The organism is Mesorhizobium mediterraneum (genome assembly GCF_002284565.1).
Taxonomy (GTDB): Bacteria; Pseudomonadota; Alphaproteobacteria; order Rhizobiales; family Rhizobiaceae; genus Mesorhizobium; species Mesorhizobium mediterraneum.
Genome location: NZ_NPKI01000041.1, coordinates 54,289 through 110,307 on the forward strand (window position 1 = coordinate 54,289; position 56,019 = coordinate 110,307).

Below are 56,019 nucleotides of genomic sequence, written 5' to 3' on the forward strand. Positions count from 1 at the left end.
CCGGCGGTACCGCCAGGCCGCAGGCAATCCTTCATCTTGCCGAAAAACACGGGCCAGTATTTTTCGCCGACCGCCTCGAACATCTCGATCGAGGCTATGCGGTCGTAGGATCCGGTTTCGTCGCGGTAGTCTTGCAGCTTGATATCGACCTTGTCGGCAAGTCCAGCTTTCTGGACGCGCGCTCTGGCGAAATCATGCTGCTCGCGGCTGATGGTCAGCCCGGTGATGCGGCAGCCGATCTCGCGCGCGGCGAATTCGGCAAAGCCACCCCAGCCGCAACCGATTTCCAGCACATGGTCTTTCGCGCCGATGCCCGTGTCCTTGGCCAGCGCGCGATACTTGGCGGCTTGCGCGCTTTCCAGATCGTTGGCGCCAGCCGCATAGAGCGCCGACGAATAGGTCATGCTCGGATCCAGCCATTCCTTGTAGAAGGCGTTGCCGAGATCGTAGTGCGCCGAAATGTTGCGCTTCGAGCCGGTGCGGGTGTTTTGATTGAACCAGTGGCGGACACGCTGGACGGCGTTGATGAGCCAGTTGGCGCCGCCGGCGATGCGCTCTCCGATTTCCGAATTGACCACGAACAGTTCCAGGAAACTGGTTACATCGGGACTGTCCCAATCGCCGTCGATGTAGGATTCGGCGATGCCGATGGTGCCACCGGTGAAGGCGCGGCCGGGCAAGCGCCAGTTTTTGAGCACTAGTTCGGCGTCCGGACCCGGCGCCTTGCCGCCGACGAGGACGGCGCGGCCGTCCGGCATCCTCACCTTGAGCGAGCCACGCGGCAGGTTCATCGCCGCCGACAATACCATGCGCGCCTTGGCCGGCAGGCCCTTGACGGTATCGGCGAAATTGAATTCGTCCAGCCTGACCGCGTCGCCCCACGCAACGTCGGTGTCTTCCTTGTGAGCCATATCACGCCCCCCGAACTTCTGCGGAGCCGGCGCAACAATGGCCAGTTTCCACACTCGCAGTTCATTCGCCAGGGCGCGAACGCCGCTTCCTGATGAATCCCCGCAGCAATCTTTCATCTCATCAAAGGGAACTTCAAGAGGCAAGGGGCAAGCGAACACGGATCAATGGACAGATTTTGGGGGAGGGCGCTGATCAACGCCGGAATCACTATGGTTGCAACCACCCAGATGCAGTAGTTGTAGCCATGCGTTACGTTATCGTCATCTGCTCCGCCACGTTCTTCCTGATCTGGGACGGAATCTACAATCAGGGCCGCTATCTCGACACCACGGTCAGGGAGATAACGCGCATCGTGCGCTACATCACCAGCCTGGTGTAGGTTTCTTTCCCGCTCAACGCGTTGTCGCCGCGACATCGTTGCCGGTTGACGCGACCGTTTTGCCCACACAAAACACGCTTGCACATCGATCGAGGAGGCTGGGTTGATCCGGCATATCGTTTTCTTCAGCGCGCGGCACAAAGAGGATGTCGAGGCCGTACGCACGGGCTTGCTGGCGCTGGGCAATATCCCACATTCCCGTCTTTTCGAGGTAACGCTCAACACCAAGGTCGACCCGCTTTCGGACGAGATCGACGTGGTCGTTTATGCTGAATTCGAGGATGAGGCCGCTCTGGCCGCCTACAAGGCGCATCCGCTCTATGGCGAGACGACCAGCCAGGTCAAACCGCTGCGTGAACTGCGATATTCGGCGGATGTTGTGGCGGCGTCCTGAAAAGAAATCGACCGAAGAGCAACGTGCTTCGCTTACTCCGTCTGAGCGGTCGGTTCGGTCAGATCTGCCCCAGGCTGCTTCGGCGCGCTCCAGACCAGTATGGCAATAACAGCCATCGCGACGACCGCTGCCGCTATGAACAGCATCTTTCTCATTTGGATCACGTAGGTTGATTTCCGGCAACGGCAAGTGTTCCGGAGGTTCGCGTATCGACGCCGCGAGATCGGCCACCTGGGTCCTTGCGGCGTCAGACGAGGCTCTTGAACCAACTTCCGGAATGATGCACACCGCGCCGGCATGACCGAAACGATGCCAGCAGGCCCTCATTCGCTCGACCATCTTGTGCTGCCGACCGCGAGCCTCGACGTAGCGCGGGCGCGGCTGGTTTCGCTTGGATTTGTCGTGGCGCCGACCGGCATCCATCCTTTCGGAACGGAAAACTGCTGCGTCTTCCTTGAAGACAGCACCTATCTCGAGCCGCTGGCGGTGGGGAACGCGCAAGCTGCGGCGAAAGCGATCGCGGACGGCAACGTCTTCGTCGCGCGCGATCGTGCCTATCGCGACGAGCGCGGCAATGAGGGATTTTCCGCCCTTGTCCTGGGCACCGAAAATGCGAACGCAGATCATATGCGCTATGTCGAAGCCGGCCTGTCGGCCGGAGACATGCTGAGCTTTTCGCGCGTCTTCGCTGACACAGCGGGAAAGAGCGACACGGCATCGTTCAAACTGGCCTTCGCCTCCGGTGCCGGGGCGAAGGACGCATTCCTGTTCGCCTGCGAGCGGATCAATGCGCCGAAAGTGGATCGCACCGCGTTGCAGATCCACCCCAATGGCGCAACCGGCATCATCGAAGTCGTGGCGGTCAGCGAGAAGCCATCCGAACAGCACCGATTGATCTCGATCGCGGCGCGCAGTCCCACGGCCGGGCAGGGGAGCACCGCGTTTGGCCTGCCGAACGCGACCTTGACCCTGCTTGACCCCGTCGCTTTCGAAGCGCGCTTCGGCATACCTGCCGGCGCGCCATCGGAACTCCGCTTCGCGGGGGTAGTCTTTTCAGTTCGCCACGCAGACACGGTCGCAAAGCTGCTTGCAGCCAGTTCCGTCGAACACGACATGCGCGGCAATGATATTGTCGTGCGGCCGGCACCCGGGCAGGGTGCGGCCTTCATCTTCCGGGAGATCGCATGAGCAAGCCCAATTCGTCCGTAACCGTCGGCAATGTCGTCTTCGGCAACACCGCGCCGCTGTCGCTGATTGCCGGCCCGTGCCAGCTTGAATCACGCCAGCACGCCTTCGACATGGCTGGCGCGCTGAAGGAACTGACTGAGAAGCTGGGGCTGGGTCTCGTCTACAAGACTAGCTATGACAAGGCCAACCGCACCTCGCTTGGCGGAACGCGCGGCGCCGGGCTCGATGCGGCGCTGCCGGTCTTCGACGATTTGCGCAAGGCGTTTTCGCTGCCGATCCTGACCGATATCCACACCGAGGAACAGTGCGCGGTCGTGGCGCCGCATGTCGACATCCTGCAGATTCCGGCTTTCCTCAGCCGCCAGACCGACCTGCTGATCGCGGCGGCAAGAACCGGCAAGGTCGTCAATGTGAAGAAGGGCCAGTTCCTCGCGCCGTGGGACATGAAGAACGTCGTCGCCAAGATCACCGGTTCCGGCAACGCCAACGTGCTGGTCACCGAGCGCGGCGCATCCTTCGGCTACAACACGCTGGTGTCCGATATGCGCGCCCTGCCGATCATGGCCGAGATCGGCGCGCCGGTGATTTTCGACGCCACGCATTCCGTGCAGCAGCCGGGCGGGCAGGGCGGCTCCACGGGCGGCGATCGGCGCTTCGTCGAGACGCTGGCGCGCGCTGCGGTTGCGGTCGGTGTCGCCGGCGTTTTCATCGAGACCCATCAGGATCCCGACAACGCACCCTCCGATGGCCCCAATATGGTGCCGCTGAAGGATCTTCGGGCGCTGCTTGAAAGACTGATGGCGTTTGACCGCGTCGCCAAGGGTTGAACCTGAGCTTGTGGGCGGCAAGCGCCGGTTGTACGTTCCACCGGCAACTAAGTACCTTGGAGGAGGAAGCCATGCCCGTCGCCCGTGTCACCGAAATCACGTCATCCTCGAAGAAGAGCTTTCAGGACGCTATCGAACTGGGAATTGCGCGCGCTGCAAAGACTTTGAAGAACGTCGAAGGCGCCTGGATCCAGGACCAGAAGGTCGTCGTCGAGGACGGTAAGATCTCCGCCTACCGCGTCAACATGAAGGTCACCTTCATCTTGGCTGAGTGACCGACTAGCGTCGAAAAGTCTGGAACCTTCATTCGCGCCCCTCATTGTCAAGCATAGCGTCAACGACAACGAGGAGTACACAATGACAACCCAGACAGGACACACAGAAGCCATCGCTGCCTCGCGGGTCATCGGCACATCAGTCTACAACACGGAAGGCACGCATATCGGAGACATCGAGGATGTCATGCTCGACAAGTTGTCGAATGGAATCATGTTTGCCGTGATCGGCTTTGGCGGATTTCTCGGCATCGGCGAGAAGTATCACGCCATTCCGTGGGCGACCCTCGACTATGACGAGAACAAGGGCGGCTACGTCGTGCCGTTCACCAAGGAGCAACTGAAGGCTGCTCCCGCCTATTCGATCAACGAACTGACGGGCGCCGACGGCGAGGCCGCGCGTGATGCTTCATACAGCTACTACAAGGTCGAGCCTTATTGGCACTGACCTTGATCTGCCGGAATCAAAAGGCCCTCGGTTGAACCGAGGGCCTCTTCTGCAGGATATCTACTCCGCCGCTTGAAGGGTCGACAACTCTACCGCGCCTTGTTGAGGCTGCTGAGTGTCACACGACGTCAGAAACGCCGCCGCGATCAGGAACAAACTCACAATGCCGCTCAACTGAGACATGGCGAAACTCCTCCTGTTTCGCCCCGCGCAAGTGCGAGCATAACCAGAAAGTCGCATGCCGCCAAGACTTATGATGACAGCAATTTTTGCTTCGTGAACCGGCATGGCGGAGGTGGCGGCAATATTTGCGGACACCCCGATTGCGTTTTGCAGCACTTTGGCTAAGACGTGCGCGACGCTTTGTCAGATCAAATCGGGGACATCGTATGACCGCCATCATCGACATTGTCGGGCGTGAAATCCTGGACAGCCGCGGAAACCCGACCGTCGAGGTCGACGTCGTGCTCGAAGACGGCTCGATGGGCCGCGCTGCGGTGCCCTCCGGCGCATCGACCGGCGCGCATGAGGCGGTCGAGCTGCGCGACGGCGGCGCCCGCTATCTCGGCAAGGGCGTCCTGCGGGCGGTAGAGGCCGTCAATGGCGAGCTGTTCGAGGCGATTGGCGGCATGGAAGCCGAGAACCAGATCCACATCGACCAGACCATGATCGAGCTCGACGGCACGCCCAACAAGAGCCGGCTCGGCGCCAACGCCATCCTCGGCGTGTCGCTGGCAGTGGCGAAGGCTGCGGCGGAAGCGGCTGGCCTGCCGCTCTACCGCTATGTCGGCGGCACCAAGGCGCATGTGCTTCCGGTGCCGATGATGAACATCATCAACGGCGGCGCCCACGCCGACAACCCGATCGACTTCCAGGAATTCATGATCCTGCCGATCGGTGCGCCGACACTGCGTGACGGCGTGCGCTGGGGCTCGGAAATCTTCCACACGTTGAGGAAGCGGCTGAAGGACGCCGGCCACAACACCAATGTCGGCGACGAGGGCGGCTTCGCTCCTAACCTGAAAAGCGCGCCCGCTGCGCTCGATTTCATCATGGAATCGATCGAGCAGGCTGGCTTCAAGCCGGGCGAAGAGGTTGCGCTCGGTCTCGATTGCGCCGCCACCGAATTCTTCAAGGACGGCAATTACGTCTATGAAGGCGAGAAGAAGACCCGCGATCCGAAGACCCAGGCCAAATATCTGGCCAAGCTCGCCGCCGACTATCCGATCATCACCATCGAGGACGGGCTGGCCGAGGACGACTGGGACGGCTGGAAAACGCTGACCGACCTCATCGGCAAGAAGACCCAGCTGGTCGGCGACGATCTGTTCGTCACCAACACGGCGCGGCTACGCGACGGCATCCGCATGGGCGTCGCCAATTCGATCCTGGTCAAGGTCAACCAGATCGGCTCACTGACCGAGACGCTCGACGCCGTCGAAACCGCGCACAAGGCCGGCTACACCGCAGTCATGTCGCATCGCTCGGGCGAAACTGAAGATTCGACCATCGCCGATCTCGCCGTTGCCACCAATTGCGGGCAGATCAAGACAGGTTCGCTGTCGCGCTCGGATCGCATGGCCAAGTACAACCAGCTGATCCGCATCGAGGAAGAACTCGGCAAGCAGGCGCTCTATGCCGGCAAGTCGATCGTCAAAGGCTGAGCCAGCCGAAAATATCCGGAATGAAAGGGCGGGGCATTCTCCGCCCTTTTTGCTTTACACCGCCAAATCCGGCCGTCCGTAACCGTCCATTAAGCACAATTGGGCGAGAAAGGAGGCTAGGTCGCAGAGTGTTAGAGCGTCCTTTGCTCGTCCAAGAGGACGCGCGGCGCTTTATGGGATTTGGATCATGTGGACACGTCAGCACAAGCAGAGAAATACCGGGCGGCTGATCATTCCCTCGCTCTGCGTGGTGTTCCTGGCCTATTTCGGATTCCACGCCTATCACGGCGAATTCGGCATCTATTCCAAATACCGGTTGGAGGCCGAAACCGTCGACCTGCAAGGTAAGCTCGATGCCGTCAAGGCGCGCCGGCTCGACCTGCAGCGGCGCGTTCAGCTCATGCATCAGGGCACGCTGGAGAAGGACATGCTTGACGAGCAGGCGCGCAAGGCGCTCAATATGTCCCACGCCGACGAAATCACCATCATGTTACCGGCTACGGCAAGATAACCATATTTCAGTTAATCGGCAATATTTTCAATGATTTTAATCGCTTAGACGCATGTCAGCCATGCATTTTCGGCATGGCGAAACGCCTTCTCGCGTGTTAGCCTCCCCAAAATCGGTGGGGAGAGCTGATCTCCCTCAGTGTCCGCAAGAGACGCCAACAGGGAGTGATGCATGGCCACCGCCGCCAGAAAAGCGCCTGCCAAATCCAAATCCAGATCCGACGGCAAATCGGCGGGGCTTTCAGCCCCCAAGCCTGTCGACTTCACCAAGCAAGAGGAGCTTGACGCCTACCGGCGCATGCTGCTTATCCGCCGCTTCGAGGAAAAGGCCGGCCAGCTCTACGGCATGGGTTTCATCGGCGGCTTCTGCCATCTCTATATCGGCCAGGAAGCAGTCGTTACCGGCATGAAGATGGCGCTGGTCGATGGCGACCAGATGATCACCGCCTACCGCGATCACGGCCACATGCTGGCGATGGAACTGTCGCCGCGCGGCGTCATGGCCGAATTGACCGGGCGCCGCGGCGGCTTGTCCCGGGGCAAGGGCGGCTCCATGCACATGTTCTCCAAGGAGAAGCATTTTTACGGCGGCCACGGCATTGTCGGCGCGCAGGTTTCGCTCGGCACCGGCCTCGCCTTCGCCAACCGCTATCGCGGCAACAACAATGTGACGCTGACCTATTTCGGCGACGGCGCCGCCAATCAGGGCCAGGTCTATGAAAGCTTCAACATGGCCTCGCTGTGGAAGCTGCCGGTGATCTACATCATCGAGAACAACCGCTACGCAATGGGCACTTCGGTATCGCGTTCATCGGCCGAGACGGATTTTTCGCACCGCGGCGCCTCCTTCAAGATCCCCGGCATCCAGGTCGATGGCATGGACGTCCGCGCGGTCAAGGCAGCCGGCGATCTCGCCACCGAATGGTGCCGCGCCGGCAAGGGGCCGCTGATCCTCGAAATGCAGACCTACCGCTACCGCGGTCACTCGATGTCCGATCCGGCAAAGTACCGCTCCAAGGAAGAAGTGCAGAAGATGCGCTCCGAGCGTGACCCGATCGAGCAGGTCAAGGCGCGCCTGATCGAAAAGAAGTGGGCCGATGAGGACGAGCTCAAGGCCGTCGACAAGGAGGTTCGCGATATCGTCGCCGACGCCGCTGAATTTGCCCAGAATGACGCAGAGCCGGATCCGTCCGAGCTCTGGACCGACATCGTACTGTAACGAGAGGGCAAGGACATGCCGATCGAAATTCTCATGCCCGCTCTCTCGCCGACCATGGAAGAGGGCAATGTTTCCAAATGGTTGAAGAACGAGGGCGACAAGGTCGTCGCCGGTGACGTCATCGCCGAGATCGAGACCGACAAGGCGACGATGGAAATCGAGGCCGTCGACGAAGGCACGCTTGCCAAGATCGTGGTTCCTGCCGGCACCGAAGGTGTCAAGGTCAACGCGCTGATCGCTGTGCTCGCCATTGATGGCGAAGACATCGACAAGGCCGGCGAAGGCGTCGGCGAAGAAGAACCTGCCAAGGCTGAAACAGCAGCGCCACCACCTGCTGCGGCCAAGAGCGAGGCGGCAGCACCTGTCGCCGCCGCGCCGAGAACCGAAATTGCCGCCGATCCGGACATCCCGGCCGGCACGGAAATGGTCTCGACCACTGTGCGCGAGGCGTTGCGTGACGCGATGGCCGAGGAGATGCGCCGCGATGGCGACGTCTTCGTCATGGGCGAGGAGGTCGCCGAGTACCAGGGCGCGTACAAGATCACGCAAGGGTTGCTGCAGGAATTCGGGCCGCGTCGCGTCGTCGACACGCCGATCACCGAGCATGGTTTCGCCGGCGTTGGCGTTGGGGCCGCGATGGCTGGCCTGAAACCGATCGTCGAGTTCATGACCTTCAACTTCGCCATGCAGGCGATCGACCAGATCATCAACTCCGCCGCCAAGACGCTCTATATGTCCGGCGGCCAGATGGGCGCGCCCATCGTCTTCCGCGGGCCGAACGGCGCGGCTGCCCGCGTCGCCGCCCAGCATTCGCAGTGCTATGCCGCCTGGTACAGCCACATTCCCGGTCTGAAGGTGGTGATGCCCTACACCGCCGCCGACGCCAAGGGGTTGCTGAAGGCCGCGATCCGCGACCCGAACCCGATCATCTTCCTCGAAAACGAAATCCTCTATGGCCACTCCTTCGACGTGCCGAAGATGGACGATTTCGTGTTGCCGATCGGCAAGGCGCGCATCCATAAATCAGGCAAGGACGTCACCATCGTCTCCTTCGGCATTGGCATGACCTATGCGATCAAGGCCGAGGCCGAATTGCGCGGCATGGGCATCGATGCCGAGATCATCGACCTCAGGACCATCCGTCCGCTAGATTTCGACACCATTATCGCTTCGGTCAAGAAGACCAACCGTCTGGTGGTGGTGGAGGAAGGATTTCCGCAGAACTCGGTCGGCGACCACATCGCCAACCAGGTGTCGCAGCGCGCCTTCGATTTCCTCGACGCGCCTGTCATCACCATTGCCGGCAAGGACGTGCCAATGCCTTATGCGGCCAACCTCGAAAAGCTGGCGCTGCCCAATGTCGGCGAGGTCGTCGAGGCGGTCAAAGCCGTCACATATCGCTGAGCAGGGCGGGAGGACAAAATGCCGATCAACATCACCATGCCGGCCCTCTCGCCCACGATGGAAGAGGGCAATCTGTCCAAATGGCTCGTCAAGGAGGGCGACAAGGTTTCGCCGGGCGACGTGATCGCCGAGATCGAGACCGACAAGGCGACGATGGAAGTCGAGGCCGTCGATGAAGGCACGGTCGCCAAGCTGGTCGTTCCGGCCGGCACCGAAGGCGTCAAGGTCAACGCGCTGATCGCCGTGCTCGCCGCCGAAGGCGAGGATGCGGCGGCCGCCGCGAAGAGCGGTGATGGCGCTGCGCCGACAAAGGCCGAGGCTCCGAAAGCGGATGCCCCTAAAGCTGAAACACCAAAGCCCGAAGCGCCGAAGCCGGAACCTGCCGCTGCACCTGCGCCCAAGGCGGAAGCGGCTCCGGTCGCCAATGGCCATGCAAGCGGTGAGCGCACCTTCGCCTCGCCACTGGCCCGTCGCATCGCCCGGGAAGCCGGCGTCGACGTCTCAGCGGTGACCGGTTCCGGCCCGCATGGCCGCGTGGTCAAGGCCGATGTCGATGCAGCTATTTCCAGCGGCAGCACCAAGGCGCCCGCTGCAAAAGCGGCGCCCACCGGCGCTCCGGCTCCAGTTGCCGCAGCCAAGCCAATGTCGGACGACCAGGTGCTGAAACTGTTCGCCGAAGGCTCTTACGAGCTTGTCCCGCACGACACCATGCGCAAGACCATCGCGCGCCGGCTGGTCGAGGCCACGACCACCATCCCGCATTTCTACCTGACGCTCGACTGCGAGCTTGACGCGCTTCTGGCGCTGCGCACGCAGATCAATGCGGCCGCCCCGGTGAGGAAGACCGACAAGGGGGAGGCGCCGGCCTACAAGCTGTCGGTCAACGACATGGTCATCAAAGCGATGGCGATGGCGCTGATGGCGGTGCCGGATGCCAATGCCTCATGGACCGAGAGCGCCATGGTCAAGCACAAGCATGCCGACGTCGGTGTCGCGGTCTCGATCCCCGGCGGCCTGATCACGCCGATCATCCGGCGTGCCGACGAAAAGACCCTGTCGGTCATTTCCAATGAGATGAAGGACCTTGCCAGCCGTGCCCGCAGCCGCAAGCTGAAGCCGGAAGAATATCAGGGCGGCACCACGGCAGTGTCTAATCTCGGCATGTTCGGCATCAAGGACTTTGCCGCTGTCATCAACCCGCCGCATGCGACGATCCTGGCGGTCGGCGCCGGCGAGGAGCGCGCGGTGGTCAGGAGCGGCGAGATCAAGATCGCCACCATCATGTCGGTGACGCTGTCGACAGATCACCGCGCCGTCGACGGTGCGCTCGGCGCCGAACTGCTCGTCGCCTTCAAGCGCATGATCGAAAACCCGATGGGCATGCTGGTCTAGAAAGGAAGAAGGCGGTGCGGAAATTCTTCACCAGCCTTTTTGCCTTCATCCTTTCCGGTTTGGCCGGCGGATTGGTGGCGCAGGGGCTCGCCGTCGCCACTGATGCCGACGTAGAGTACATCCTTGTGTTCATGATCTCGGCTCTCGTCACCATCCTCGTGACGGTCGCCCTCTTCATCGCGCAGTTTATGTCGAACCCGCAAAACGCGATAAACCTGACGTCGCTTATCGCGGTTGCGTTTTTTGTGCTCGTCGGGGTTGGCCTGATTACCTGGACTTTTTCCCAGCCACCCGGAAAGAGCCAGTGGTCGAGCGATCTTCCCATTGTCGCCGGCCTCGTCCTGCCGGGCCTCGCCACGGTGTTGGTCCAGTGGCTGTTCGTGGGCTGGCGGGTAAAGCGCGCACAAGCAGGATTTGGCAGGAGCGGGGCAAACGCATGAAAACAGTCCTTTGCTACGGCGACTCGCTGACCTGGGGCTATGATGCGGCAAGCCTGGATCGCCACCCGCTCGAGGACCGCTGGCCGAGCGTGCTGCAGGCGGCGTTGGGAGGCGGTATCGAAGTCATTGCCGAAGGCTTGAACGGCCGCACAACGGCCTTCGACGATCATCTGGCCGGCGCCGACCGTAACGGCGCTAGAGTGCTGCCGACGATCCTGATGACGCATGCGCCGATCGACCTGATCATCATCATGCTCGGCGCCAACGACATGAAGCCGTGGATCCACGGCAATCCGGTCGCCGCCAAGCAAGGCATCGAGCGCCTGATCGATATCGTGCGCGGGCACGACTACCCGTTCGACTGGCCGGCGCCGCAGATCCTGATCGTCGCGCCGCCCGCGGTCAGCCGTACGGAAAACGCCGAATTCAAGGAAATGTTCGCCGGCGGCGATGAAGCCTCGAAGCGGCTGGCACCACAATATTCCGCCCTTGCCGACGAGGCCGGCTGCGGCTTCTTCGATGCCGGAACGGTGGCGACGACTACGCCGCTCGACGGCGTGCATCTCGATGCCGAAAACACGCGAAACATCGGCAAGGCGCTGGCACCGCTGGTGCGCGTGATGTTAGCGACATGATAGTCAATGCATTTCTGATCATTGGCATTTGGTTGGCTGTGCATTGGCAGGGCCGCCGAAGTCGGCTTCTCGCAGGTTACGCATTTCTGGGGCTCTGGGTTTCCGACGCCCTTTTGATACTGATGCATGAGCCAGCTTTCGCGCCTTTAATACTGAGGTACGAGCCAATTTCGATACCGAAGCCTTCTTTCGGCGAAGCCTCGCTTCAATAAGGACCACAAAATGGCTGAGAATTACGACGTCATCATCATCGGCTCCGGCCCCGGCGGCTACGTCACGGCGGTGCGTTCCGCCCAGCTCGGCTTCAAGACGGCGATCGTCGAGCGCGAGCATCTCGGCGGCATCTGCCTCAACTGGGGCTGCATCCCGACCAAGGCGCTGCTGCGTTCGGCCGAGATCATGCACTATTCGGATCATCTGAAAGATTATGGGTTGAAGATCGACGGCAAGGTCAGCGTCGACACCGCTGCCGTCGTCGACCGCTCGCGGAAGGTCTCGCTGCGGCTGAACGGTGGCGTCGCCTTCCTGATGAAGAAGAACAAGATCGACGTCATCTGGGGCGAAGCCAAGCTCTCCAAGCCCGGTGAGGTTGTTGTTTCGAAATCCTCCAAGAAGCCGATGGAGCCGCAGCCGCCGGCGCCCAAGGGCGTCAAGGGCGAGGGCACCTACACCGCCAAGCACATCATCCTGGCCACCGGCGCCAGGCCGCGCGCGCTGCCCGGCATCGAGCCTGACGGCAAACTGATCTGGACCTATTTCGAGGCGATGGTGCCGAAAGAGATGCCGAAATCGCTGCTGGTGATGGGTTCGGGCGCCATCGGCATCGAGTTCGCCTCGTTCTACCGCACCATGGGAGCTGAGGTGACGGTGGTCGAGCTGTTGCCGGCGGTGATGCCGGTCGAGGACGCAGAGGTCTCGAAATTCGCGCAGAAGCAGTTCGAGAAGCAAGGCATGAAGATCATTCTCGAAGCCAAGGTGACCAAGGTCGAGAAGGGCGCGAACTCGGTTACCGCGCATGTCGAGATGAAGGACGGCAAGGTCGAGAAGATCACCGCGGATCGGATGATCTCGGCCGTCGGCGTGCAGGGCAACATCGAGAATCTCGGCCTCGAAGCGCTCGGTGTGAAGACCGACCGCGGCTGCGTTGTCGTCGACGGCTACGGCAACACCAATGTGTCCGGCATCTATGCGATCGGCGATGTCGCCGGCCCCCCGATGCTCGCCCACAAGGCCGAACATGAAGGCGTGGTCTGCGTGGAAAAGATCGCCAATTTTCCAGGCGTGCACGCCACTGACAAGCTGAAGATTCCGGGCTGCACCTATTGCAACCCGCAGGTTGCCTCGGTCGGGTTGACCGAAGCGAAAGCGAAGGCCGAGGGCAAGGATATCCGTGTCGGCCGCTTTCAGTTCGCCGCCAACGGCAAGGCCATTGCGCTCGGCGAGGATCAGGGCTTCGTCAAGACCATCTTCGACAAGAAGACCGGGCAGTTGCTCGGTGCGCATATGGTCGGCGCAGAAGTGACCGAGCTGATCCAGGGTTTTGTCGTGGCGATGAACCTGGAAACCACGGAGGAAGAACTGATGCACACGATCTTCCCGCATCCGACCCTGTCGGAGATGATGAAGGAAAGCGTCCTCGACGCCTATGGCCGTGCGCTGAACGCATGATAAATTGGCCGCTTGAGACTCAACACGCGAGAGCCAAGGAACTCGACGGCAAGGTAATTCGTTTCCGGATGCATTCATCACCAGAGGAGAGGGCATATGGACGTGAACGGCGTGGGCTGGGTAGCAGCCATCATCATCGGCGGTTTGGCAGGCTGGCTTGCCGAGATGTTCATGAAGAGCAACACCGGCATCTTGATGAACATCATTCTTGGAATCGTCGGCGCGATCGTGCTGAATGCCATCCTGCAGGCGCTCAACATCGGCGCCTTCGGCGCCGGCTGGATCGCCTATCTGATCACCGGTTTCATTGGCGCCTGCCTGCTGATCTGGGTAGGACGCATGGTGCGCCGTTAGTTGCTGAACTCTTGTCATGCGAAAACGGCTGTGGCGGCATGCGCCGCCGCGGCCTTTTTCTTTGCAGCGAAAAGTCCTAGATGACGTCTAGAAGCGAACGCCGGAAGGCGATCGCCAACGAACCGGATTTCAGATGGTCACCGTCCTCGACACGATCGCCAATGCGCCGCGCCTGCGGCATCCTGAAAAGGCGCACAAGCCCGACCAGGATGTGCTGCGCAAGCCCGACTGGATCCGCGTCAAGGCGCCGATGTCGAAAGGCTATGCCGAGACGCGCGAGATCGTGAAGTCGCACAAGCTGGTGACGGTGTGCGAGGAGGCCGGTTGCCCCAATATCGGCGAGTGCTGGGAAAAGAAGCACGCCACCTTCATGATCATGGGCGAGATCTGCACGCGCGCCTGCGCCTTCTGCAACGTGGCTACCGGTATACCGACCGCGCTCGATCCCGATGAGCCGGCCCGCGTCGCACACGCCGTCAAGCAAATGGGCCTGACCCATGTCGTCATCACCTCCGTCGACCGCGACGATCTCGCCGATGGCGGAGCTCAGCACTTTGCTGAGGTCATCCGCGCCATCAGGGCGGCAACGCCTCTGACGACGATCGAAATCCTGACGCCCGACTTCCTGCGCAAGGAAGGCGCGCTGGAGGTCGTGGTGGCGGCGAAGCCCGACGTTTTCAACCACAATCTGGAGACCGTGCCGTCGAACTATCTGACGGTCCGGCCGGGCGCCCGCTATTTCCATTCGATCAGGCTGTTGCAGCGGGTCAAGGAGCTCGATCCGTCGATCTTCACCAAATCCGGCATCATGGTTGGCCTTGGCGAGGAGCGGAACGAGATCCTGCAGCTGATGGACGATCTGCGTTCGGCCAATGTCGACTTCATGACCATCGGCCAGTACCTGCAGCCGTCGAAGAAGCACCATCCGGTTATCCGCTTCGTCACGCCGGAGGAATTCAAGTCCTTCGAGACCATCGGCAAGACCAAGGGCTTCCTGCTGGTGGCGTCGAGCCCGCTGACTCGCTCGTCGCATCATGCCGGCGACGATTTCGCTAGGCTGCGCGCGGCGCGCGAAGCGTTTCTCAGAAAGTCCGCCTAACACACTGGTTTCATGCCGCAATTCGAAGCCCATCGTCGCGTTTCCCATACGCCGGAGCAGATGTTTGCTCTGGTTGCCGATGTCGAATCCTATCCACAATTCCTGCCGCTTTGCGAGGCGCTGACGATTCGCTCGCGCAAGGAACGCAACGGACGCACACTGCTCATCGCCGACATGAGCATCGGCTACAAGGCGATCCGCGAGACTTTCACGACGCAGGTGCTGCTAAAGCCTGACGAGAACGCCATCGACGTCAAATACATCGACGGTCCATTCAAATATCTGAGCAATGTCTGGCGCTTCGAGCCGGCCGACGGCGGCTGCAACGTCTGCTTCTTCATCGACTACGAATTCAAGAGCCGTATTCTGGGTGCGGTAATGGGAGCGATGTTCGATCGCGCCTTCCGCATGTTCTCCGAGGCGTTCGAGAAGCGCGCCGACGTCATCTATGGGCCAGCGCCAGCAGCCTGATCCGCAGCGAGTGCGCGCAAGCCCAGCTCAAGCGCATGCCTGACCGTCTGTTGGCGGATGAAATTGCGGCCTTTGTCGGCGAACAACTGACATTCGCTGACGACCGGCCGGCCAGTCAAGGCGACACCGAACCAGACCAGGCCTACGGGCTTTTCCGTCGAACCGCCGCCTGGACCGGCAATGCCGGTGACGGCAAGGGTTAGCCCGGCGCGCGAACGGGTCAGGGCGCCCTGCGCCATCTCGATCGCCGTTTCCCGCGAGACCGCGCCGTGCGCCTCAAGCGTGGCGGCGGAAACGCCGAGCATCTCCGTCTTGGCCTCGTTGGAATAGGTGATGAAACCCCGGTCGACCACCGTGGAAGAGCCGGCGATGTCGGTCAGAGCGGCGATGATCATGCCGCCGGTGCAGCTCTCGGCCGTCGCCAGCATGATGTCGCGCTGCTGGCAGGCTTGAAGCAGGGCATCTGCGAGGTCGTTGTTGCTCATTCGGGGACATCCCCTGGAAACACGACACTGGCGGTCGCGATGGCGGCTATCCCTTCCTCGCGGCCGACAAAGCCGAGCTTTTCGTTGGTTGTCGCCTTGATCGAGACACGGTTCCGGGAAATTCCCAGCATTGCCGAAAGGGTTTCTGTCATTGCTTCGCGATGCGGGCCGACCCGTGGCGCCTCGCAGATCAGCGTTATGTCGGCATTGGCGATGCGCCCGCCGCGCGCGCGCACCAGTCTCGCCGCATGTTCGACGAAGATCCGCGAGGCAGCGCCTTTCCACTGCGGATCCGATGGTGGGAAATGCGTGCCGATGTCACCGGCGCCGCAGGTGGCGAGCAGCGCGTCGGTCAAGGCGTGCAGGCCGACGTCGGCGTCCGAATGGCCGGACAGTTTCTTGTCGTGCGGGATGGAGACGCCGCACAGGATGACATGGTCACCGGGCTCGAACGCATGAACGTCGTAGCCATTGCCGGTGCGGATGTCTGGAAAGCGCGGCCGTTCGCCGGAAAGCCGCTGATCCGCCATCGAAATATCTCTTGCCCAGGTGAGTTTGACATTATCCGGCGAGCCCGGAACGATTTTCACCGGAATATGTGCCCACTCGGCGATCGCGGCATCGTCGGTGAAGTCCGCCTTGCCGAGATGATGGGCCTTTTCGTGGGCGGCCAGGATTGGCCAGAACGGAAAGCCTTGCGGCGTCTGGGCTGCATGAAGCCCGTTCCTGGAAACCGTCTCGCCGATCATGCCGGCGGCCGATTCACGTTTCAGCGTGTCGGCGACTGGTAGGGCAGGCAGCGCTGCCTGGCGTTCGCCGATGGCGGCGATCGTACGGTCTATCAATTCCGCGTCGACGAACGGGCGAACGGCATCATGGACCAGAACCTGGCCCGGCGCATGGCCTCTCAGCGCAAGCAGCCCGAGCCGAACGGAGTCTTGTCTGGACGCGCCACCCGTTACCGTGACGACCCGATCGGCGTTGGCTCCGGCGGCGCTGCGAAAAAGCGCGCTGTCGTCGGCATGGATGGCGACGACGACGGGACCGATTCTCGGATGCGCCAAAAACACGTCCAGTGTGCGCGCGATGACGGCACGGCCACCGATCCTTTGGTATTGCTTTGGCCCGTCGGCCTGACCCGCGCGCGCGCCGCGGCCGGCAGCGACAATAACGACTGCAACTTTGTTGTCCGCCGCCGAGGCTTGCTTTTCGCTTGCATCTGTCATGCCGAGACGCTTAGCGCATGATCCCGAAAAGTGGAATCGCTTTTCGGAAGAGATCATGCGCAGATGCAAAGTGCCCAAGGCGTCCTTCCCAAAGAAGCACGGCGCTTTGGGCGCGGTAGGGGCTGAAGGCCGGCATTTTTCCTAAATGCGCCTTAATGCGACGTCATTGCGCGTTGCACTTCGCTATCATTCTGGCTAGAGAATGTGCAGCAATTAAAAATGCTTGGTTTTTGTGCATGCTTGACCTGACCAAATTGGCTTCGCCGCTGGACGTGGGAAGTGTGAGAATCCGCAATCGCGCCTTCCTCGCGCCCATGTCGGGTATATCAGATGAGCCGTTCCGGCAGCGTGCCTATGCGCACGGCGCCGGGTTGGTCGTGTCGGAGATGGTGGCGAGCGGCGAGCTTGCCAAAGGCAGGGCCGGTTGCGGCTTGCGCATCCGTCATTCCGGGCTGCCTGTGCACATGGTGCAGCTTGCCGGCCGTGAGGCGGCGCACATGGCCGAGGGCGCCCGTATAGCCGCGGGCGAGGGCGCCGACATCATCGACATCAACATGGGCTGCCCGGCCAAGAAGGTGACGGGCGGCTATGCCGGTTCGGCGCTGATGCGCGATCTCGATCACGCTTTGTCGCTGATCGAGGCGGTGGTCGGCGCGGTCGAGGTGCCGGTCACGGTCAAGATGCGGCTCGGCTGGGACGAAAGCGCGCTCAACGCGCCGATGCTGGCGCGCCGCGCTGAGCAGGCGGGCGTCAAGATGGTGACAGTGCATGGCCGCACGCGCTGCCAGTTCTACCAGGGCAAGGCCGACTGGCGCGCCATCGCACGCGTAAAGCAGGCTGTGTCGATACCGGTCGTTGCCAATGGCGATGTCGGCTCGCTGGCCGAGGCAGCAATGATCCTCGACCAGTCCGGCGCCGACGCGGTGATGATCGGCCGCGCGCATTATGGCGCGCCGTGGACGGCAGGCAGCATCGCGACAGCCGCGGCGAAGAAGGCAACGCCCGGCGTGCCTGAAAGCCCTGAAGTGTTGGCCGACTATGTCGTTGCCCACTACGAGGACATGCTGACGCTCTACGGCACCGAAAGCGGCGTGCGCCAGGCGCGCAAGCATCTTGGCTGGTATCTCGACCGCCACGCCGCTGGCGTCGCTGATGAGCAGCGAAAGGCCATCCTCACCTCCTTCGAGCCCGTCCGCGTCATTGCCGCGTTGCGCGAGGTGCTTTCACACGCTCCCGAGGCGATGAACCTGCGGGGCGCGGCATGAATGCCACCGTTACACAGAGCACGGATATGGCGGACGCCGCCCACATCGTGCTCAACACCATCCGCCGCCCGGTGATCATGGTCGATGCGGAAGGGTTCATCACCTTCGCCAATGCCGATGCCGAGGATTTCTTCCGTTCGAGCGCGACCATGCTCGCCCGTAACACACTACCCAAGCTCATTCCCTTCGGCAGTCCGCTGTTGACGCTTGTCGACCAAGTGCGCGAGCGCCGGGCGCCCGTCAACGAATATCGGGTCGATGTGTCGTCGCCGCGTCTTGGCATCGAGAAAGTCGTCGATCTCTACGTCGCGCCGGTGTCGGAATTTCCAGGCTCCGTCGTGGTGATGTTCCAGGAACGATCGATGGCCGACAAGATCGATCGGCAGATGACGCATCGCGGCGCGGCACGCTCGGTGACCGGCTTGGCCGCGATGCTTGCCCACGAGATCAAGAACCCGCTATCCGGCATCCGGGGTGCTGCCCAACTGCTCGAACTGTCTGCTTCCGATGAAGATCGCGCGCTGACCCGGCTGATCACCGACGAGACTGACCGAATAGTCTCGCTGGTCGATCGCATGGAGGTGTTTTCCGACGAGCGACCGATTGACCGCTATCCGGTCAATATTCATGTCGTTCTCGACCATGTGAAGGCGATCGCCAAGAACGGTTTTGCCAAGCGGATCAAGATATTGGAGGATTATGATCCATCATTGCCTCCAGTTTTTGCCAATCGTGATCAGCTCATCCAGGTGTTCCTCAACCTGGTCAAGAATGCTGCCGAGGCCATTGGCGGCGATCCGCAAGGCGAGATCACCCTGTCGACCGCGTTCCGGCCGGGCATACGTGTCTCCGTTCCGGGATCGCAAGGCCGCGTGTCGCTGCCGCTCGAATTCTGCGTGCGCGACAACGGCTCCGGCGTTTCCGAAGATATCCTGCCGATCCTGTTCGATCCCTTCATCACCACCAAGCCGAACGGGTCGGGGCTTGGTCTTGCGCTGGTCGCGAAAATAGTCGGCGAGCATGGCGGCATCATCGAATGCGATTCGACGCCGCGCGGAACCACTTTCCGCATTCTGATGCCAGCCTGGAAAGAAACGCCGTTCGGCACAGACGATGATGGCGAAGGAGACCGCAAATGACGGTTCGCGGCAATATTCTCGTCGCCGACGACGATGCGGCCATCCGCACCGTCCTCAACCAGGCGCTTTCGCGCGTCGGCCATGAGGTGCGCGTGACGTCCAACGCCTCGACGCTGTGGCGCTGGGTGGCGGCGGGCGAGGGCGATCTCGTCATCACCGACGTGGTCATGCCGGACGAGAACGCCTTCGACATGCTGCCGCGCATCAAGAAGGCGCGACCGGAACTGCCCGTCATCGTCATGAGCGCCCAAAATACGTTCATGACCGCGATTCGCGCCTCCGAGACCGGCGCCTACGAATATCTGCCGAAACCGTTCGACCTGACCGAGCTTCTCAACATCGTCAACCGGGCGCTTTCCGAACCCCGACGGCCAAAGATAGATGCGCGGGCGGACGAGCCGCCGGAAACGATGCCGCTGGTCGGCCGTTCGGCCGCCATGCAGGATATCTACCGCATGCTGGCGCGCATGATGCAGACCGACCTGACGGTGATGATTTCAGGCGAATCGGGCACCGGCAAGGAACTGGTGGCACGCGCGCTGCACGAATACGGCCGCCGCCGCGGCGGGCCCTTCGTTGCGATCAACATGGCGGCGATCCCGCGCGACCTGATCGAATCGGAACTGTTCGGGCACGAGAAGGGCGCCTTCACCGGCGCGCAGAACCGCTCCACCGGCCGTTTCGAGCAGGCCGAAGGCGGCACGCTCTTCCTCGACGAGATCGGCGACATGCCGATGGAAGCGCAGACGCGCCTGCTGCGTGTCCTGCAGCAGGGCGAATACACCACGGTCGGCGGCCGCACGCCGATCAAGACCGACGTGCGCATCGTCGCCGCTACCAACAAGGATCTGCGCACGCTGATCAATCAGGGGCTTTTCCGCGAGGATCTCTTCTATCGCCTGAACGTCGTGCCGCTAAGGCTGCCGGCGCTGCGCGAGCGGTCCGAGGACGTTCCGGATCTCGTGCGGCACTTCTTCAAGCTCGGCGCCAGCGAGGGCCTGCAGACCAAGCGCATTTCCACCGGCGGCATCGAGCTGATGAAGCGCTATCCGTGGCCCGGCAACGTGCGCGAGCTCGAAAACCTTGTCCGCAGGCTGGCCGCGCTCTATTCGCAGGATGAGATTTCCGCCGAGATCATCGAGGCGGAACTGAAGACCGGCGAGAGGCCGGTCGTTCCCGGTGGCGGCAACCTCATTCCCGACGACCTGTCCATCGGCCAGGCGGTGGAACATTTCCTGCAGCGGTATTTTGCGTCATTCGCCGGCGATTTGCCGCCTGCCGGCCTCTATCAGCGCATTCTCTCCGAGGTCGAATATCCGCTGGTGCTGGCCTCGATGACGGCAACCCGCGGCAATCAGATCAAGGCTGCGGAACTCCTGGGCCTCAACCGCAACACGCTGCGCAAGAAGATCCGCGAACTCGGCGTCAACGTCTACAAATCGACCAGGCAGGCTTAGAGCGAGGCACGTTCCATTCGGACGTACAAAGTTCGCTCTGACGCATTGAGTTTTCGCATCGTGTTTTCCGAAAAATCGATCTCGATTTTCGGGCCGGTGCGATAGAGCGGCGCCTTTTCCGGGGGATCGATCGCCGAAACATTTCCGTCCAGGTCACACTTGTTGCATAATCGCCACAATGCGTTGCATACATCCGACGCAATCACTGGCTCTAGACGGCGACATGGCTTCACAGGCACCGACACTGAGCGAACCGCTTTTTAGCGAACCCGGCACAAGGGAAGGGCGCCGGCTGCTTGCGCTGCCCGGCGTGGTGGCAGTTGCCGGTGCGCTGGTTACGGCGGCGATCTCCTTCGCCATTCTCGTCGGTGCCACGCCGATCACGCCGGACGAGAGGACGACGCTGGCGCTCATCGCCCTCAACGCGGCGTTCATCGTGTTTCTGATTGCGCTGGTCGGCCGCGAAGTGCATCGCATCGTGATGGCGCGCCGGCGTGGCAAGGCGGCGTCGCGGCTGCATGTGCGGATCGTCGCAATGTTCGCGCTGGTCGCCGCGATTCCCGCCATCATGGTGGCGATCATCGCCTCGATCACACTCGACATCGGCCTTGATCGCTGGTTCGAGATCCGCACCAAGACGATCGTCAATTCGTCGCTGTCGATCGCCGATGCCTATGTGCAGGAGAACGCGCGCAATCTCCAGGGAACGACCTTGTCGATGGCCTACGATCTCGACGCCTCCCGCACGCTCTACGGCCTCGATCGAACCGGTTTCCTCGATCTCATGAACAAGGAAGCCGTCGGACGCTCGCTGGCCCATGCAGCGCTGGTCAAGCCTGACGGCTCATTCGTCATGAGCGCCAAGACCGACGCCGATTTCGCCATGCCGGAGCCGCCGGAAGGCGCCATGAGCAGTGCCGCCGACGGCAAGCCGGTGCTGATCGAACCGAAGACGCGCAACATCATGGGCGCCATCGTCAAGCTGCGCGAGATCGAAGGGCTCTATCTCTACACCATCCGCCTGGTCGATCCCGAGGTGATCAAGGCGCGGCAGATTGTCAGGTCCAACACCGACGAATATCGCGGTCTGGAAGCCAATCGCCGCACGTCGCAGGTGGCCTTCGCACTTCCCTACCTGTCGCTGACGCTTATCATCATTCTGTCCGCCATCTGGACCGGCATTGCCGTGGCTGATCGCCTGGTGCGGCCCATCCGCCAGCTCATCGGCGCGGCCGACGAGGTCGCGACCGGCAATCTCGACGTTGCCGTGCCCGTTCGGCCCTCCGACGGCGACGTCGCCTCGCTCGGCGACACCTTCAACAAGATGCTGCTGGAACTGAAATCGCAGCGTAACGAGATTCTGTCCGCCAAGGACTTGATCGACGAGCGGCGGCGTTTTTCGGAAGCTGTGCTTGCCGGCGTCACCGCCGGCGTCATCGGCGTCGATCCGTATGGCATCGTCACCATCGTCAATCGGTCGGCCGAAACGATGCTGGCCATATCCGCGACCGCCGCACTCGGGCAAAACCTCTCCGCCGTGCTGCCGCATGTCGGCCGAGTCTTCGAGATCGGCCGCAAGTCGGGCAAGCCCGTCCACCGCGAGCAGGTGACCTTCTATCGCGCCGGCACGGAGCGGACCTTCAACGTGCAGATCACGGTCGAGGCCGGCGACGACGGTTCGGAGGAGAAATCCTATGTCGTGACGGTCGACGACATCACCGATCTGGTCCAGGCGCAGCGTTCCTCGGCATGGGCGGATGTGGCGCGGCGCATCGCCCACGAGATCAAGAACCCGCTGACACCGATCCAGCTTTCCGCCGAGCGCATCAAGCGCCGTTACGGCAAAGTCATCACCGAAGACCGCGAGGTTTTCGATCAGTGCACCGACACGATCATCAGGCAGGTGGAGGATATCGGCCGCATGGTCGACGAGTTCTCCGCTTTCGCACGCATGCCCAAGCCCGAAATGAAGGCCCTCGACTTGCGCGAGTCGTTGCGCGAAGCCTCGTTCCTCGTCGAAGTGAGCCGCGCCGATATCACCTTCGAGCGCGTATTCGGCAACGAACCGCTCAAGGGCACTTTCGACAGCCGCCTGATGGCGCAGGCTTTTGGCAATATTATCAAGAACGCAGCCGAGGCGATCGACGGACTTGATCAAAAGGACCGCTCGCACGGCATAATCCGGATTCAAGCCGGGCGCCAGAATGGCGCGATTCGCATTGACGTCATCGACAATGGCAAGGGCTTGCCGCGCGAGAATCGTCAGCGATTGCTCGAGCCTTACATGACGACACGCGAGAAGGGCACGGGGCTTGGCCTCGCTATCGTCAAGAAGATAGTGGAAGACCATGGCGGCTGGCTCGAACTGCATGACGCGCCGGTGGATTTCCACGGCGGGCGAGGCGCGATGATCAGCATCATCCTGCCGCTTGCCGCCACCGTGCCGTCGAGCGGCGAAGGCAGGACGGAACACGAAAGAGAAACTGAAAAGGTCGGTAATGGCGTCTGACATTCTCATCGTCGATGACGAGGAAGACATCCGCGAACTTGTCGCCGGTATCCTGAGCGACGAAGGTCACGAAACCCGCACGGCATTCGATGCCGACAGCGCCCTGGCTGCGATCGCCGACCGGGCGCCGAGGCTGATTTTCCTCGACATCTGGCTGCAAGGCTCACGTCTGGACGGACTGGCGCTGCTGGACGGGATCAAGACAATGCATCCGAGCCTGCCCGTGGTGATGATCTCGGGCCACGGCAACATCGAAACGGCGGTCTCGGCCATACGTCGCGGCGCCTATGACTTCATCGAGAAGCCGTTCAAGGCCGACAGGCTGATCCTTATCGCCGAACGTGCGATTGAAACCTCTAAGCTGAGACGCGAGGTTTCGGATCTCAAGCTGCGCAGCGGCGAAACCTTCGACCTGATCGGCATGTCGTCGGCGATGAGCCAGTTGCGTCAGACCATCGAACGCGTCGCGCCGACCAACAGCCGCGTCATGATCATCGGCCCGTCCGGGTCGGGCAAGGAACTCGCGGCACGCGCCATCCACACACTGTCGGCGCGCAAGGGGGCACCGTTCGTCACGCTGAGCGCTGCCAACATCACGCCCGAACGCATGGAAGTCGAGCTGTTCGGCACCGAATCAAACGGTGTCGAACGCAAGGTCGGCGCGCTTGAGGAAGCCCATCGCGGCATTCTCTACATTGACGAAGTGGCCGACATGCCGCGCGAAACGCAAAACAAGATCCTGCGCGTGCTGGTCGAACAGCAGTTCGAGCGGGTAGGGGGCACCAAGCGGGTCAAGGTCGATGTCCGAATCATATCGTCGACCTCGCAGAACCTGGAGGCGATGATCGCCGACGGCCGTTTCCGGGAGGATCTCTATCACCGCCTGGCGGTGGTTCCGGTGATGGTGCCGGGGCTGGCCGAGCGGCGCGAGGACATCCCCTATCTTGTCGACAATTTCATGAAGCAGATCGCCCGCCAGGCCGGCATCCGGCCGCGGCGCATCGGCGACGACGCGCTGGCCGTGCTGCAGGCGCACAACTGGCCGGGCAACGTCCGCCAGCTGCGCAACAATGTCGAGCGGCTGATGATCCTGGCGCGCGGCGACGATGTCGATGCGCCGATCACCGCAGACCTCTTGCCTGCCGAGATCGGCGACGTCATGCCGCGCACGCCAAACCAATCCGATCAGCACATCATGGCGCTGCCGTTGCGTGAGGCGCGCGAGCAGTTCGAAAAGGATTATCTGATCGCCCAGATCAACCGTTTTGGCGGCAACATCTCGAAAACGGCCGAGTTCATCGGCATGGAGCGCTCGGCGCTTCACCGCAAGCTGAAGTCGCTGGGCGTCTGATAGCCCATCCAATGGTGGCCTACGCAATTATCGGTTACGGCGCCGGCGGAATCGCATAAGAAAGCGCCGCGCGTCTTTTGGCACGCGCAAAGGACGCTGTAGCATTTTGATTTTTGCGCATGACCCGGAAAATCGATTCCGATTTTCGGGGTCATGCGCTGACTTCTCCAGGGGTGACCTCATGCCGCGCATTGCCTATGTGAACGGGCGCTATGTCGCTCACGGCGACGCTTTCGTCCATATCGAGGACCGCGGCTATCAGTTCGCCGATGGAGTCTACGAGGTTTGCGAGGTGGCGCGCGGCTTCATCGTCGATATGCCTCGCCATCTCGGACGGCTGAACCGCTCGCTGACCGAATTGTCGATCGACTGGCCGGTCACGCGGGGCGTGTTGCCGATTATTTTGCGCGAGGTGGTCCGCCGCAACCATGTCACCGATGGCTTGGTCTATCTTCAGGTGACGCGTGGCGTCGCCAGCCGCGACTTTATTTTCCCGGCGGCGGGCACGAAGCCGTCGCTGGTGGTGACCGCCAGGAAAGCCGACCCCGCTGCTGCCGCGAAGAGGGCCGAAAGCGGAATCAAGGTTATCACCGTGCCGGAGAATCGTTGGGACCGGGTCGATATCAAGTCGGTCGGCCTGTTGCCAAATGTGCTCGCCAAGCAGAAGGCCAAGGAAGCCGGCGCCCAGGAGGCCTGGTTCGTCGATGCCGACGGCACCGTCAAGGAAGGTGGATCGTCGAATGCCTGGATCATCACCAGGGATGGCGTGCTGGTGACGCGTCCGGCCGAGCACGGCATCCTGCGCGGCATCACCCGCACCACGCTGTTCGATGTGGCCGCCAAGCTCGGCCTGAAGATCGAGGAGCGGGGCTTTTCGGTCGCCGAAGCCAAGGCCGCGCGCGAGGTTTTCATCAGCTCCGCGACCACGATCGCCATGCCGATCGTGGCGATCGACGGCGCTCCCGTCGCCAACGGCCATCCGGGCTCGATAACACTTTCCTTGCGGCAAGCCTTTTTTGACGTTGCGGAAAAAAGTCCAGCCTGATAACCGCACAGGTGGAATGAACATCAATATATCTCGTTCTGCTTGTCGTTATTGACGGCAAGATGGTGTTTGCGTGCTTGACACGTGCCGGGTAATTTGGCGCATTGAGTTGCAAACCGAAGGGGATCGGCGAAAGACAAGAACAATGGCGGAACGATCGCAAAATCTTCAGGACCTGTTCCTGAATTCAGTTCGCAAAAGCAAGAACCCACTCACCATCTTTCTCATCAACGGCGTGAAGCTGACCGGTGTGGTCACTTCGTTCGACAATTTCTGTGTTCTGCTGCGTCGAGACGGCCATTCCCAGCTCGTCTACAAGCACGCCATTTCCACGATCATGCCGAGCCAGCCGGTTCAGATGTTCGATGGTGAGGAAAGCCAGGGCGCCTGATTGGCACGTAGGAAAGACGCGGACCGCAGCGTTCGCGAAAAATCAGCATATCAGCCGGGGACGGAAGCCGAAGGCCCGACCCGGGCTGTGGTTATCGTGCCTGTGCTTACCCGCCAGCCGCGCAGCGACGAAGACACGAATCGTCCGCGCTTGACGCGTTCCGCCGAGGCCCGCCACAACGAGGCGGTTGGCCTTGCCCAAGCCATTGACCTCGACCCGATCCATACCGCGGTGGTGACCGTCAACGATCCGCGCCCGGCGACCTTGCTCGGCAGCGGCAAGGTCGCGGAGTTCGCCGAGATCGTCAAACAGGGCCATGCCGAACTGGTCATTGTCGACCATCCGCTGACGCCGGTGCAGCAGCGCAATCTGGAAAAAGAGTTGAACGCCAAAGTGCTGGATCGCACCGGGCTGATCCTGGAGATTTTCGGCGAGCGCGCGCGGACCAAGGAAGGCACGCTGCAGGTTGATCTTGCGCACCTCAACTATCAGAAGGGCCGGCTCGTGCGAAGCTGGACTCACCTCGAGCGCCAGCGCGGCGGCGCTGGCTTTCTCGGCGGCCCTGGCGAAACGCAGATCGAATCGGATCGCCGCGCCCTGCAGGACAAGATCAAGAAGCTGAAGCTCGAGTTGGAAACAGTGCGGCGCACCCGTGACCTGCACCGCGCCAAGCGCAAGAAGGTGCCTTTCCCGGTGGTGGCGATCGTCGGCTACACCAATGCCGGCAAGTCGACGCTGTTCAACAAACTGACCGGAGCAGGGGTGCTGGCCGAGGACATGTTGTTTGCCACGCTCGACCCGACACTGCGTCGGGTGCGGCTGCCGCACGGCACGCCGGTCATCCTTTCGGACACGGTCGGTTTCATTTCGGACCTGCCGACGCATCTGATCGCGGCCTTCCGGGCCACGCTGGAAGAGGTGGTCGAGGCCGATCTCGTCATCCATCTGCGCGATATTTCGGACCCCGACACGGCCGCCCAGGCCGAGGATGTCGAGCGGATCCTTGCCGATCTCGGCGTCGATGCCGGCGACAGCAAGCGCGTCATCGAAGTGTGGAACAAGATTGACCTGCTCGACGAAGGCAACAGGGCTCGGCTTCTTGCCGATGGCGCCGATGGCAACAAGACGCCGCCGATTGCCATATCGGCCGCCACCGGCGAGGGCATCGATGTGCTGAAGGCGATCATTGAGACAAGAGTTTCAGGCGAGCTGGAAACGCTGACCATCACGCTCAAGCCTGAGCAGCTCGGGCTCGTCGACTGGCTCTACCGCAATGGCGACGTCGTCTCGCGCACCGACAATGAAGATGGCGGCGTGACCGTCGCGCTCAAGGCGACGCAAAGCGCGCATGAAGAGATAGAAAGCCGATTGCACCGTAAAAACAACGGATAGTCGCTGTTACTTCGCGCTCTTGGCTTGCTGCCAAAACGCCTCCATCTCGTCGAGCGAGGCCTTTTCCAGCGTGTTTCCGGACGCTTCCAGCGCTTGCTCGACGTAGTGGAACCGCGACCGGAATTTCTCGTTGGTGCCGCTGAGCGCCGCTTCGGAATCGACCTTGAGATGACGCCCGAGATTGACGACGGCAAACAGCATGTCGCCGAACTCGTCCTTGATCGAAGCCGTATCGCCCTTGGCCAAGGCCTCGCGCAACTCGCCGATCTCTTCCTCTATCTTGTCGAGGATCGGCGTGGCCTCGCTCCAGTCGAAGCCGACGCGGGCAGCTTTCTCCTGCAGCTTGAGCGCCCGGGTCAAAGCGGGCAGGGCGACCGGTACGCTGTCCAGAAAACCCTTGCCGTGATCCTCCGGATCGTGCCCGCGGGCGAGGCGGGCGCTGCGTTTCTCAGCCTTCTCCTCGGCCTTGATCTTTTCCCACATACCCTTGGCCATGCCGGCGCTGCGCGCCTTCTCATCGCCGAAGACATGCGGGTGGCGGCGGATCATTTTCGTGGTGATGGCCTGGACCACGTCGCCAAAAGCGAATTCACCAGCCTCCTCGGCCATCTGCGCGTGGTAGACGACCTGCAGCAGAAGGTCGCCGAGCTCGTCGCGCAGATCGTCCAGGTCGCCGCGCGCGATGGCGTCCGCCACCTCGTAGGCTTCCTCGATCGTGTAAGGCGCGATGGTCGAGAAATCCTGCTCGATGTCCCACGGACAGCCGGTTTCCGGGGCCCGCAGCGCCGCCATGATCTCAATCAGCCGGGAAATGTCCTTCGAAGGTTTCATCGGCCGGATGCTAGCCTGCGTCCGACCGCGTAGCCAACGCCGTCGGACGGCGAGGGGCGATTGTCCACAGCGCTGCTCAACGCCTCAGTCGAGCACGGAGACGATCGCCTTGGCGAGCGCGTCCATACCGTCTTCCGGCAGACCGGCGACATTGATGCGGCTGTCACCGACCATATAGACGCCGTGCTCGGCGCGCAGCCGCTCGACCTGCGCTTCGGACAGGCCAAGCCGGGAAAACATGCCGCGATGGCTGGCGACGAAATCGAAGCGATCGGAATTGGACTGCCGCCGCAGCGCTTCGGCGAACTGCACCCGAAGCCGCAGCATGCGCAGGCGCATCTCCTCTAGCTCCGCTTCCCAGTCGGCGCGCAGCGTGGCGTCTTCAAGCACAGTGCGCACCGCGGCCGCGCCATGGTCCGGCGGCATCGAGTACATGGCGCGCGCCGCCGACAGCATCTGGCTCATTGCCACATCCGCCTGCGCGCCGTCTTTAGCCAGGATCATCGCCGCGCCGACACGGTCGCGATACACGGCAAAGTTTTTCGAGCAGCTCGAGGCAACGACCATCTCCGGAACTTTTTCAGCCAGCAGGCGCAAGCCGGCGGCGTCTGCGTCCAGGCCTTCGCCAAAGCCCTGATAAGCAATGTCGACAAACGGCAGCAGGCCGCGCTCGACGACAAGGTCGGCTATTTCAGCCCACTGCGCGATGTCCAGATTGGCGCCTGTCGGATTGTGGCAGCAACCATGCAGCAGCACTACGTCGCCGCTCTTGGCGGTCGCCAGCGCGCTCATCATGTCGGCGAAGCAAACAGCACCTGAGGCAGCGTCGAAATAGGGATATTCGCGTATCTGCAAGCCGGCGGCGCGCATCACCGGCATGTGGTTCGGCCATGTCGGGTCCGACAGCCAGATCGTTGCGTCCGATCGCGTCCTCTTGAGCAGCTCAGCCACCAGCCGCAGCGCGCCTGAGCCGCCGGGCGCCTGCGCCGCACGTATGCGTGTAAGCTCGGCCGCAGGGCCAAAGACCAGCCTCGCCATCGCCGTGTTGAAGCCGGTATCGCCGGCAAGGCCGAGATAGGTCTTGGTATCCTGGCTCTGCAGCAATCGCTTTTCGGCTTCGCGCACGGCGCGCATCACCGGCGTCTTGCCATCGCGATCCTTGTAGACGCCGACGCCGAGGTCGACCTTGTCGGGGCGGGGATCGGCGCGATAGAGGCCAATCAAAGCAAGGATCTTGTCGGCTGGGGTAGGCTGAAGATCTTCAAACATCGGCGCGGTTCCGTTGGCGGCGGAGTGATACGCAAATCGGCCGTGCTGCGCCAGCGGTTTTCATTTGCGCCAAGTTGAAAACCGCCAACCGGGACTGGACATAGAAATCCATAGCGTGCCTCGAGGAGAGGCTCGCACCCGGCGAAAGGCCTTGATGGCACGGCGCGTCGCGCCGTTCTATCACGCTGGCTTGAGGGCAGCAGACGGCAAGGCAGCGGCAGGTTGCTGCTTCTTGGCACCCCAACCGATCCGCGGCAACCATTCGAGGTAGTAGGCGAAGCCGAACTGCAGCGCGATGCCTGTCGTGATCAGGATCGTGTCGTAGAGCAACCCGCCTGGGCTGACGACCTTCATGACCTGCGCAATCATGGCGAGGATCGTTCCGGCGATGAAGACCGGCAGCGAATGCTTGCCGAGAACCGCGAGCGGGTGTCCGGGCCTGGTCCTCGCCAGGTTGGAAAGCGCCGGGAGCGTCACGATCAGATAGGCGATCGCCAGAATGTGCATGAGCCGCGACAGCGACAGGAATGTCTTATCGAAACCGGTCAGCACGGTAGGCAGGCCGGAGGCCGTCTCGATGCCCCACAGCGGCAGCCGCACCCAAATCAGCGCGCCGACCAGATACCCGACGGCCGCGCTCGTCATCATCCAGTTGAAGCGGATTTCGCCGCCGCGCTTGACATGCAGCATGCCGGCGATCCCGATGACAAACAGAAATTGCCAGGAGAGCGGGTTCAGGAACCAGAAGCCGTCGCCGGGAAAATTCGAAGGCGCGATCTGGAAAATGCCGGCGATGAGCCAGAGGGCAGCGGACGCAGCGAGCATCAGCCGCAGGCTGAACGTGCCGATCCACAGGAAAAGCGGCATCATCAGAAGCACCACGGCATACATGGAAAGAATGTTGTTGTAGCCGATCTGATGCCCGAGCGCGGCGATGCCGAGCAGCGCTTCCGGCGTGTCCTCGATGATCATCTGGATGTTGATCAGCTTCAAAAGATCGGGCCGCGAGAAATGCAGTGCAGCTGCCGAGAAGATCGCCAGCGTCGCCACGGTGGTCATGACGTGGGTGACATAGAGGACACCCGCGCGCCGCCAGGCCTTCAGGGTGATGAGCAACCGGTTTCCCGGCCGGAACTTCTGTCCGTAGGCGAGCCCGACAGCGATACCAGAAATCAGCACGAAGGCTTCGGCCGAATCGGAAAAGCCGAAATTCTTGTGCGTGAAATACTCGAAGACCGTCCCGGGCACATGGTTGACGAAGATCGTCAGTAGCGCTAGCGCGCGGAAGACATCGATGCGGGTATCCCGCTGGGTTGGCGCATTACCTGTCGTGTCGGGGCTTGTCATATCGGGTCGATAATTCGTGGAACAAAGCGGGCCCAAAGGACCGTCGGCGAAGGGAAGATTCGGCGGTGAATGTTTCCTGCCTATAACTCGCAAGTGCCCCGAAAAAGATGACACCTTCGCGATTTTCCGCGTCACAAATTAATTCACGTGTAAACATCGAAATCCCCGGCGCCGCTAAGCCGCACGGCGAATTGTGGCGGCTGAGGGGAGGGCCGCTCGGTCGCGGACAAAGAAGCCGCACGCGCGATGGTGAGGCATTGCACCGTTATGTCTGACCTTCCCGGATCGCAAAAAATTCAAAGAGCGGGATTAAAAACCTGCCATGCTCCGTAAACAGGACATGAGAGGGTCGATGCCACGCTTCGATATCATAGGACAGCTTGGTTCCCTGCGGCGCTACGCGCGTTCGCTAACGCGCGACAGCGCCGAGGCAGAGGATCTGGTGCATGACGCGCTGGTGCGCGCCTATGAGCGGCGCGGCACCTTCCGATCCGGCGGAAACCTGCGCGCATGGCTGCTGTCGATCGTCCACAACGCTTTCATTGACGGCTTGCGGTCCCGCAAGTCTGAAGCGGCGCGCGTCGAGCAGGCCGGGTATCTTGCCGACGCCAGTATGCAGGCTCCCCAGGAGCATTCCGTCCGCTTGGCGCAGGTGCGCGAAGCCTTTTTCAAATTGCCGGAAGAGCAGCGCTCGGCGCTGCATCTCGTCGCCATCGAGGGACTTACCTACAGCCAGGCGGCCGAGGCCAGCGGCGTGCCGTTGGGAACGCTGATGTCGCGCATCGGCCGGGCGCGGGCGGCGCTCCGTGAGATGGAGGACAAATTGCCGGCGCGTGTGAAAAGCCACCTCAGGATCGTGGGAGGCCCGTGATGTCTGCGATGAACGAACTGCGCGACCCGGTGACCGATGCCGATCTCGACGCCTATGTCGACGACCAGCTGGACGTTGCCCGCCGCATCGAGGTCGAGGCATTTCTTTCCGCCCGTCCGGAGGCCGCCGCTCGCGTGATGTCCGACCTCAGGACGCGCGACGAACTGCGCGTGGCACTTGCCGGATCCAAGGGCATGGCGCGGCCGGCAACGGCCGACGCGGCGCGGCGGCTGGAACGCGGGCTGGCCCGGGGTCGCGTGTTAGGCACGTTGCGCCGGGCTGCGGCAGTCGCAGTCCTGCTGACCGCGGGCTGGCTGGCGAACGGCATCGTCGGGCCGATATCGGTGACGAAGGTCGTCGCCTCGACACAGCCGCCCGCCTATCTGGAGGAGGCGATCCGGGCACATGGGACGACAATCATGCGCGAGGCCATGTCATCCCAGCCTGAAGCGCCTGACTACGATGCGGACGAAATCCGCGCCGCCACGGCGATCGTCATGCCGTCGCTGCCAAAGGACTGGAAGGTTCGTGACGTCCAGATTTATCCGTCGCGGTTCGGCCCGAGCGTCGAGATGGCTGTCGAAACAAGGGACCTGGGACTGGTCTCGCTCTTCGCGATCAGGCCCGGAACGTTCGACGTGGTCAAGCCGACCGCCGCCCCCTCTGGCGAAATTTCCTCGGCCTATTTCCAGATCGGCGAAGTCGCCTACGCGGTCGTCGCCCGAAGCGGTATCCGCGATCTCGATCGCACCGCCGAGACGCTCGCCAAAACGCTTTACTGACCCTCACCAAGGAGAACTCGCATGAATACCCCCAATCTAGGATACCGCACGGGCGTCGGAGCCCAAACCGGGGCCGTCTTCGACGAAGGCCTGCGCAAGCACATGCTGCGCGTCTACAACTACATGGGAGTCGGCCTCGTCGTTACGGGCGTGATCGCCTTCATAGTGGCGTCTACGCCAGCCCTCTACGTCCCGATATTTTCCACTCCGCTGAAGTGGGTGGTGATGTTGGCGCCGCTCGCCTTCGTGCTGCTGTTCTCGTTCAAGATGCAGACGATGTCGGCGGCCGGCGCCCAAGCGATGTTTTGGGCATTCTGTGCGGTGATGGGCCTGTCTCTGGCCTCCGTGTTCCTGGTCTTCACCGGCACGAGCATCGCGCGCACCTTCTTCATCGCCGCCACCATGTTCGGCGCCACCAGCCTTTACGGCTACACGACCAAACGCGACCTGACCCAGTTCTCGTCCTTCCTGATCATGGGCCTGATCGGCGTGGTGATTGCCAGCATCGTCAACATCTTTCTCGGCTCGACTGCGCTCCAGTTCGCCATTTCGGTGATCGGCATCGCCGTCTTCATCGGTCTCACCGCCTGGGATACGCAGACGATCAAGGAGCAGTTTGCGGAGAATTTTGGTGCGGAATCGCAGCAGAAGCTAGCCGTCTTCGGTGCATTCTCGCTCTATCTGAACTTCATCAACATCTTCCAGTTGCTGCTGAACTTCACCGGCGAGCGCGAATAGCTGCGTCAAATCAAATGCATGTCGCGGCAGCGGTTTTGAAGCAGCGACATGCATAAATAGGGACGTAGAGCGCGCCGCGAGAATGTCCTGGACGCGGCGCGCGCAAATGACCGGAGTTGCTTCCCATGAACAGGAACGACCAGCAGGCGATTGGCAATCTTTTTGAGAAACTTGCGAATGTTGAGCGACAGACGCCGCCGCGCGATGCCGAAGCGGAACGCTTCATCAACGATCAGATTGCCCGACAGCCTGGCGCGCCATACTACATGGCGCAAACAATCGTCGTGCAAGAGCAGGCCCTGAACGCGGCACAGTCGCGCATCGAGGAACTGGAACAACAGGCACAGCAATCTGCCGGCGGCGGATTGCTTGGCGGCCTCTTCGGAGGCAGCGGCGCCAGGCGCTCGGGTTCGGTGCCGCGGGTCGGGCGCACCGCTGCCGCTGCACCGGAGCAGCCGCTTTCTGGCAATGATCGGCAGGGGGCAGGCGGCGGTTTCCTCGCCGGAGCCGCGCAGACTGCGATGGGTGTGGCGGGCGGCGTGCTTCTCGGCAACGCGATCGCAGGCATGTTTGGCGAAAGCGGCGAAGCGCAGGCAGCCGAACCGCCGGCACCACAGCCAGAGCAAGCCGACCAAGCAGACGATGCCGGCTCCGATGGCGGTGGTGATTTCGGCGATATTGAATTCTGACCATGCGCGGTGCGGGTGGGTCCGGCCTCGGACCACACGATATATGCCAATGGCTCGTCGGCCGTTGGCAGCCGCCTGCTGGCGGTCTCATGGACGGCTCTGTGGGAAAATATGACGCTGCTCGGCTTGGTCGATCGCACGAGTCCGGGGTTCTTTCACGCGGGACAATCACCTGATCGCGCATCGACCTCAGTTGGGAGCGCCGGGGAGGGTAGAAGGCATGGCAATCGAGAAAAGGTTAGGCTGATACGAGCCTATCGCTCGTGGCTGCATCGCGCGAAGGTGGAGAGTGCTGGTAGGACACTGGGCATTCATGGTGGGCCTGCGATCCAGCCGACGAAGCAAGCCGCTGTGACCACTGTGTCTTCGATGTGCCCAGGGCGAACTCTGCCAACCTGAGGAGCTGCACGTCAGAAGTGCCCGCCGGCGCGAAGATGTGGTGCGCATCCCGCAACAACCTTTCGATGGGCCGGTCGGCGAACAATCCACAAGCGGCATGCACTTCCATGGCGTTGCGGGCCGAATCCAAGGCGTGCTCCACGTTGATCAGCTTGGCATTTATCAGTTCAGCGTCACAAGGCAGGGCACGGTCCAGCATATGCACGGCGTGATAGGCGGCGAGCCGGGCGGTCATCAGCCGCGACTGCATCTGGCCGAGTTTCTGCTTGATGGTGGGAAGTTCGCAAAGAGGGCTGCCGTAACGGTGCTGCTGCGCGGCAAATGCCACGGTCTCCTCGACAAGCGCATGGTGGATTCCGAGCGCGACGGCGGTCAGGTTGGGCCTTCCGTAGAGGATGCTGGAAGAATAGGCCACAGCCAGGCCGTCGCCCTCCTTGCCGAGCAGGTTTTCAGCGGGGACCCGGCAGTTGTCGAAGACAAGTTCCCCAAAACCGAAGCCGTGCAGGCCCATCGCTGGCTTCAGTGCAGCGCGTGAGAAGCCGGGGCGATCCGCCTCTACGAGGAACGCGGACAGACCCTTCGAGCCGCCTCCGGTTCGGACGATCACCCCATGCAGATCGCCGACATGGCTATTGCCGACATACGTCTTGTGGCCGTTGAGGATATAGGCGTCCCCGTCGCGCTCGGCGTTCGATGCCATGCCGAGCACGTGGCTGCCGGACTCGTGTTCGGTTACGGCAATGGTCGGCAGACATTCCCCCTTGGCTATGGCCGGAAGCCATTTCCGCTTCTGGGCTTCGTTGCCGAAATGGAGAATTTTCGCGACGCCTAGCTGCGAGGCCTGCACCATCGCTCCCATGGCGCCGCTGACGCGCGAGATTTCCTCGATGACGATGGTCTTGGCCAGATGCCCGAGACCCAAGCCGCCAAATTCTTTGCCAATGGTGATGCCGATCCAGCCCTGGCGGGCGATCAGCCAAGATAGATCATGGTCTACAGACCGCGAGGCTTCCATGGCAGGTATACGGGGCCGGATCTCGGCCTCCGCAAAGGCCCGTGCCCGATCCCGAATCTGATCGTGGCGCTCGGTAGCGAAGTAACTGTCCATCCGATCCTCCTGACTTCCGGAGCGCGATGATCGGAGCAGCGGACTACCGGACAATTTCACGGGGAGGGGAATTCGGTTACATCCGAAACAGGGAAGCTACCTCCGTGACTCGAGACATGACCGTCTGGTGGCAAGTTGCGGTGCCTTTCAGACGTTCACTAGGTCGCACTGAGAGCTTCAACGATCTCTGAAACAGTCGCTATTTTGGCGATCTTGCCGTTCATGTAATCCAGGGAGACGCGCGCGTGCTCTGCGTCGTAGGAGCCGATGCATTCCTCGGCCAAGACCACTCGGAAATCTCGTAGGCGTCCACCGCAGCCACACGGATACAGGCGTGTGTATTGACGCCGCATAAAACCAGTTCACCGGCGCCAAATTCAGCCAGTAGCTCGTCAAGTCCCGTCTTGAAGAACGCGCTGTAGCGCTTCTTGACTATCGTCGCATCGCTTGGCTGCCAATCGAGCTCAGCGTGAAGCAGGGCACCTCTCGTGCCCTGAATTGTAACGGCGATGCGTTTGTCGCGCATCTCAAGAAATGCGTCGCTGAGATCCGAACGGAACTCCTGCCGCACCCAGATCACCGGGAGCTGTAAACTCCTGAAAGCGGCCACCAGCCGGTTGGTATTCTGAACCAGTCGATCGGCTTTATCTGCTTCCCACAGGTCGAGATACTCATTCAGCAGGTCGATGATAAGGAGGCAGCATTTGGTCATCGTCGAGCTATATGAAGCGCTGAATGCAGATTTGTGACGAGGCCGTATCTCCTAGCGAGCTGTCAAAGCGATTTAGAGACGCGCCGGCGAACCACTGCGGCACGCGGAAACTGGCGATCCGGTGTCTTTGCAGCATTCGCCTTATCGTTGCCAGAAGGGCAGCTTGGCGATCTCTTCCTCGACCTGCTGTCTCGTCAGACCGATATCGTCGATCAAGTGGGGATTGTCCTTCGACATTTGCTTAAGTTCCCAGCGAAAGCGTGTCCGCTCGCGCCAGGTCGCGATAATGCTTCGCAGGGTCGTCAGGTGCCGACGCGACACTTCCGCCGGCCTCACGGGCGTTTCCGGCCGCGATGCCTGATGCGGCGCCGATGCAAGGGTATCGTTCATGGCAACCTCCATATGGTTTGAGGGTCCGGGACCCTCGACCTGAAAGAGGTTGAATTCTGCAGGATACAAACAGCGCCGTAATTAAGCTCTCCCAAATAGTTTTCAAAACTTCCAAATCGGCTATAGATGCGCTGTATGCAAGGATCGCGCTTTGCCTTTGGTCCGTTCGTGCTTGATCCAGGTGCGGGAACACTCCTTCGGAACGATGTCCCCGTTGCCGTTGGCTACCGCGGGTTGAAGCTGCTTGCGGCGCTCGTCGGACGGCCCGGCGAAATACTTGAGAAGGCCGAGTTGATGGACGCGGCGTGGCCGGGCACTGCCGTCGAGGAAGGCAACCTCACCGTCCAGATCGCGCAACTGAGGAAGCTGCTTGGTCCGGCCACCGACGGCGGTGAATGGATCTCCACGGTTCCGCGCGTCGGCTACCGGTTCACGGGGGTCATCGAACAGCTCGGTGGCGCGAAGCGAAAACCTTTGCCGCTGCCCGGCAAACCATCGATAGCGGTGCTGCCCTTTGTTAACATCAGCAACGATCCCGAGCAGGAATCCTTCACGGATGGTTTGACCGAAGACCTGATCACCGACCTGTCCAGGGTCTCCGGCCTGTTTGTCATCGCACGCAACTCTGTCTTTGCCTACAAAGGAAAGGCGACGGACGTGCGCGATATCGCACAGGATCTTGGCGTGCGCTACCTGCTGGAGGGTAGCGCAAGACACGCCGCGGGGCGGGTGCGTGTCAACGCACAGCTGGTCGACGCGGAGAGTGGCGATCATCTGTGGGCGGAACGCTTCGATCGCAGCCTGGAAGACGTCTTTGCCGTTCAGGACGAGGTCACCGGCAAGATCGTGGAGGCGTTGCTCGGCCGGCTGCGTGCACCGCCGCCGCGCAATCGACCCAAAAATCTCGAGGCTTACGATCTGTGCGTGCGGGCGCGCAAGCTGATGGATGATTCGCCGCAGACGGCGCAGGAAGCGCATCTGATGCTCACCCGCGCGATTTCGCTCGATCCGGAATATGCCGAGGCCTATCGCTGGCTTGCCATGAATCACTGGATGGGATGGGTGCATTCTGGCGGACCAACCGAAACATCCCGTAGCGTTGCTTTGGAACTGGCGCGCAAAGCGGTGGCGATCGACCCCAACGATGCCGGCTGCCGCTGGGTTTTGGCTTACCTGCTTGCCTATGAGCGCGGCTTCGCCGAGGCCGATGCGGAATTCGCCAAGGCGATCGAGCTCGACCCGAACGAGGCCGATGCCTGGGCGGCATTATCCGACATCGCGGTCTTGGCCGGGCGGGTCGAGGAGGGGCTTGAGCACATTCGCAAGGCGTTCCGGCTGAACCCGTTTCCGGCAAGTTGGTACTATCTGACGCTCGGCCAGGCGCAATATGCTGCGCGCGAGTACGAAGCCGCTGTCGACACACTGCGCAGGGATGAGACCTATCGTACAAGCTCACGCCGTTTCCTGGCGGCAAGCCTTGCCCAACTCGGCCGACACGACGAGGCGCGCGCAGAGGTCGAGCTGTTTCTCGTCGGCAACCCGCATTTCACAACCCGCCACTGGGCCACGACGGAGCCATTCCGGGACGCTGCGACGCTTGAGCATTTCGTTGAAGGTTACCGCAAGGCCGGTCTTCCGGAGTGACGCGCCGGCGTGACCCTCCCAAACGGCCACTCGCACCGTTCGTGCGTGCGACCTACTCCTCAAAGCGACCCGTGGCGTCACGATCGCGCTCATATCGTCTCTTGAGCGGAAACGGTGGCAACCAGGATTCGCGACGGATGATCCAGCTTTCGTATGTTGGCATCAGCTGGTCGGGGGCATCCAGGGATCCCAGGTTCACTTCGATTTCGTCTGCGGTGCGCCCGAAAATGGTCGAGCCGCAGCGGGGGCAGAAAAACCGCCCGGCGTAGTCGCGTGTTTCGCCATCGATCGTTACCGCATCCTGGGGGAACACCGCGGAAGCGTGAAAAAGGGCCCCATGATGCTTGCGGCAGTCGAGACAATGACAAATGCCGACCCGGTATGGGAGTCCCGACGCCACAATTCGGACGTTGCCGCACAAGCAACCGCCGGTGAATCGGTCCATGCTGCGTCTCCTCCAAAACAAGCGGTGGGAATGTTTACAACGAACCCCGTCGGGGCGTCCATGGGCGGCGAGGGGGCGTTGAAGCTACGAGAGGAATCCAGGTTTCAAACCTGCCTAACAATGGTGCCGATCACATTGACGAGAAGGCGCGCGGCGGTCAGCGCCGACAGGCCGTCAATGTCGGCCGGGGGATAGAGCTCCACAAGGTCGAATCCTGCGATCTTGGCCCGCCTGCCGAGGCCCGCGATCAGGTCGATCACCTGCGTATAGGTGAGGCCGCCGGGCGTACGCGCCGCCACGCCCGGCATGATGCCGGGGTCGAGGCCGTCGCAGTCGAGGGTGACGACGACCCGTACTCCTTCCGGAATATGCTGGAGTGCGGCTTCGACGCCCTGGGCGTGAACCTCGCGGGCGGTCACGAAGCGGCTGCCATAGCGCCGCGCCGCTTCGATGTCAGTGAGGCGTGCGCTGCCGACGCCACGGATGCCGACCTGCACGATGCCGGCGACATGCGGCATCTCGCTCGCCCCGCGCATCGGGTTCGAATAGCCGTGGCGTTCGCCATGCAACTCGTCGCGCCAGTCGATATGGGCGTCGATCTGCAGGATCCAGATCGGCCCGTGATCCGCAAAGCCGGCGAGAAAGGGAATGGGTACGGAATCGTCGCCGCCGAGCAGGATTGGTACGGCGGGCAATGCCAGGACCTCGCGCGTCTTCGCCTCGATCCGGGCCCGGTTGCCGGCATTATCATGCATAGCGGTCGGGATGTCGCTGGCGTCGATGCAGCAGACCGGCTTGCCGTCGAACAGCGGGCCGCTGAGGTCGAAATCCCAGTGCTCGACGAGCTCGGCATCGTCTTGGCTCGCAGCGCGAATGGCGTCGGCGGCCAAGGCATAGCCGCTGCTGTCCTTGCCGGGATAAGTGCTGCCGTGACCGGCTCCGAAGATCACCGCACGAGGCATGCGGCCATCGGCGAAGCGATCGGGAAAGCCGAGAAAGGGAGGCGAGGCGGTCATTTTGTGATGGTCTTAGCTGAAAATTTCGGTGTTGAGAGGTGCAGGATGGGGTCGTCCGAATGCGAGATTGAGTCAGTCGACTGAATCGAAGCGAACGGTTGCCTCTCAGATAACGCGAGCGTTCGGTGCATGATCTAGGACGAGATTGGGCTCAATGCCATGCTCAAGGTAGAACTTCATGGCTGCTAACAGGTTTGTGAATCCTTCGGTGGAATTTATCGCTTCCTCCGCGCCGCCAGAAAAGCCCCAGTTTCTGACCGTGACGAAGGTCTGACCGTCTTCTATCGATCTAAATGTCCATTCGACGAAACTCGGATTTTCAGACCCGTTCCACTCGATCAGGATTCGCTCGTCCGGGTCGATAGCCTTTACGTCGGCGATTGTATGCACGCCATACATCTCCCAATCCCATCTGACCCTTTCGCCCACTTGCAACGGTGCGGCACCCTTGGAAAACCAGAAATGACATGTGATCCTCGGATCGATCAGTGATTGAAAGACCTCTGCGACGGGCTTGCGTATCATCATCTGTGCCTTGGCGACTGGCTGCTCAGACTTGTTGGACATCTGAATTCCACCCTTCCACAATTGCCGGTCTCAAGGTCTAACACGTATCGATGAGGGTTGTTCCGCCAGGGCGCAACCGCGCAGGGACGTGCTGCGCTCCATGATCTCAAGCCCGCCGCGTCGGGATAGTCGATTGCCCGGTCGGCTGGCTTCCACGTCGGAAAGTCGCATAAGATAGATTATGGAACTGATGTGCGGTTTTGATTGCGTTGCCTTTCGGCCCAGCCGCAGTTCCTTGTTCCTCGGAACTCAGCGGAACTGCGGCTGGTAGAGTCTCCTACGCCGCCTGCGGCACGCAGGCTTCGCAGATTGCTGCGATGTGCCGGTGGTCGGTGCCGCAGCAGCCGCCCAGGATGCGCATGGTCGGAAACGAGGTTCTCAGCCCGCTGTAGCGCCGCCCGAGGTCGTCCGGGTCGCCCGCGTCGAGCGTCTCCGATTCGTCCAGTTCGGCATGGCTTTTGGCCGAAGCGTTCGCCTTCACGCCATAGACGCGATCGAGCCAGCGCTCGCCCTTTTTCAGCGCCTGCATGAAATGCGTCGGATGTGCGCAGTTGATCATATAGTAGGCCGGCGCACCGTCCGTGGCGTCGTCAACCCTATCGATCGCCTCGCCGAGCGTCATGCCGGTCACCAGCTTCCCGTCGGTCTCAACGGTGAACGAGATCATACAGGGCATCGCATGCGCCTTGGCCGCCCGCGCCACGCCGATCGCCTCGTGGAAATTGGTGAGCGTATAGGCCGCCACCATGTCGGCCTCGGTCCGCGCGAAACTCTCGATTTGCGCCGCATGATAGGCTTCCGCCTCGTTGGCGTCCATATTACCAGCTTTGTAGCCGTCGCCGCGCGGCCCGATCGCGCCGCTGATGACGCAAGGCGTCTCGGCAGTCTCGAACTCCTTGCGCAGGTCGAGAAGAAGCTCGATGGAGCTCTCGTTGACGGCCCGCAACGCTTCCGGCCCGTAGCCGAGCAACGTTCCCCAATCGGGGTTGGCCCGCCACGTCGGCGTGTCGAGGATGAACCCGGTCCCGCCTCTGCGCGCAATGGTCAGATAGCGGACGTAATATTCCTTGAGCTTCTGCCGGCCTTCAGGCGTTGCCATCAGCGTGAATGAAGCAAAATGCGGAAGGTCGAGGCCTTCGTGAAAGATGAGGGTCGTCTCCATGCCGCCATCGCTCAAGAATGTTCTGTTGGCGAGTTGCGGCAGATTCTGGCGGTACTTGGCCATGTTTGTCTCCAGTGGTAAGATAACACCGTGCCGCCTTGGTTGCGGCCGGTTTCGGAATAGCCAAGTTTTAACAGCACGTGCCACCGGTGCGGTAGAAGGCTCGTGGTCCGGTACTCCACCGAAGCGGGAACCGCAGCAATTACAGACGGATAGCCGTTCTGGGTCGGTCGTATTGCTATCGGTGCCGAAGTTGGCGGGTGTGAAAACCATACCGCCGGTACAGTAAATTTGAGGGCATTCGGTCATGCGCAAGGGTGCGGAAACGCGCGAACGCATTCTGGAGATCGCCGAGGCATCGGTGCTCGCCAAGGGGTTCGGCGCGACTTCCATCGAGGAGGTGATCGCCGAAGCCGGCATCACCAAGAGCGGCTTCTTCTATCATTTCAAGGACAAGAACGAACTCGCCCGCGCCTTGATGCTGCGCTACGTCGAGGAGAACGACCGCATCTTCGACGATGTGTTTCACCGCGGCCGGCAATTGTCCGATGATCCGTTGCAGTCCTTCCTGATCACGCTCAAGTTGCTCGCCGAACTGATGGGTGACCTGCCGAACGGCCACCCCGGCTGCCTGATTGCGACGTTCACCTATCAGGAGCGCCTCTTCGACCGCAGCGTTCGCGAAATCGCTGCCAGCGCCGTACGCTCCTGGAACGGGCGGTTTCGCGACGCGCTGAATGAGATCGCGAGCGTTTATCCAGCCCACAAGGACATGGACCTCGACGACGTCGCCATCATGTTCTCCTGTGTGATCGATGGCGGCATCATCATGTCGCGGGGGCTCGGCGACCCCCGCGTCCTCGAACGCCAGATTCTCGCCTTCCGCAGCTTCGTAAAGATGTTGTTCGCGCCGGCTGCGCCCGACATCATGTTGCCGCCTGCGCACACCGCGGTCGCCGCCGAATAGCTGCGATATCAGGTGTGCCGGACCTCAGACTGCCAGCGTCGCTACGACAGCCTGTGCTGCCTTGACCATTGCGTGTGGCTCGGCTGCGAACACGGCGTCGTGCGCGCCGGCTGCGGCCCATACACGGTCGAAGCCGAGCAGTGTTTCGTCGGCGAACGCAGGGATCGCAATCAGATGGCCGATTGGGGCTACGCCGCCGATGGCAAAGCCGGTTTCGTCGCGGATCTGCCGCGGGTCGGCGTGCTTCAGCGGCTCGCCGGTCAGCGCGGCAGCCTTGGCGAGATCGAGCTGGTTGGAGCCGGAAACCAGGAAGAGAAACAGCTTTCCGCTAGCTTCTCCCTGGAAAACCAATGATTTGACGATCTGTGCAACCGTGCAGCCGCATTGCGCGGCGGCTTCCTCAGCGGTGCGTGTCGAGGCACCCATGCGCCTGATCTCGATGTCGAGGCCGGCATCGGCCGCTGCCCTGGCCACACGATCAATGCTGCCAACCATGAAGAACCGAGCCTGTTATACTGATTCAAAAGGGATTTCGATCGTCATGCCGTCATGGGCTGGCTCGACGTTATCAGGCGTCTCGGCCATCACCGTGGCGTAGTCAAGCGGCACATGCATATGCGTCAGCACGGCCTTTTTCGGCGCCAGTTTTTCGATCCAGCCGAGTGCTTGGCCGAGCGACAGATGGCTCGGGTGCGTCCTGTATTGCAGCGCGTCGATGACCAGCATGTCCAGATCGCGCAGCCGTTCGACCGTGGCGTCGGGGAAATCACTGATATCGGGGCAATAGGCGAGCCCGCCTATGCGAAAACCAAGCGATATGATGTCGCCATGGATCTGCGGCAGCGGCTCGAGGGTGAGGGCACCCCCCTCGCCTTCGATTACGACCGGCCTGGCGTGGTCGATGATATGGGGCTCGACAATGGGCGGATAGGAACTGCCCAGCGGTGTTTCGAAACAGTAGCTGAACGCTTCCCTTAACCGCAGCATGGTGGGCTGGTCGGCGTGGATATCGATGAGATGACGCTGCTCGAGCACGAAGCCACGCAAATCGTCGATGCCGTGGATATGGTCGGCATGCGGATGCGTATAGACGACCGCATCGATGCGCCTGACCGATGCCAGCAGCATTTGCTCGCGGAAATCCGGCCCGGTGTCGATGACGACTGTGGTTCTGTCGCCGTTCGCCGCGATCCGCTCGACGAGCGCTGCGGTGCGCATGCGCCGGTTCCTCGGATTGGCTGGGTCGCAATTGCCCCAGTCGCCGGTGATGCGCGGCGTGCCCGGCGATGAGCCGCAGCCGAGAATGGTGAGGCGCAGCCGGTCGCTCATGCGTCAGGCGCTCAGCGCACTTGGGCGCGGCATCTTCTCGAACAGCCGGAAGAAATTGTCCGTGGTGACGGCAGCGATTTCGGCCTCGCTGACACCGATCGTTTCGGCCAGCACCTTGGCTGTATGCGCCACATACGCAGGCTCGTTGCGCTTGCCGCGAAAGGGTATCGGCGCAAGATATGGCGCGTCGGTTTCGACCAGCAGTCGGTCGTGTGGCACGTCGGCAGCGATGGCGCGCAGCTCGGCCGAATTCTTGAAGGTCAGGATGCCGGAAAAGGAAACGTAGCCGCCGAGCGCCACGCCGACTTCGGCCAGCCTGCGCCCGGACGAAAAACAGTGCAGGATGAAGGGGAAGGCGCCCTTCCCTGTTTCGTCCTCGAGGATATCGGCCATGTCGCTGTCGGCGTCACGCGAATGGATGACCAGCGGCAGGCCAGTCTCGCGCGCGGCAGCGATATGGATGCGAAAACCCTGCGCCTGCGCATCGCGCGGCGCGTGATCGTAGAAATAGTCGAGCCCGGCCTCGCCGATCGCCACGACTTTTGGATGAGCGGATAGCCGGACAAGATCCTCGGCCGACACGTCCAGCTCTTCGGCGGCATTGTGCGGATGGGTGCCAACCGAGCAATAGACTTCGTCGAAAGAGTCAGCTATTTCAAGTACTTGTTTGAATCTCTTCACACGTGTCGAGATCGTCACCATGCGGCCGATTCCAGCGGCTAGAGCGCGGGCGACGATGGCCGCCCGCTCCTCTGCGAAATCCGGAAAGTCGAGATGGCAGTGACTGTCGACCAGCATTAGGCGCTTGCATCCGTTTGCTCGACGTAACGTGGAAACACGCCTTCCGGCGCGGGCAAAGCAACCCCTGATGCCAGCGCATAGTCCGCGTGGACATGCACGAAATCGCGGCTGTCTGCCGGCACAGCCAGCAGGTCGAGCAGCTTAGCGGCCGATCCCGGAATGAAGGGCTGGCAGAGCAGCGCCACGCGTCGGATGATTTCTGCGGTCGTCCACAGCACCGTTTCCATACGCGCCGGATCGGTCTTTCTGAGCGCCCAGGGTTCCTGCGAGGCGAAGTAGCGATCGGCCTCCGCCACCACGCCGAAGATCGCCGCAAGCGCTAGATGGATGCCCTGCTCCGCCATCGTCTTGCGTGCAGTAGCAAGCGCCTCCACCGCCTGGTCGAGGATCGCCCTGTCGGCCTCCGCCAGATCGCTGCGCTTCGGCACTACGCCGCCGCAGTTCTTGGCGATCATCGACAGCGAGCGCTGCGCCAGATTGCCAAGGCCATTGGCGAGGTCGGCATTGGTGCGGTTGACGATGGCCTCGTGGCTATAGCTGCCGTCCTGGCCGAACGGCACCTCGCGCAGGAAGAAATAGCGCACCTGGTCGAGGCCGTAATGCTCGACCATCGCGAACGGGTCGATGACGTTGCCCACCGATTTCGACATCTTCTCGCCGCGGTTGAACAGGAAGCCGTGACCGAAGACGCGCTTCGGCAAGGGGATTCCGGCCGACATCAGGAAGGCAGGCCAATAGACTGCGTGGAAGCGCACGATGTCCTTGCCGATGATGTGTGCATCGGCAGGCCAGAAGCGCCAATTGTCAGCATTTTCATTTGGATAACCGACACCGGTAATGTAATTTGTCAGAGCGTCGACCCAGACATACATCACATGCTTCTCGTCACCCGGCACCGGCACGCCCCAGTCGAAGGTGGTGCGCGAGATCGACAGATCCTTCAATCCTGACTTGACGAAGCTCATCACTTCGTTGCGCCGCTCGGCCGGGCCGATGAAATCGGGTTGGCTTTCGTAAAGCGTGATGAGCTTGTCCTGATAGGCCGACAGGCGGAAGAAATAGCTCTCTTCCTCGACCCATTCGACCGGGGTTCCCTGCGGTCCGTAGCGGACATTGTCGGCGCGGACTTCGGTCTCCTCCTCGCCGTAGTAGGCTTCGTCGCGCACCGAATACCAACCGGCATAGCCGCCCTTGTAGATGTCGCCATTGGCAGCCATCGCCTTCCAGATCGCCTGCGAGGCCGCATAGTGACGTTCTTCGGTAGTGCGGATGAAATCGTCGTTGGAGGCATTGAGCGCGATTGCCATGCGCTGGAAATCGGCCGCGTTGCGGTCGGCCAGTTCACGCGCGGGAATGCCTTCCCGCTTCGCCGTCTGCAGCATCTTGATGCCGTGCTCGTCGGTGCCGGTGAGGAAGAAGACTTGCTTGCCGTCGAGCCGCTGAAAGCGGGCGAGTGCGTCGGTGGCGATCAATTCGTAGGCATGGCCTATATGCGGCTTGCCATTGGGATAGGAAATCGCGGTGGTAATGTAGAATGTGTCGCGTGACATGAATTAACCGTCATGAATGTCTGAATGAAGATGTAGCGGTGAGATATCGCATCGAAACGGCGATTGCCATCCCGATGGGCCGTCACATTCGCATTGCAGAATTCAGGCGGTCGATCATGGTCAAGGCGTGCTGCTTCTTGTCGAGATTGTAGGTGTCGGTCTCAGATATAGCGTTCAAAGCCTCGTGCCAAGTATCCGACAGTGTTTTCGCCCGCGCCAGATCGCCCGCCAGCGCGGCCTGGCTTGCGCCGGTCGAGAGCAGGTCGAGCGCACGGCGATTGAAGATATCGAACTGGATCGCCTGGTCGCGACCGGCGACCGCCTCCGCGAGGCGATAGGCGCCGGCAACATCGCTCTTCCTCGCTGTCGCCAGGGCGTCGAGCGTCTCGGCGATTTCCAGCCCGCCATACTGCGTCAGCAGGATTGCGGTGCGCGCGCTGCCCCCTGCCCGCTTGGCCAATGCCGCGCGCGCCGCGGGTTCGTCCGGCGGCGGTGGCTCGACGTTCTCCAGAACCGCCATCAGGCTCTCGGCATCGAGCGGCGCCAGCCGCACCATCTGGCAGCGCGAGCGGATCGTCGGCAGCAGGCTGCCCGGTGCATGGACGATGAGGATGAACAGTGTGCGTGCCGGTGGTTCTTCAAGGTTCTTCAACAAGGCATTGGCCGCATTGACATTCATGTCGTCGGCCGGATCGACGATCACCACCCTGTAGCTGCCATCATGCGAGGTCAGCGACAGGAAGCGGCTGACCTTGCGGATCTCGTCGACGGTGACGACCGTCTTGAAGCTTTTCGTCTTGTCGTTCGGCGGGCGGGTCAGATGCAGCACCGAAGGATGTGCGCCGGTGGCGATCTGGCGAAACAGCGATGACGCCGGATCAGGAACGGCGAGAACGTCCGGCGCCTGTTCGAATGCGGGATGCTTCAGCAGATGATGCGCCAGATGGAAGGCAAGCGTTGCCTTGCCGATGCCGACCGGTCCGACAAAGATCAGTGCATGCGGCAGCTTCCCGGAGCGATAGGCGGCGGCCAGCATGTTCGCCGCCTGGCCATGTCCGACCAGACGCGGGGTCTCGGACGGCTCCGGCACGCCGTCGAGCGTGTCGTGCTGTTCTGGTGCGATCCGTTCGAAAATCATCCTGGCGACGCCTGCTTCCTGTGCGCCGGCGTCATCGTCTCCAGAGCCGCGAACACGGCAGCGGTGACGACATTCTCCACCGTGTCGGGGTCGGCGGAGGCGTCGACGACAATGCAGCGCTCGGGCTCCGCCGCGGCAATCGCCAGAAAGGCTTCGCGGCGGCGCTGATGGATATCAAGCGTTTCCTTTTCGAAGCGGTCGGCGCCGGCATCGGTGCCCCGCCGTGCCGTGGCGCGCCGCAATCCTTCGGCCGGGTCGATATCGAAGATCAGCGTCATGTCGGGCACCATGCCGTTGATGGCGACCTTTTCCAGCGCGCCCATGAACGCCGGATCGAGGCCGCCGGTGACGCCCTGGTAGACGCGCGAGGAGTCCATGAAGCGATCACAAAGCACGATCGAGCCGCGTTCGACCGCCGGCCGAATGACCTGCTCGACATGGTCGGAGCGCGCGGCGGCGAAAAGCAGCGCCTCCATCCTGGGGCCGAACGGTTCGGCAGCGCCGGAAAGCAGGACATGCCTGACCGCCTCCGCGCCGGGCGAGCCGCCCGGCTCACGCGTGACAAGGACATCGTATTTCTTGGCGCGCATCTTGCTGGCCAGCCGCTCGATCTGCGTCGACTTGCCTGCCCCCTCTCCGCCTTCGAAGGTGATGAAAAATCCGTGCACCAATCAAAAAGCCTTCTTCCATACTGCGGGAACCGTAATAGTCCCGGTCAGAAAAAAGGTCCACCGCAACGGTGCTAACGCAGCCAGCCGACGGCCAGTTCCTTGACGGCGTCGAGCGCGCGCCGCGGCAGCGAGCCAACGCCAACCGATTCGGCCGCGAAAAGCGGCGTCTCCTGGCTCAGCGTATCACCGATCCAGACCCGCAGTGCACCCACCGGCTGCCCCTCCTCCACGGGCGCTGCAACCGGTCCGTCATAGACGATCTTGGCGGTCAGCTTGTCGCGGTTGGCGATGGGCAGGAAGGTATTCACCGGCCCTTTTGCCTTCAGCGCCACGCCGGATTTCGCACCGCCGAAAACCTGGGCTTCGCCGACCACTTCGTCCTTGGCGAAAATCTCCGTCTTCTGGAAGGCGCGAACGCCCCAGTCGAGCAGCTTCCGCGCTTCCTCGGCGCGCTCGCGGTCGCTTTTTAGTCCGCTCATCGCCGCGATGATGCGGGCGCCATTGTGGCTGACCGAGCCAACGATGCCGAAGCCGGATGCCTCGCTCATGCCGACAGCCAAGCCGTCCGCGCCGATATCCATCGCCAGCAGCGGGTTGCGGTTCCTCTGAGTGATCTTGTTCCAGGTGAAGTCCGTCTGGCCATAGTAGCGATAGAAGTCCGGGTACTCGCGCCAGATATGCAGGGCCAGAAGGGCAAGCTCTCGAACCGTCGTTTGCTGACCTTCGGCCGGCAGACCGGTTGAATTGACGAATGTCGATTTCGCGAGGCCAATCTGCCTTGCGCGGTTGGTCATCTCAGTCGCGAAATTCGCCTCGGATCCGGCGAAGCCTTCGGCGATGATGATGCAGCCGTCATTGGCTGCCTGGATCGTCACGCCCTGAATCAGGTCTTCAAGCCGGATCGTCGATTTGAGCTTGGCAAACATTGTCGATGTTCCGGATGGCGCGCCGCCCGTGCGCCATGCGTTCTCACTCACCGCGAATGTGTCGTCGAGCGTCACGCGCCCCGACTTGATGGCGTTGAAAACCACCTCCATCGTCATCAGCTTGGCCAGTGACGCCGGCGGCATCGGCTTGTCGGCGTCCTTGGAAAACAGCACCGTCCCGGTTTCGGCATCGATCATGAAGGCCTGTGCGGCCTTGGTCTCGAAAAGCTGCGCCGCGGCCGGGGCCAGCGAGAGCAGCAGGAGGCCAAAACCCAGGAGCCCGGCGACAGGCGCGGCGAAGCGAGATTTCATGAGAGGTTCGACCTGTCAGCCGGCATTTCTGGGCAAGCTCTACAAGCTATCAGGCTTTGTCTCGGCCGATCAACCGCGCCTTGGACAACTGGGCAAAACTTCAGGTTTTGCCGGTCAGTTCCGAACCACGAGCGCGTCCGGTGCGCCATGTGACCATGCCGCCTGCAGCATCTCGTCCAGGCTGCCATGGCCGTCCGGATAGAGATTGACCGAATACCAGTCCTTGCCTTCGAATTCAGAGCGCTGGATTTCGGCCTTGCCGAAGCCGGAAAGCTGGGTGGCCACACGCTGCGCCTCGGCAGCATCCTCAAACGAACCCGCCGCGATATAGTCCGTGGGCGAACCGGCCGAAGGCGCTTGCCGCTTCCACGATTGAAGGATTTCGGCGGGCGACATGCCGGTGCCATCCAGCGCGGCAAAGACATTGGTGGCACGCTGCACGCGCTCGTCCGCATAAGACAGCGACGCCACTGTGAACGGCGATTGCGCCGGCAGATTGATTTCCGGACGTTCCGGCACGATCGGCCCGAAATCGGGCAGCGTCACATTGCCAGCGGCCGGCGTCTGCGCCGACAGGACAGGCTGTGCGGATGCGGAATTCGTCAACTGACCGGGAAATGGAGCGGCGGCAGCACCCAACGCGGTGCTCGGCGATGGTCCATTCATGGCGATCATGACACCGGTGGGCAAGCCGTCCGATGGATCCGGCGCCCTGTTGCCGGGATGGTAGGAGGCCATCAGATACTGATCGTCACTGCCGTCAAGCGGCGCACGGCCGACATATTCGACCTTCACCTTTGCCGTGCCGATGTTTGCATAGTCGAGCATTTCGGCGGCACGTTTCGACACATCGATGATGCGCCCGTCATGGTAGGGTCCGCGGTCGTTGACGCGCACGATGATCGAACTGCCGGTCTTCATATTGGTGACTCGCGCATAGCTCGGCAGCGGCATGGTGGGATGCGCGCCGGTCAGATGCGTCATGTCGTAGACTTCGCCGTTGGCGGTCAGCCGGCCGTGGAAGGCGTCGCCATACCAGGAGGCGAGGCCCACCTTGGCGTAACGCTTGTCTTCCTTGGGATAATACCACTTGCCGCGCACCTGATAGGGCTTGCCCAACTGGTCGCGTCCGCCGCCACGCTGCAAGCCGGACTTCTTGAAGGTGACGCGCGGACTGGCCTTTACGCCATATTCGGATTCGGCAAAATACTCCTTGGAGCGAGGCTTCTTGTTGACCATCGCCTTCGGCTGTGGTGGCGCGGCGCAAGCCGCCAGCAAGGCAGCCGACAGGGCAAACAACGTGAAAGCGCAAGCGCGACGGAGATGCGGGCGCGCCGTGCTCTGCATGTTTCGATTGTCCCCTCTCAACAAAGGCACCGCAACTTGACTGTCGGCAGAGCTAAAACCCCTCGACAAATGCCAGCGCCACCTTGATTCGCAATCCCTTGTGCACCGGAATTGCTTATCACCGTATTAACCGATTGTGGTCGGAACCGGGCGAGATTGTGGCACAAACCGCCCCGGCGATCGCTGTGAAAAACCACGGCCTTTCGACCTTCGGTGCAGAGTGCTGTTCGTCCTGCTTCAGTCCCGCCGTCGAGCATCCATGCTCTGCCGTTGGCAGGAACGGGTTATGGCCGGTTGACAGGACTTCGTCGGGCGCACTAGAGCAATGAAGCGAGAACGGTCTTCGGGCGGCGCAGCAGTACCAACAGGTACAAATTAAGATTAGGACGAGCATCCAAGTGATTGAAAAATCACGACGGAGGGATGGCCGAGCGGTTTAAGGCACCGGTCTTGAAAACCGGCGTGGGTGCAAGCCCACCGTGGGTTCGAATCCCACTCCCTCCGCCAGATGCACCCTGCCCCAACATTCTCCGCCTTGATCTAGCAGGGTCGAAACCCCGCGCAACTGCGGGCTTTTCAGGCAAAGCTTGCAACCGCGCCGCCGGATGTTTCCGTCGAATGATCGTTCTCTCGGCTGATATTCTCCAAAGCTGTCAACCTCGCACTTTTAGTTCTCAGGTTTAGAGGCGAACAATTTCAATTGTTTCGTGATATCGGGATTATGCGAAGTTTAGCAGATCATTCGCTAGGCGATACGGATCCCATGGCCCTCTTGGGCAATCCCAGCCTGTGACGGTGAAATGGCGCCGTGCGCTATTGCCTACGCTCAGCGCCAAGCAATCACCGTCCTGTTTGGGCCGAAAGCGGTCAGGCAGCTTCTAATCTGAGATGTAAGTGAGCAGACATTCAGCTCGGCGCAGGCTCGGTCCTAAGCTGAACCAATGCGGACCTTCATGCCGGACCCTAACCCGGTGTAGAAGGCCGTGCTGGCCATTGGCGGGCATAACGTGCTCAGCGAGCAAGCTGATGACCCCGAACAGGTCTTGTACTCGTTCCTTTTGAAACTCATGCATCATCTGGATCAACTTTAACGCGCCAGCGGTGAGCTGGCCACATTCGTCGGCTCATTGGGTAAGGGACAGAGCTGGAGTGCGAACCAGCACCGAACATCTGGACCGAGTCGGTGGGCTCTGGCGATTGCCGGTGCCGGTTGAGCCCTGCCTGCCAGGCGAAAAGCGGAATACCATCGGCGGTCTCTCGCCAGTCTTGGAATCCGATCAATCCGTCTTCCGCATCGCCTGCGCGATCAGTCCGCCGGCAGCCAAGCCCAGAGCAAGCGCGACATACGTGGCGGCGATCGAGCGCTTCGAAAGCACGGTCTCCCAGCCTGGGGTGAGCCGCTTCGGTACGACGAGATAATCCACGACGGCTGCAATCATGGCCACTGCCGAGGCATCGCGCAGCATCAGCAGCGGCGACCGCTGAGGGTTTCGGGCGAGCCAAGCCTCGAACGGAGCGGCCCAGAACATGGCCGAGGCATGGTGGGTGCCGAAGCCCACCGCAGTGTGTGCGAGGTCGGCTTTCCTGACCGCACCGGCCTTATCGCCGTGCAGCCAGTGGCTGGTGGCGTTGGTCGGCTGCAGTGCGGATTTGCCTTCGGCTTTGGCCAGAAGGGCTAGAACCGCCGCCGTCACAAAGCTTACGACCGTGCCCGTCACGACCGTCGAAAGCCCCACATTCAAAAACCCGTTCACCTCAAACCTCCGCAAAACCAGTTCGCCCTCCTTTAATTGCCGAACCGAACCTCGGTTCCGTGTGTCGGCGATGCCGTGGCCTGAGCTGCTGGACCGCCCGCCGCCGGACAGGCCTGGCGCGAGGCAAGGCACAACCGGCTCGTGCGCGAGCACCCGGGCTTTCCATCAGGATTCGCAATGAGATTCAGAGATCGAGGCAAACAGTGCCTTGCGGCCGGCTGCAGCAGGCCAACACATAACCGGCCGCCTTCTCTTCAAGGCTGAGCCCTCCAAGGTCGTCCATCGCGACTTCACCCGAAAGCTTGACCGTCCGGCAAGTTCCGCAAATACCCTGCTGGCATGCGGTGGGAATGTGGAGCCCGCAATTGCGCGCCGCATCGAGCAGGGTCTCTTCGGGCGCACAAAGATGCTCTGCGCCGGACCGGGCGAAGCGGACGCGCGTAACGCCAGCGACAGCCGATTGCAGAGGCATGGAATTACCCACGGCGCCGCCGAAGCTTTCCTCGTGGTACTGCGAGGGTGCGATGCCGATCTCCGCGACACAGGTCCGAACCGTCTGCATAAACGGCTCGGGGCCGCAAACGTAAGACGTGCGCTGGTGAAGGTCCGGAGCCAGCCGCAAGAGCATGGGGCCGTCGATGCGACCCTTAGGGCCCTGCCACACCGAACCTTCCTGGCTGCAGATGAAGCTTACATTGACATTGGAGAATCGCGCGGCGAGCGCCTCCAACTCGGCGCGGAAGGCGATGTCGTCCGCCGTCCGAGCGCAGTGAATGAAACGGATGTCATGGCCAGATGCCCGGTCGGTTAGCGCCCGCAGCATCGACATAACGGGAGTGATGCCGCTGCCGCCGGAAAGGAAAAGCGGCTTCTCGCATGGTAGATCGTCGAAGTTGAAACGTCCGACCGGCCCTTCGATTTCAATGTCGTGGCCCGGCCGGAGATTGTCGTGAAGCCAGTTGGAAACAAGCCCGCCCTTCACCCGCTTCACCGTGATCTGCAGGTCGAGCGGTCGGGTCGGCGGCGAGGAAACCGAGTAGGATCTCGTTACCGTGGCGCCGTCGATCGTCAGGTGCAGTATCAGATATTGGCCTGCACTGAAGCTGAACATGTGGCCCGAAGCGGTGGAAAAGACGAATGTGCGGACATCGTGCGTCTCGTCGATGACGCGCCGGCAGCGGACGAACTGTCTTGCGCTCTCCGCCCATTGCCGTTGACGCATCGCCAGAGCGAAATCGGCAGTTGAAAAGGGAATGTGCGCGTTCATCATTTGACTCTGGTTTGCCTCGGCCAGAATGGCAGCCGGGATACTTTCAAAAAAGTGGCAGATGTCGGCTTTACAATCGGGTATTTCGATCTAACTTTCCATGGACATAACAGCCAGATGGAGCGCGCGAATCCCTCTGCGGATGATCGGCTCATGCTTGCGGCGCGCCAAAATAGCGGTGTGAACCGGCTGCTGAAGCGCGGGCGCACCCTCTACCACAAAAGATGGCCGCTCGGCGGTATACCGCCGAGCGTCGTCACTGCGCATATAGCAAGTGCCACCCATGCGCCGCAGCATCGCTTCGGCGAGCGTTTCCGAGCCCATCGAAAGACGGCCTATCGCCAATTGCGGCAGCGCCTCGGCGTGGGCTTTTTCAAGCGCGACCGTGTAGCCTGGCCGGATGTACGTGTCCGGATTGACCTCCGACAGGATACTGGCCGCAGTAGACACCATCACATATTCTTCGACCATCAGAGGATCGTAGGCGATTTCAGGGAGGTATCTGGGCGCGTAGACCACAGCAATATCGAGGTTTCCCAAGCTCAAATCGGAAATCATCTGCGGCGAATAGTCGGATTCTACGTGAATTGACGATTTCGGCAGCACTTGGAACAACGTCTCCACCCAACCTGGCAATATCGAGCGCGTCATCCCGACCTGGGCAGCGACGCGCAAGGTGCCTTCGAACCGGTTAAATGCCCGCACGTCATGGCGGGCCTGAGACCATGTCGACAGCATGGCGCGCGCATAAGCTTCAAAACGCCGCCCCGCCGCGGTCGGCTCGGCGCCGGCTCGTCCTCGCAGGAAGAGCTCCGAACCGATGGCCTGCTCCAGGTTCTTGATGCGGGTGCTCACTGTTGACTGCGTTACGCCCAAACGATCCGCAGTGCGGTTAAAATTTCGCGACTCCATGATGTCGAGAAAGGTCTCGATGTGATCCAGCTGCATGTCGCCTCCCAATCGAAAAACCCGATCGTATTAGCCCAAATCACAAGCTTGATCAAATAATGCCCAAGGCGGAAGCTGCCGTTGAAGAAGCCGGCTAGGTTAGCCGGCCTACCACGCCAGGGAGTTGGATAGGGTGTTCATAGTCGATTGCGATTGTCACAATTACTGGTCGAGCGCGACGGTGCTCGAGCCCTATCTTTCCGGCGTCTGGAAAGACATGTTCATGGAAGGCGAAAAAACTGGTCCGAGAGGCGCCTTCCCGCACGGGCACCGTCCCTGGTTTCACCCGCAGGACTTTTCCCGCAAGGATGTCAGGCCCGAGACCGAAGCCGACAATTATCTCATCATGAAGGAAAAGCACCTCGACAAATATAATATCGGGGCCGCCATCCTCACCGGCGACGAGCCGATAGAGGCTTCCACGCTAGCAAACCCATACTACGCTAGCGCGCTGGTCAGCGCCTATAACGACTACCAAATCGCCGAGTGGCTTCCCAAAGACAGCCGCTTCATGGGTTCGATCATCGTCGCGCCGCAGGATCCGAAGCTCGCAGCAGCCGAGATTCGCCGCCTCGGCAACCACCCCCGTATGGTCCAGGTTCTAGCCTCCCAAGGCTCGGTCAAACCGTACGGCGATCCCTTTTACCACCCCATTTTCGAGGCCTGCGCCGAAGTCGGGCTGCCATTTGCAATTCATCTGGGCGGTCATGGCGGCATAAACTGGAACGCGGTCGCGCCGGCTCCGACGACCTTTTTCTGGGAGACGCACGCAATTCTTCACATGTCGGCCTTGTCGCATGTTGCAAGCATGATCGCGCATGGCGTTTTCGAGAAATGGCCGGATCTATATTTCGTGCTCATCGAGTGCGGAGTGGCTTGGGTTCCGTCGGTATTGTGGCGACTGGACGCAGACTACAAAGCTCTGCGCAAGGAAACGCCGTGGCTGAAGATGCTGCCCTCCGAGTATTGCCGGCGCAATATTCGCTTCTCCACGCAACCACTGGAGCAGCCCGCGAACATTCAGCATCTCTGGTCCACTCTCGAAGCAATGGACGGCGAGAACACGCTGATGTTCGCCTCCGACTACCCGCATTGGGATTATGACGATGCCAACACGCTGCACATCCCGCCCGCCTGGAAAAGCAAGATCATGGGATTGAATGCGCTCGAGGTCTATAAACGCATTCCCCGCACGCAAGCGGCGAATGCCGCGTGACGGGAGCAAACCATGGCTGAGAAGACATACATTTGCCGCGTCGACGAAATCGAGACCGGAACTCCGTACATCGCCAAAATCCGCAGCCTTTCAGTCGGGGTTTTCCGCATCGGAGATTCATTCCATGCCTTGCTGAACGTTTGTCCGCACCGCGGCGCTCCGCTTTGCGAGGGACCGCAATGCGGAACCACGGCACCGGTCGACCAAGCGCAATTCATCTATCACCGCGAGAACGAAATCGTGCGCTGCGCCTGGCACGGGTGGGAATTCGACATAAAGACCGG

At 61.6% G+C, this 56,019-nt stretch carries 58 protein-coding genes and 1 tRNA gene (2 of these 59 cut by a window edge); 34 read left to right on the forward strand and 25 right to left on the reverse strand.

Translation table 11 applies throughout. From position 1 onward, the window contains the following. Positions 1–911, reverse strand: the 5' portion of a protein-coding gene (locus CIT25_RS29000; protein WP_095488601.1) for an SAM-dependent methyltransferase. It extends 346 nt beyond the left edge of the window; the window shows 911 of its 1,257 coding nt (coding positions 1–911); its start codon is at positions 909–911; its stop codon lies off the left edge, out of view. A 245-nt stretch (positions 912–1,156) separates the two neighbouring features. Here CIT25_RS29000 and CIT25_RS38205 point away from each other — a divergent pair, with 245 nt between their 5' ends. Together CIT25_RS38205 and CIT25_RS29005 are read left to right on the forward strand one after the other, a co-directional pair. Then, positions 1,157–1,291 (forward strand): hypothetical protein, encoded by a 135-nt coding sequence (locus CIT25_RS38205; protein WP_280953394.1) that lies wholly within the window; start codon positions 1,157–1,159, stop codon positions 1,289–1,291. 103 nt (positions 1,292–1,394) lie between these two features. Further along, positions 1,395–1,685: a Dabb family protein gene (locus tag CIT25_RS29005; RefSeq protein WP_095488602.1), complete on the forward strand. Its 291-nt coding sequence runs from the start codon at positions 1,395–1,397 to the stop codon at positions 1,683–1,685. A gap of 32 nt (positions 1,686–1,717) precedes the next feature. Here CIT25_RS29005 and CIT25_RS38210 read toward each other — a convergent pair whose 3' ends face one another. Continuing rightward, the gene (locus CIT25_RS38210) at positions 1,718–1,840 is read right to left on the reverse strand and encodes a hypothetical protein (protein ID WP_280953395.1); all 123 of its coding nucleotides are present in this window, start codon (positions 1,838–1,840) and stop codon (positions 1,718–1,720) included. 142 nt (positions 1,841–1,982) lie between these two features. On the opposite strand from CIT25_RS38210, the gene CIT25_RS29010 reads away from it, so the two are divergent. The 15 genes from CIT25_RS29010 to CIT25_RS29085 all read left to right on the forward strand — a co-directional run bounded on the left by CIT25_RS29010 (position 1,983) and on the right by CIT25_RS29085 (position 15,279). Further along, complete coding sequence (locus CIT25_RS29010; protein WP_095488603.1) at positions 1,983–2,873, forward strand: VOC family protein; 891 nt, start codon at positions 1,983–1,985, stop codon at positions 2,871–2,873. Next, positions 2,870–3,700, forward strand: a complete 831-nt coding sequence (kdsA, locus tag CIT25_RS29015) for a 3-deoxy-8-phosphooctulonate synthase (protein WP_095488604.1) — start codon at positions 2,870–2,872, stop codon at positions 3,698–3,700. Before CIT25_RS29010 ends, kdsA begins: the two co-directional genes overlap by 4 nt. 71 nt (positions 3,701–3,771) lie before the next feature. Then, on the forward strand, positions 3,772–3,975 hold the full coding sequence (locus tag CIT25_RS29020) for a dodecin family protein (protein WP_095488666.1): 204 nt from the start codon (positions 3,772–3,774) through the stop codon (positions 3,973–3,975). An 82-nt stretch (positions 3,976–4,057) separates the two neighbouring features. Further along, entirely contained in the window at positions 4,058–4,423 is a 366-nt protein-coding gene (locus CIT25_RS29025; RefSeq protein ID WP_095488605.1) for a PRC-barrel domain-containing protein, read from the forward strand. Positions 4,424–4,812: 389 nt separating this feature from the next. Beyond that, positions 4,813–6,087 carry a phosphopyruvate hydratase gene (gene eno, locus CIT25_RS29035; RefSeq protein ID WP_095488607.1) on the forward strand — a complete coding sequence of 425 codons (1,275 nt, stop codon included), beginning with the start codon at positions 4,813–4,815 and terminating at the stop codon, positions 6,085–6,087. Between the two features lie 187 nt (positions 6,088–6,274). Further along, positions 6,275–6,598, forward strand: a complete 324-nt coding sequence (locus CIT25_RS29040) for an FtsB family cell division protein (protein ID WP_095488608.1) — start codon at positions 6,275–6,277, stop codon at positions 6,596–6,598. A gap of 171 nt (positions 6,599–6,769) precedes the next feature. Then, positions 6,770–7,816, forward strand: coding sequence for a pyruvate dehydrogenase (acetyl-transferring) E1 component subunit alpha (gene pdhA / locus CIT25_RS29045; protein WP_095488609.1), 1,047 nt, complete (start codon positions 6,770–6,772; stop codon positions 7,814–7,816). A gap of 15 nt (positions 7,817–7,831) precedes the next feature. Further along, positions 7,832–9,220, forward strand: a complete 1,389-nt coding sequence (locus tag CIT25_RS29050; protein WP_095488610.1) for a pyruvate dehydrogenase complex E1 component subunit beta — start codon at positions 7,832–7,834, stop codon at positions 9,218–9,220. A gap of 18 nt (positions 9,221–9,238) precedes the next feature. Then, positions 9,239–10,612, forward strand: a complete 1,374-nt coding sequence (locus CIT25_RS29055) for a pyruvate dehydrogenase complex dihydrolipoamide acetyltransferase (protein WP_095488611.1) — start codon at positions 9,239–9,241, stop codon at positions 10,610–10,612. A gap of 14 nt (positions 10,613–10,626) precedes the next feature. Further along, positions 10,627–11,052 (forward strand): hypothetical protein, encoded by a 426-nt coding sequence (locus CIT25_RS29060; protein ID WP_095488612.1) that lies wholly within the window; start codon positions 10,627–10,629, stop codon positions 11,050–11,052. Then, the gene (locus CIT25_RS29065) at positions 11,049–11,687 is read left to right on the forward strand and encodes an SGNH/GDSL hydrolase family protein (protein WP_095488613.1); all 639 of its coding nucleotides are present in this window, start codon (positions 11,049–11,051) and stop codon (positions 11,685–11,687) included. The genes CIT25_RS29060 and CIT25_RS29065 overlap by 4 nt, the downstream gene beginning before the upstream one ends. Before the next feature lie 222 nt (positions 11,688–11,909). Then, the gene (lpdA, locus tag CIT25_RS29070; protein ID WP_095488614.1) at positions 11,910–13,355 is read left to right on the forward strand and encodes a dihydrolipoyl dehydrogenase; all 1,446 of its coding nucleotides are present in this window, start codon (positions 11,910–11,912) and stop codon (positions 13,353–13,355) included. A gap of 96 nt (positions 13,356–13,451) precedes the next feature. After that, complete coding sequence (locus CIT25_RS29075) at positions 13,452–13,709, forward strand: GlsB/YeaQ/YmgE family stress response membrane protein (protein WP_095488615.1); 258 nt, start codon at positions 13,452–13,454, stop codon at positions 13,707–13,709. A gap of 133 nt (positions 13,710–13,842) precedes the next feature. Then, entirely contained in the window at positions 13,843–14,808 is a 966-nt protein-coding gene (gene lipA / locus CIT25_RS29080; RefSeq protein WP_095488616.1) for a lipoyl synthase, read from the forward strand. A gap of 12 nt (positions 14,809–14,820) precedes the next feature. Next, complete coding sequence (locus CIT25_RS29085) at positions 14,821–15,279, forward strand: type II toxin-antitoxin system RatA family toxin (RefSeq protein ID WP_095488617.1); 459 nt, start codon at positions 14,821–14,823, stop codon at positions 15,277–15,279. Here CIT25_RS29085 and CIT25_RS29090 read toward each other — a convergent pair. Next, positions 15,255–15,764 carry a CinA family protein gene (locus tag CIT25_RS29090; RefSeq protein WP_095488618.1) on the reverse strand — a complete coding sequence of 170 codons (510 nt, stop codon included), beginning with the start codon at positions 15,762–15,764 and terminating at the stop codon, positions 15,255–15,257. The genes CIT25_RS29085 and CIT25_RS29090 overlap by 25 nt on opposite strands. After that, entirely contained in the window at positions 15,761–16,990 is a 1,230-nt protein-coding gene (locus tag CIT25_RS29095) for a bifunctional 2-C-methyl-D-erythritol 4-phosphate cytidylyltransferase/2-C-methyl-D-erythritol 2,4-cyclodiphosphate synthase (RefSeq protein ID WP_095488619.1), read from the reverse strand. Before CIT25_RS29095 ends, CIT25_RS29090 begins: the two co-directional genes overlap by 4 nt. A gap of 236 nt (positions 16,991–17,226) precedes the next feature. Between CIT25_RS29095 and dusB the strand changes: the two genes are divergently transcribed. The 8 genes from dusB to hflX all read left to right on the forward strand — a co-directional run bounded on the left by dusB (position 17,227) and on the right by hflX (position 27,539). Continuing rightward, positions 17,227–18,255: a tRNA dihydrouridine synthase DusB gene (gene dusB, locus CIT25_RS29100; RefSeq protein ID WP_095488620.1), complete on the forward strand. Its 1,029-nt coding sequence runs from the start codon at positions 17,227–17,229 to the stop codon at positions 18,253–18,255. Beyond that, on the forward strand, positions 18,252–19,394 hold the full coding sequence (locus CIT25_RS29105) for a two-component system sensor histidine kinase NtrB (protein WP_095488621.1): 1,143 nt from the start codon (positions 18,252–18,254) through the stop codon (positions 19,392–19,394). The genes dusB and CIT25_RS29105 overlap by 4 nt, the downstream gene beginning before the upstream one ends. Then, positions 19,391–20,851 carry a nitrogen regulation protein NR(I) gene (ntrC, locus tag CIT25_RS29110; RefSeq protein WP_095488622.1) on the forward strand — a complete coding sequence of 487 codons (1,461 nt, stop codon included), beginning with the start codon at positions 19,391–19,393 and terminating at the stop codon, positions 20,849–20,851. The genes CIT25_RS29105 and ntrC overlap by 4 nt, the downstream gene beginning before the upstream one ends. Positions 20,852–21,074: 223 nt before the next feature. Further along, positions 21,075–23,360: a sensor histidine kinase NtrY-like gene (locus CIT25_RS29120; protein WP_167391097.1), complete on the forward strand. Its 2,286-nt coding sequence runs from the start codon at positions 21,075–21,077 to the stop codon at positions 23,358–23,360. Then, a complete protein-coding gene (gene ntrX, locus CIT25_RS29125) occupies positions 23,350–24,711 on the forward strand; it encodes a nitrogen assimilation response regulator NtrX (RefSeq protein WP_095488624.1) in 1,362 nt (453 codons plus the stop codon). Before CIT25_RS29120 ends, ntrX begins: the two co-directional genes overlap by 11 nt. A gap of 181 nt (positions 24,712–24,892) precedes the next feature. Continuing rightward, positions 24,893–25,756, forward strand: a complete 864-nt coding sequence (locus CIT25_RS29130) for a D-amino-acid transaminase (RefSeq protein WP_095488625.1) — start codon at positions 24,893–24,895, stop codon at positions 25,754–25,756. Between the two features lie 145 nt (positions 25,757–25,901). Continuing rightward, positions 25,902–26,147: an RNA chaperone Hfq gene (hfq, locus tag CIT25_RS29135; protein ID WP_006202172.1), complete on the forward strand. Its 246-nt coding sequence runs from the start codon at positions 25,902–25,904 to the stop codon at positions 26,145–26,147. After that, on the forward strand, positions 26,148–27,539 hold the full coding sequence (gene hflX / locus CIT25_RS29140) for a GTPase HflX (RefSeq protein ID WP_095488626.1): 1,392 nt from the start codon (positions 26,148–26,150) through the stop codon (positions 27,537–27,539). A gap of 6 nt (positions 27,540–27,545) precedes the next feature. On the opposite strand, the gene mazG is transcribed toward hflX, so the two are convergent. The 3 genes from mazG to CIT25_RS29155 all read right to left on the reverse strand — a co-directional run bounded on the left by mazG (position 27,546) and on the right by CIT25_RS29155 (position 30,986). Next, positions 27,546–28,370, reverse strand: a complete 825-nt coding sequence (mazG, locus tag CIT25_RS29145) for a nucleoside triphosphate pyrophosphohydrolase (protein WP_095488627.1) — start codon at positions 28,368–28,370, stop codon at positions 27,546–27,548. Between the two features lie 84 nt (positions 28,371–28,454). Next, positions 28,455–29,639 carry an amino acid aminotransferase gene (locus tag CIT25_RS29150; RefSeq protein WP_095488628.1) on the reverse strand — a complete coding sequence of 395 codons (1,185 nt, stop codon included), beginning with the start codon at positions 29,637–29,639 and terminating at the stop codon, positions 28,455–28,457. Positions 29,640–29,819: 180 nt separating this feature from the next. Next, on the reverse strand, positions 29,820–30,986 hold the full coding sequence (locus tag CIT25_RS29155; RefSeq protein ID WP_095488629.1) for an OpgC family protein: 1,167 nt from the start codon (positions 30,984–30,986) through the stop codon (positions 29,820–29,822). Positions 30,987–31,338: 352 nt separating this feature from the next. Between CIT25_RS29155 and CIT25_RS29160 the strand changes: the two genes are divergently transcribed. The 4 genes from CIT25_RS29160 to CIT25_RS29175 all read left to right on the forward strand — a co-directional run bounded on the left by CIT25_RS29160 (position 31,339) and on the right by CIT25_RS29175 (position 34,066). Then, positions 31,339–31,857 carry a sigma-70 family RNA polymerase sigma factor gene (locus CIT25_RS29160; protein ID WP_245330029.1) on the forward strand — a complete coding sequence of 173 codons (519 nt, stop codon included), beginning with the start codon at positions 31,339–31,341 and terminating at the stop codon, positions 31,855–31,857. 8 nt (positions 31,858–31,865) lie between these two features. Further along, entirely contained in the window at positions 31,866–32,639 is a 774-nt protein-coding gene (locus tag CIT25_RS29165) for an anti-sigma factor family protein (protein ID WP_095488668.1), read from the forward strand. 21 nt (positions 32,640–32,660) lie between these two features. Further along, positions 32,661–33,377: a Bax inhibitor-1/YccA family protein gene (locus CIT25_RS29170; protein WP_095488631.1), complete on the forward strand. Its 717-nt coding sequence runs from the start codon at positions 32,661–32,663 to the stop codon at positions 33,375–33,377. 125 nt (positions 33,378–33,502) lie between these two features. Continuing rightward, positions 33,503–34,066, forward strand: coding sequence for a DUF2076 domain-containing protein (locus CIT25_RS29175; RefSeq protein WP_095488632.1), 564 nt, complete (start codon positions 33,503–33,505; stop codon positions 34,064–34,066). Between the two features lie 238 nt (positions 34,067–34,304). Here the strand turns inward: CIT25_RS29175 and CIT25_RS29180 are convergent, their stop codons facing one another. The 3 genes from CIT25_RS29180 to CIT25_RS29190 form a co-directional block, all read right to left on the reverse strand. Continuing rightward, positions 34,305–35,573 (reverse strand): acyl-CoA dehydrogenase family protein, encoded by a 1,269-nt coding sequence (locus tag CIT25_RS29180; protein ID WP_095488633.1) that lies wholly within the window; start codon positions 35,571–35,573, stop codon positions 34,305–34,307. 220 nt (positions 35,574–35,793) lie between these two features. After that, a complete protein-coding gene (locus CIT25_RS29185) occupies positions 35,794–36,285 on the reverse strand; it encodes a cysteine hydrolase family protein (protein WP_206073008.1) in 492 nt (163 codons plus the stop codon). Positions 36,286–36,426: 141 nt separating this feature from the next. Next, a complete protein-coding gene (locus CIT25_RS29190) occupies positions 36,427–36,675 on the reverse strand; it encodes a DUF1127 domain-containing protein (RefSeq protein ID WP_095488669.1) in 249 nt (82 codons plus the stop codon). A 135-nt stretch (positions 36,676–36,810) separates the two neighbouring features. Here CIT25_RS29190 and CIT25_RS29195 point away from each other — a divergent pair, with 135 nt between their 5' ends. Further along, a complete protein-coding gene (locus CIT25_RS29195) occupies positions 36,811–38,319 on the forward strand; it encodes a winged helix-turn-helix domain-containing tetratricopeptide repeat protein (protein ID WP_095488634.1) in 1,509 nt (502 codons plus the stop codon). A gap of 52 nt (positions 38,320–38,371) precedes the next feature. Here CIT25_RS29195 and CIT25_RS29200 read toward each other — a convergent pair whose 3' ends face one another. The 4 genes from CIT25_RS29200 to CIT25_RS29215 all read right to left on the reverse strand — a co-directional run bounded on the left by CIT25_RS29200 (position 38,372) and on the right by CIT25_RS29215 (position 41,572). Further along, a complete protein-coding gene (locus tag CIT25_RS29200; protein WP_095488635.1) occupies positions 38,372–38,764 on the reverse strand; it encodes a GFA family protein in 393 nt (130 codons plus the stop codon). Between the two features lie 104 nt (positions 38,765–38,868). Beyond that, complete coding sequence (locus CIT25_RS29205) at positions 38,869–39,780, reverse strand: agmatinase (protein ID WP_095488636.1); 912 nt, start codon at positions 39,778–39,780, stop codon at positions 38,869–38,871. A gap of 105 nt (positions 39,781–39,885) precedes the next feature. After that, entirely contained in the window at positions 39,886–40,347 is a 462-nt protein-coding gene (locus CIT25_RS29210; RefSeq protein ID WP_095488637.1) for an SRPBCC family protein, read from the reverse strand. 277 nt (positions 40,348–40,624) lie between these two features. Next, positions 40,625–41,572, reverse strand: a complete 948-nt coding sequence (locus tag CIT25_RS29215) for a homocysteine S-methyltransferase family protein (protein WP_095488638.1) — start codon at positions 41,570–41,572, stop codon at positions 40,625–40,627. 244 nt (positions 41,573–41,816) lie between these two features. Between CIT25_RS29215 and CIT25_RS29220 the strand changes: the two genes are divergently transcribed. Beyond that, on the forward strand, positions 41,817–42,476 hold the full coding sequence (locus tag CIT25_RS29220) for a TetR/AcrR family transcriptional regulator (RefSeq protein ID WP_095488639.1): 660 nt from the start codon (positions 41,817–41,819) through the stop codon (positions 42,474–42,476). Positions 42,477–42,500: 24 nt separating this feature from the next. Here the strand turns inward: CIT25_RS29220 and CIT25_RS29225 are convergent, their stop codons facing one another. From CIT25_RS29225 to CIT25_RS29260, 8 genes are all read right to left on the reverse strand, one after another. Continuing rightward, positions 42,501–42,971, reverse strand: a complete 471-nt coding sequence (locus CIT25_RS29225) for a YbaK/EbsC family protein (RefSeq protein ID WP_095488640.1) — start codon at positions 42,969–42,971, stop codon at positions 42,501–42,503. 15 nt (positions 42,972–42,986) lie between these two features. Further along, positions 42,987–43,805, reverse strand: a complete 819-nt coding sequence (locus tag CIT25_RS29230; RefSeq protein WP_095488641.1) for an MBL fold metallo-hydrolase — start codon at positions 43,803–43,805, stop codon at positions 42,987–42,989. A gap of 3 nt (positions 43,806–43,808) precedes the next feature. Then, positions 43,809–44,603: a TatD family hydrolase gene (locus CIT25_RS29235; protein ID WP_095488642.1), complete on the reverse strand. Its 795-nt coding sequence runs from the start codon at positions 44,601–44,603 to the stop codon at positions 43,809–43,811. Continuing rightward, positions 44,603–46,156: a methionine--tRNA ligase gene (gene metG / locus CIT25_RS29240; RefSeq protein ID WP_095488643.1), complete on the reverse strand. Its 1,554-nt coding sequence runs from the start codon at positions 46,154–46,156 to the stop codon at positions 44,603–44,605. The genes CIT25_RS29235 and metG overlap by 1 nt, the downstream gene beginning before the upstream one ends. Positions 46,157–46,238: 82 nt before the next feature. Further along, complete coding sequence (locus tag CIT25_RS29245) at positions 46,239–47,294, reverse strand: DNA polymerase III subunit delta' (RefSeq protein ID WP_095488644.1); 1,056 nt, start codon at positions 47,292–47,294, stop codon at positions 46,239–46,241. Further along, positions 47,291–47,965, reverse strand: coding sequence for a dTMP kinase (gene tmk, locus CIT25_RS29250; protein ID WP_095488645.1), 675 nt, complete (start codon positions 47,963–47,965; stop codon positions 47,291–47,293). The genes CIT25_RS29245 and tmk overlap by 4 nt, the downstream gene beginning before the upstream one ends. 71 nt (positions 47,966–48,036) lie before the next feature. Then, a complete protein-coding gene (locus tag CIT25_RS29255; protein ID WP_095488646.1) occupies positions 48,037–49,203 on the reverse strand; it encodes a D-alanyl-D-alanine carboxypeptidase family protein in 1,167 nt (388 codons plus the stop codon). Between the two features lie 114 nt (positions 49,204–49,317). Next, positions 49,318–50,550: a septal ring lytic transglycosylase RlpA family protein gene (locus CIT25_RS29260; RefSeq protein ID WP_095488647.1), complete on the reverse strand. Its 1,233-nt coding sequence runs from the start codon at positions 50,548–50,550 to the stop codon at positions 49,318–49,320. 417 nt (positions 50,551–50,967) lie between these two features. Between CIT25_RS29260 and CIT25_RS29265 the strand changes: the two genes are divergently transcribed. Next, positions 50,968–51,057 (forward strand) — tRNA-Ser (locus CIT25_RS29265). Positions 51,058–51,827: 770 nt separating this feature from the next. Here CIT25_RS29265 and CIT25_RS29270 read toward each other — a convergent pair. The 3 genes from CIT25_RS29270 to CIT25_RS29280 form a co-directional block, all read right to left on the reverse strand. Next, positions 51,828–52,457 carry a hypothetical protein gene (locus CIT25_RS29270; RefSeq protein ID WP_245330030.1) on the reverse strand — a complete coding sequence of 210 codons (630 nt, stop codon included), beginning with the start codon at positions 52,455–52,457 and terminating at the stop codon, positions 51,828–51,830. A gap of 31 nt (positions 52,458–52,488) precedes the next feature. Further along, positions 52,489–53,571 (reverse strand): FAD-binding oxidoreductase, encoded by a 1,083-nt coding sequence (locus CIT25_RS29275; RefSeq protein ID WP_158302665.1) that lies wholly within the window; start codon positions 53,569–53,571, stop codon positions 52,489–52,491. A gap of 90 nt (positions 53,572–53,661) precedes the next feature. Beyond that, positions 53,662–54,519 carry a LysR family transcriptional regulator gene (locus tag CIT25_RS29280; RefSeq protein WP_095488650.1) on the reverse strand — a complete coding sequence of 286 codons (858 nt, stop codon included), beginning with the start codon at positions 54,517–54,519 and terminating at the stop codon, positions 53,662–53,664. 133 nt (positions 54,520–54,652) lie between these two features. Between CIT25_RS29280 and CIT25_RS29285 the strand changes: the two genes are divergently transcribed. Further along, positions 54,653–55,735, forward strand: a complete 1,083-nt coding sequence (locus CIT25_RS29285; protein WP_095488651.1) for an amidohydrolase family protein — start codon at positions 54,653–54,655, stop codon at positions 55,733–55,735. A 12-nt stretch (positions 55,736–55,747) separates the two neighbouring features. After that, positions 55,748–56,019 carry the 5' portion of a Rieske (2Fe-2S) protein gene (locus CIT25_RS29290; protein ID WP_023797723.1) on the forward strand. The gene runs 82 nt beyond the window's last position, so 272 of the gene's 354 nt are visible here — the first part of the coding sequence; the start codon lies at positions 55,748–55,750; its stop codon lies off the right edge, out of view.

Bases quoted from the DNA above. Each gene is read 5' to 3' on its own strand.
- CIT25_RS38205 (WP_280953394.1), top strand. From the start codon at position 1,157: ATGCGTTACGTTATCGTCATCTGCTCCGCCACGTTCTTCCTGATCTGG.
- CIT25_RS38210 (WP_280953395.1), bottom strand. From the start codon at position 1,840: ATGAGAAAGATGCTGTTCATAGCGGCAGCGGTCGTCGCGATGGCTGTT.
- CIT25_RS29010 (WP_095488603.1), top strand. From the start codon at position 1,983: ATGACCGAAACGATGCCAGCAGGCCCTCATTCGCTCGACCATCTTGTG.
- kdsA (WP_095488604.1), top strand. From the start codon at position 2,870: ATGAGCAAGCCCAATTCGTCCGTAACCGTCGGCAATGTCGTCTTCGGC.
- CIT25_RS29020 (WP_095488666.1), top strand. From the start codon at position 3,772: ATGCCCGTCGCCCGTGTCACCGAAATCACGTCATCCTCGAAGAAGAGC.
- CIT25_RS29025 (WP_095488605.1), top strand. From the start codon at position 4,058: ATGACAACCCAGACAGGACACACAGAAGCCATCGCTGCCTCGCGGGTC.
- eno (WP_095488607.1), top strand. From the start codon at position 4,813: ATGACCGCCATCATCGACATTGTCGGGCGTGAAATCCTGGACAGCCGC.
- CIT25_RS29040 (WP_095488608.1), top strand. From the start codon at position 6,275: ATGTGGACACGTCAGCACAAGCAGAGAAATACCGGGCGGCTGATCATT.
- pdhA (WP_095488609.1), top strand. From the start codon at position 6,770: ATGGCCACCGCCGCCAGAAAAGCGCCTGCCAAATCCAAATCCAGATCC.
- CIT25_RS29050 (WP_095488610.1), top strand. From the start codon at position 7,832: ATGCCGATCGAAATTCTCATGCCCGCTCTCTCGCCGACCATGGAAGAG.
- CIT25_RS29055 (WP_095488611.1), top strand. From the start codon at position 9,239: ATGCCGATCAACATCACCATGCCGGCCCTCTCGCCCACGATGGAAGAG.
- CIT25_RS29065 (WP_095488613.1), top strand. From the start codon at position 11,049: ATGAAAACAGTCCTTTGCTACGGCGACTCGCTGACCTGGGGCTATGAT.
- lpdA (WP_095488614.1), top strand. From the start codon at position 11,910: ATGGCTGAGAATTACGACGTCATCATCATCGGCTCCGGCCCCGGCGGC.
- CIT25_RS29075 (WP_095488615.1), top strand. From the start codon at position 13,452: ATGGACGTGAACGGCGTGGGCTGGGTAGCAGCCATCATCATCGGCGGT.
- lipA (WP_095488616.1), top strand. From the start codon at position 13,843: ATGGTCACCGTCCTCGACACGATCGCCAATGCGCCGCGCCTGCGGCAT.
- CIT25_RS29085 (WP_095488617.1), top strand. From the start codon at position 14,821: ATGCCGCAATTCGAAGCCCATCGTCGCGTTTCCCATACGCCGGAGCAG.
- CIT25_RS29090 (WP_095488618.1), bottom strand. From the start codon at position 15,764: ATGAGCAACAACGACCTCGCAGATGCCCTGCTTCAAGCCTGCCAGCAG.
- CIT25_RS29095 (WP_095488619.1), bottom strand. From the start codon at position 16,990: ATGACAGATGCAAGCGAAAAGCAAGCCTCGGCGGCGGACAACAAAGTT.
- dusB (WP_095488620.1), top strand. From the start codon at position 17,227: ATGCTTGACCTGACCAAATTGGCTTCGCCGCTGGACGTGGGAAGTGTG.
- CIT25_RS29105 (WP_095488621.1), top strand. From the start codon at position 18,252: ATGAATGCCACCGTTACACAGAGCACGGATATGGCGGACGCCGCCCAC.
- ntrC (WP_095488622.1), top strand. From the start codon at position 19,391: ATGACGGTTCGCGGCAATATTCTCGTCGCCGACGACGATGCGGCCATC.
- CIT25_RS29120 (WP_167391097.1), top strand. From the start codon at position 21,075: ATGGCTTCACAGGCACCGACACTGAGCGAACCGCTTTTTAGCGAACCC.
- ntrX (WP_095488624.1), top strand. From the start codon at position 23,350: ATGGCGTCTGACATTCTCATCGTCGATGACGAGGAAGACATCCGCGAA.
- CIT25_RS29130 (WP_095488625.1), top strand. From the start codon at position 24,893: ATGCCGCGCATTGCCTATGTGAACGGGCGCTATGTCGCTCACGGCGAC.
- hfq (WP_006202172.1), top strand. From the start codon at position 25,902: ATGGCGGAACGATCGCAAAATCTTCAGGACCTGTTCCTGAATTCAGTT.
- mazG (WP_095488627.1), bottom strand. From the start codon at position 28,370: ATGAAACCTTCGAAGGACATTTCCCGGCTGATTGAGATCATGGCGGCG.
- CIT25_RS29150 (WP_095488628.1), bottom strand. From the start codon at position 29,639: ATGTTTGAAGATCTTCAGCCTACCCCAGCCGACAAGATCCTTGCTTTG.
- CIT25_RS29155 (WP_095488629.1), bottom strand. From the start codon at position 30,986: ATGACAAGCCCCGACACGACAGGTAATGCGCCAACCCAGCGGGATACC.
- CIT25_RS29160 (WP_245330029.1), top strand. From the start codon at position 31,339: ATGCCACGCTTCGATATCATAGGACAGCTTGGTTCCCTGCGGCGCTAC.
- CIT25_RS29165 (WP_095488668.1), top strand. From the start codon at position 31,866: ATGAACGAACTGCGCGACCCGGTGACCGATGCCGATCTCGACGCCTAT.
- CIT25_RS29170 (WP_095488631.1), top strand. From the start codon at position 32,661: ATGAATACCCCCAATCTAGGATACCGCACGGGCGTCGGAGCCCAAACC.
- CIT25_RS29175 (WP_095488632.1), top strand. From the start codon at position 33,503: ATGAACAGGAACGACCAGCAGGCGATTGGCAATCTTTTTGAGAAACTT.
- CIT25_RS29180 (WP_095488633.1), bottom strand. From the start codon at position 35,573: ATGGACAGTTACTTCGCTACCGAGCGCCACGATCAGATTCGGGATCGG.
- CIT25_RS29185 (WP_206073008.1), bottom strand. From the start codon at position 36,285: ATGACCAAATGCTGCCTCCTTATCATCGACCTGCTGAATGAGTATCTC.
- CIT25_RS29190 (WP_095488669.1), bottom strand. From the start codon at position 36,675: ATGAACGATACCCTTGCATCGGCGCCGCATCAGGCATCGCGGCCGGAA.
- CIT25_RS29195 (WP_095488634.1), top strand. From the start codon at position 36,811: ATGCAAGGATCGCGCTTTGCCTTTGGTCCGTTCGTGCTTGATCCAGGT.
- CIT25_RS29200 (WP_095488635.1), bottom strand. From the start codon at position 38,764: ATGGACCGATTCACCGGCGGTTGCTTGTGCGGCAACGTCCGAATTGTG.
- CIT25_RS29205 (WP_095488636.1), bottom strand. From the start codon at position 39,780: ATGACCGCCTCGCCTCCCTTTCTCGGCTTTCCCGATCGCTTCGCCGAT.
- CIT25_RS29210 (WP_095488637.1), bottom strand. From the start codon at position 40,347: ATGTCCAACAAGTCTGAGCAGCCAGTCGCCAAGGCACAGATGATGATA.
- CIT25_RS29215 (WP_095488638.1), bottom strand. From the start codon at position 41,572: ATGGCCAAGTACCGCCAGAATCTGCCGCAACTCGCCAACAGAACATTC.
- CIT25_RS29220 (WP_095488639.1), top strand. From the start codon at position 41,817: ATGCGCAAGGGTGCGGAAACGCGCGAACGCATTCTGGAGATCGCCGAG.
- CIT25_RS29225 (WP_095488640.1), bottom strand. From the start codon at position 42,971: ATGGTTGGCAGCATTGATCGTGTGGCCAGGGCAGCGGCCGATGCCGGC.
- CIT25_RS29230 (WP_095488641.1), bottom strand. From the start codon at position 43,805: ATGAGCGACCGGCTGCGCCTCACCATTCTCGGCTGCGGCTCATCGCCG.
- CIT25_RS29235 (WP_095488642.1), bottom strand. From the start codon at position 44,603: ATGCTGGTCGACAGTCACTGCCATCTCGACTTTCCGGATTTCGCAGAG.
- metG (WP_095488643.1), bottom strand. From the start codon at position 46,156: ATGTCACGCGACACATTCTACATTACCACCGCGATTTCCTATCCCAAT.
- CIT25_RS29245 (WP_095488644.1), bottom strand. From the start codon at position 47,294: ATGATTTTCGAACGGATCGCACCAGAACAGCACGACACGCTCGACGGC.
- CIT25_RS29255 (WP_095488646.1), bottom strand. From the start codon at position 49,203: ATGAAATCTCGCTTCGCCGCGCCTGTCGCCGGGCTCCTGGGTTTTGGC.
- CIT25_RS29260 (WP_095488647.1), bottom strand. From the start codon at position 50,550: ATGCAGAGCACGGCGCGCCCGCATCTCCGTCGCGCTTGCGCTTTCACG.
- CIT25_RS29275 (WP_158302665.1), bottom strand. From the start codon at position 53,571: ATGAACGCGCACATTCCCTTTTCAACTGCCGATTTCGCTCTGGCGATG.
- CIT25_RS29280 (WP_095488650.1), bottom strand. From the start codon at position 54,519: ATGCAGCTGGATCACATCGAGACCTTTCTCGACATCATGGAGTCGCGA.